We start from the raw sequence: 54,268 nt of genomic DNA, 5'->3' as shown, positions 1-54,268 counted from the left end.
TTCGCGCGCGGCTATCTGACCGAGGCGGCGACCTTCGGCCTGTGGGGCGGCTACGAGCGCGGCGTCGACATGGGCTTCACCTTCATCGGCCTGGGCATGTGGCTGGCGACGATCATGTTCATCAATGTCTGGGGCGTGATCTGGCCGAACCAGAAGCGGGCCCTGGGCATCATCGAGGTGGACGCCGACGCCAAGGCCAAGGCGGCCAAGATGGCCATGCTGTTCTCGCGCATCAACACGCTGCTCAGCATTCCGATGCTGGCCTGCATGACGATGTACCAGACGCTGTTCAACTGATCGGTCCAGCCGTGAGATCGGAAGAGGCCCACGGGATCCGTGGGCCTTTTTCTTTTCAGCGATGCGGCGCATAAGCCGCGCCCATGACGACCACGCTGGACATCGCCCACCGCAACGCCGCGCCGGACACCGACCTGGACGCCCTGGTGCGCCGGGTCGATCCCGACCGCTGGCTGGCCAGCCGGTTCATCGCCGATCCCAAGGCCCGGGCCGACGTCATCGCCCTCTACGCCTTCAACTACGAGCTGGCCCGGGTTGCCGGCGGAGTCAGCAACGCCCTGATGGGCGAGATCCGCCTGACCTGGTGGCGCGAGGCCATGGAAGAGGTCGCCGCCGGCCAGCCGCCGCGCCGCCACCCCACGGTCGAGGCCGTGGCCGCCGCCGGCTATCCCTTCGGCGCCCTGGCCGAGATGGCGGAGGCCCGGATGGCCGATCTCGACACCGCCCCGTTCGAAACCGAAGGCCAGGTCATGGCCTATGTCGACGCCACGGCCGGGGCGACGGCGATGCTGGCCGCCTGGCGGCTGGACCCCAAGGCCGACCCCCACGCGCTCCAGGACGCCGCCCGCGCCTATGGCCTGGCGGGGCTGTGGCGGCTGAGGCGGGCCGGGGTCCAGCGCCTGCCGGCCGACTGGACGCAGGGCGACGTGCGGCGGCGGGTGGGGGAGGCGCTGGCCAAGGCGCGGATCGCCCTCAGGGACCTGCCGATCGCCGCCTTCCCCGCCGCCGCGCCGGCGGCCCTGGCGCGGGCGCAGACGGGGGAGCGGGAGCTGGGCGAACTGGAAAGGCGCATCCGGCTGACCTGGGCCGTGGCAACGGGGCGGGTCTGAGCCAGGGACATGCCCTTGCGGCGTGTCCCCATGAACAAGCGCCGCGCCTGCCGTGGGGGACACGCCGCAAAGGCATGTCCCCATCGCTGATTCAAGCCGCCTCCGACGGTTTCTTGGTCTGCCGCGCCGCCTTGGTCAGACGGTCCAGCACGTCGGGCACCAGCTGTTCGGAAAAGCCGCCGATGAAGGCCCAGACCATCATCTTGGCGGCGTCGACGGCGGCCGGGAACATCAGGCCGCGGTTGACCAGGGTGATCGGGCAGTCGTAGCGGCAGGGCACGATCTGCGGGAACAGGGTGGCCGCGCCGGACCCGACGATCGCGCCCTCGCGCACCAGCCCGCTGGCGAAGAAGGCCACCAGCACGAACGACACCGACATGCCCACGAAGGCGGCGATGAACACCGCCGTCAGGCCCTGGCTCAACGCGCTGACCTGGCGCACCGGATCGATGTCGGACGAGGCCGAGGCCATGGCCGACTCGGTGCGCCGCAGGACCGAGACCATGGCTCCGGCCGCGCCGACGAAGGCGATCAGCGAGAAGTTGGCGATCACGCTCACCGTCTCGCGAACAGCGCCGGGCGGGGTGACGTTGGGCAGCACGCGGGTGATCATCAGGGCCAGGAACAACCAGCACAGCAGGCCCAGGGCCCAGCGCCGCATCCGGCCCGTCAGCACCTCGCGCTCGCTGCTCAGGGTGTAGAGCAGCTTCAGGCGCTCCAGCAGACTCAGGGCCTCGGCCTCCAGCTCGGCGCGGCTGGCGTCCTCGGGGGCGAAGACGATCGGCTCCAGCTTGGCGGCCTTGGAACCGATCGCGTGGATGTAGCGCTCGCGTAGCTGCGGCACGAACCATCTCAGCCGCTCCAGGCCGTAGTCGCGGACCATCCATTTGCGCAGGTCGACGGCGGCGGCGATCTGTTCGCTGGGGTAGGGGCTGTTGAAGCCCTCGGTCAGCCGCCGGAACTTCTCTTCGCGCTCGGCCTGGCTGTTGTCGGCGGTCGTGCCGCCCTCGGCATAGCCTTGGCTGCCGTGGCGAAGGGCGATCTCGGTCAGGTCCAGGTCCAGTTCCGCGGCCAGGATCCGCGCCTCGGCGTAGCGCCCGCCCAGTCGCGAGTGCAGCGTGAAGCGGTTCAGGATCACATGGAACAGCTGGAACATGATCGCCCCTTCCGTCTCCAAACTAACGGAAGGGGCGTCGATCTGCAATTTATAAGCGTATTACTTGGTCTGCTCGCCCTTGGTCCACTGGCCGAGCCATTTCAGCACCTCGTCGTGCCATTGCACCGAGTTCTGGGCCTTCAATACCCAGTGGTTCTCGTTGGGGAAGTACAGCAGCTTGCTGGGTATCCCCTTGCGCTGCAGGGCCGTGAACGTGCCGATGCCTTCCTCAAGCGGCACGCGGAAGTCCTGGCCGCCCTGGACCACCAGCTCAGGCACGCTCCACTGGTCCACATGGTCGGCGGGGTTGAACTTGGAATAGGTCGTGCCGGCCTGGTAGGGCGGGCCGCCGTTCTCCCACTCGCTGAACCACAGCTCCTCGGTCGAATAGCCCATGAACCGGCTGTCGAAGATGCCGTCGTGGTCGACCAGGCACTTCCACGGCTCTTTCCATTGGCTGGCGATCCAGTTGATCATGAAGCCGCCGTACGAGCCGCCCAGGGCGCAGGCGCGGTCCTTGTCGAGGAAGCCGTACTTGCCCGTCGCGAAGGCCCAGCCCTTCTGCAGGTCCTCCAGCGGGCGGTCGCCCCAGTGCTGGCTGATCGCGTCGGTGAAGGCCTGGCCGTAGCCGGTCGAGCCGTGAAAATCGATCATCACCACCGCGTAGCCGGCGCCGGCGTAGGTCTGGGCGTTCCAGCGGTAGTGGAAGAGGTTGCCGAACGACCCCTGCGGGCCGCCGTGGATCAGGAAGGCGACCGGATACTTCCTGGCCGGATCGAAATTGGCCGGCTTGACCAGGTAGCCGTGCACGGTCTCGCCGTTCCAGCCGGGGAAGCTGAACTGCTCGGGTTCGCCCATGGCGACGTCCTTCAGCGCCTCGGCGTTGTTGTTGGTCAGCTTGATCGGCGCCTCGCCCTTCTTGACCGTCGACAGGGCGTAGAGCTGGGCCGGGCCCTTCAGGTTATCCTGGGCGTAGACGATGCTCTGCGGACCGACGCTGAAGCCGCTGACATGGCCCTCGCCGGTCAGGGCCGTGACCTTGCCGGACTTGACGTCGACCGCGAACAGCTTGGTCTGGCCCACATCCTCGGCGGTCGTATAGATCGTCTTGCCGTCGGCGCTCCAGGCGATCGACTGGGCCGAGCGGTCCCAGGCGGGTGAGAGTTCGCGAACCTTGTCGACTTCGCGGATCATGATCGCGAAGCGGTCGGCCTCGAAGCCGGGGCGCTTCATGGCCAGATAAGCCTCGGTCTTGCCGTCGGGTGAGGCGCTGGGCTGGGCGTCCCAGGCCTTGTTGGCCTCGGTGGTGTTCGCCGGCTTGGCCGACCCGTCCAGCGGCACGCGCCACAGGTCGTAGTTGGTGCTCCACGATTCCTCGCGATCGGCCGGCTTGGCCGAGAACAACACCGCCTTGCCGTCCGGCGTGATCGTGAAGTCCTCGTCGCCGCCGAACGGCTTGGTCGGCGTGTCGCCGTTGAAGCCGTTCATCAGCGCAACCGGGGCGCCGGTCGCCACGCCGGCCTCGTCCAGTTTCAGGGCGTAGAGGTGGTTCTGGGTCCCGTCGTTCCAGGTGTCCCAGTGACGGATGAACAGCTTGTCGTAGACCACGCCGGTGGTCTTCTGCGCGCCCTTGGCGGCCAGCCGGTCCTTGGTGCACTCCAGCGTATCGCAGTCGGGGAACACGGCCTGGGCGATGACGATCGTCCTGCCGTCGGGCGCGATCTTGAAGGCGCCGACGTCGAACGGGGCCTTGGTCACCTGCACGGCGATCTCGCCGGCCGCGTCGGTGCGATAGACCTGGTCCAGCCCGCCGGTCCGGCCCGAGATGAAGTACAGGCCCTTGCCGTCGGGCGACCAGCGGGCGCTGCTGGCCCCGCCGTCCGAGATCGCCAGGCGGCGCGGGGCCATCCTGGCCTTCAGGTCGGCGATCCACAGCGACATGGCCGCCTTGTTGGCCGCATAGTCCATCGTCCGTACGCTGTAGACGACGAAGCGACCGTCCGGAGACACGCGCGGGTCGCTGATCCGCTCCAGCTGCACCATGTCCTTGGCGGTGAAGCCGCGGCCGGTCTCGGCGGCGAGGGCGCCGGTGGCGAAGGTGATCCCCAGGGAGAGGGCGAGGACGGAGGCGGCTGTGCGCAAGGTCTTGGTCATCGAAACGGTATCCAGGAGGCGTTGGCGCCGGAAAGAGCCGCGAGCCTAGCCAGGACGTGCCAGCGAAGCCAGGGGTGGGGCGCAAGATCGTGCTCCCAGGCTCCAAGCTTCGCAATGCGACGAAAATATGACCGCTAATTGTCCGAAAAAGCCATGAAAAACAAAAGGCTATAGAGGTAACAATCGGAAACAGGACTTGCTTTGCCGCGACGCAGCATTTCCCCTAGATGGTAAGCGGGGCGAGAAGGCGGTCGATGAACCGCCCCGCTGGTAAGGTAAGGGTCTCACGTGTCGGCTTCGGCATATTTTCAGCATACGGTCGCCGGACCGGTCATCTTCGCCGGGGTGGGCCTGCACACCGGCTCGCACGTGCGCGTCGCCGTGCGCCCCGCGCCGGCCGACGCCGGCGTCGTCTTCGTGCGTACCGATGTCCACGACCGCGACAACCGCGTGCCGGTCAAGCCGGACGCCGTCTGCCAGACCCAGCTGGGCACCGTAGTCAACAACGCCGCCGACGTGCGTGTCTCGACCATCGAGCACCTGATGGCGGCTCTGGCGGCCCTGGCCATCGACAACTGCGTGGTCGAGCTGGACGGTCCGGAAGTGCCGATCATGGACGGCTCGTCCGAGCCCTTCGTGCAGATCCTGGACCGGGCCGGCCGCCGCAAGCAGGAAGCCGCGCGCCGCTATATCGAGATCCTCAAGACCGTGACGGTCGAGGAGGGCGACAAGCGCGCCAGCCTGTCGCCGAGCGACCGCTTCGAGGTGGCCTTCGAGATCGCCTTCGCCAGCAAGGCCATCGGCCGCCAGCGCGTCGACCTGGTGGTGGACGAGGACTCGTTCCGCGCCGAGCTGTCCGACTGCCGCACCTTCGGCTTCGTCCGCGACGTCGAGGCCCTGCGCGCCATCGGCCTGGCCCGCGGCGGCACGATGGAGAACGCCGTGGTCATCGACGGCGACCGCGTGCTGAACCCCGAAGGCCTGCGCCGTCCCGACGAGTTCGTGCGCCACAAGGCGCTGGACGCGGTGGGCGACCTCTATGTGCTGGGCGCGCCGATCATCGGCCGCTTCGAGGGCCTGCTGGCCGGCCACGGCCTGAACAACGCCATCGTCCGGGCCCTGATGGCCAACCCCGCCGCCTGGCGGATGCGCGCCCATTCGGTGGAATTGGCCGAGGCCGTCTGACGAACTGATACCAAGGCGTCGCGCTTCGACCTGATTTGGTCAAAAAGCCGATGTCTGTAGCGTTTGGGCGGATTCCCCGGGGGATGCGTCTTGGGGCGTATCGGCGTCACGGCTCGGCTTCCATTTGCGCCCGCATCGGCGTGGTGTAGAAGCCTTGCACGGCGGCGCAGGGGCGCACGTTTGCTTCGAGGGTGATAAAGTCCGTGCTTCGTAATTTCTCGGGACGCAAGGTGGCCATGGTCGCGACCGCCGTGCTGGTCGCCCTGTCGGTCTCCGCCTGCGCCGGCAAGCGCAAGAAGCCGACCCTGGCCTACGAAGAACGTCCGGTGGAGCTGCTGTATTCGACCGGCGCCAACCGCCTGGACCGCGGCAGCTGGAACGAGGCCGTCGACTATTTTCGCGAAGTCGAGCGCCAGCATCCCTATTCGGAATGGTCGCGCCGCTCGATCCTGATGACCGGCTACGCCCACTACATGGGCAACCAGTACAACGAGGCGATCTCGGACGCCGACCGCTTCATCGGCCTGTATCCGGGCAACCCGTCGGCCTCCTACGCCTACTATCTGAAGGCCGTCTGCTATTTCGAGCAGATCGTCGACGTCAACCGCGACCAGGCCGCCACCGAACAGGCCATGGCCGCCCTGCGCGACGTGGTCCAGCGCTATCCCAATTCGGAATACGCCCAGGACGCCCGGCTGAAGATCGACATGGTCAGCGACCAGCTGGCCGGCAAGGAAATGACCATCGGCCGCTACTACCTGCGCAACGGCCAGACCCTGGCCGCCATCGGCCGGTTCCGCACCGTGGTCGACCGCCACCAGACGACCTCGCACACGCCCGAAGCCCTCTACCGCCTGGTCGAGAGCTACCTGACCCTGGGCCTGCTGGACGAGGCCAAGCGCAACGGCGCGGTGCTGGGCTACAACTTCCCGGGCGACCCCTGGTACGCCGAGGCCTACAAGCTGCTGACCAACAACGGCCTCAAGCCGGCCGTCGAGCCGCTGAAGGCGGGCAACAAGAAGAATCTCCTGGATCGCCTGATCCACGACAAGGACACCACCCTGGCTCCGCCGGGCGCGGCCAAGAAGAAAAAGGGCGGCCTGATGGGCGTCCTGGGCATGTAGACGCAGAACGTCCGATTTTGACGGGCCGATCCTCCAGGATCGGCCCGTTTTTCGTTTCGAGAGGCTCTGCGATGGCGACGAGAACAGCCCAAGAACAAGCCCTCTATGAAAAACCGTGATTCCCGGCGATCCTAGGGCTCATGCTGATCGGTCTCTCCATCCGCGACGTCGTGCTCATCGAGAGCCTGGACCTGGCCATCGGTCCGGGCCTGACCGCCCTGACCGGCGAGACCGGGGCGGGCAAGTCGATCATCCTCGACGCCCTGGGCCTGGCGACGGGCGCCCGGGCCGACGCCGGGCTCGTTCGTCGGGGGGCTGCAGGCCACGCCAGCGCCACCGCCATCTTCGCCCTGCCGGCCGACCATGCCGCCTTCGCCTATCTGGACGACAAGGGCCTGGACTACGCCCGCGACGAGGACCTGGTCCTGCGCCGCCAGCTGTCGCCCGACGGCCGCTCGCGCGCCTTCGTCAACGACCAGGCCACCAGCGTCGGGGTGCTCAAGGACCTGGGCGCCCTGCTGCTGGAGGTCCACGGCCAGCACGAGACGGTGGGCCTGCTGGACCCGCGCACCCACCGCACCCTGCTGGACGCCTTCGGGGCGGTCGGCGTCGGGGCCGTGGCCTCGGCCTGGAGCGCCTGGCGCGCCGCTCGCGAAAAGGCCAACGCCCTGCGCGACCTGGCCGACCGCGCCGCCGCCGAGACCGAGGAACTGACCCTGCGCCTGTCGGAGCTGGACCGGCTGGACCCGCGCGAGGGCGAGGAGACGGCCCTGGCCGAGGAGCGGGCCCTGCTGGGCTCGGCCGAGAAGGCCCTGGCCGACATCGCCGCGGCCAGCGAGGCCCTGGGCGGCGACGCCCTGTCGGGCAAGCTGGCCAGCGCCTTCCGCGCCCTGGAACGGGCTCGCGACCGGGCCATCCAGGCCGGGGCGCCGGCCGATGGTCCGGCCGTCACCCGGCTGGCCGCCGCCTGCGAAGCGGTCGACCGGGCCCTGGTCGAGGCCCAGGAGGCCGCCGCCGCCATCGACGCCGCCGCTGAAGGCTTCGAGTTCGAGCCGGACCGGCTGGAAAAGGCCGAGGAGCGACTGTTCGCCCTGCGCGGCATGGCTCGCAAGCTGAACGTCGCCGTCGAGCGCCTGCCCGGCAAGCGCGCCGAGTTCGCCGCCCAGCTCCAGGCGATCGAGACCTCGGCCGAGGCCCTGACCGCAGCCGAGCGTGACGCCGCCGACGCCCGCGACGCCTATCTCTACGCCGCCCAGGCCCTGTCGGCCGAGCGCCGGGCCGCCGGCGACCGCCTGGCCGCCGCCGTCGAGGCCGAGCTGGCGCCGCTGAAGCTAGAAAAGGCCCGCTTCCGTGTCGCCGTCGAGCCGCTGGACGAGGACCGCGCCGGCCCGACCGGGATCGACCGCGTGGCCTTCGAGATCTCGACCAATCCCGGCGCGCCGTTCGGCCCGATGGAGGCCATCGCCTCGGGCGGCGAGCTGGCCCGCTTCGCCCTGGCCCTGAAAGCCGCTCTGGCCGGGCGCGGCGAGGGGCCCCAACCGCTGATGATCTTCGACGAGGTCGACCAGGGCGTCGGCGGGGCCGTGGCCGACGCGGTGGGCCTGCGGCTCAAGCGCCTGGCCCATGGCGCGAACGGGCGGGGCGCGAACGGGCAGGGGGCCCAGGTGCTGGTCGTCACCCACTCGGCCCAGGTCGCCGCCCGGGCCGACGCCCACTGGCGGATCTCCAAGTCCGGCGACGACACCTCGACCCGCACCCGCGTCGAGCCGCTGTCGGCGGCCGAACGCCAGGAGGAGATCGCCCGCATGCTGTCGGGCGCCGAGGTCACCGAGGCCGCGCGCGCCGCGGCCAGGGCGTTGATCGGCTAGATCCTGCGTCCTTCGAGGCCTGCTTCGCAGGCGCCTCGAGATGAGGAAATCGGAGCCGACCCACTGTCCTCATCCTGAAGTGCGAGCCACAGGCGAGCCTCGAAGGACGCAAGGCGTCGCCGCGAGAGAATCGCGCGGAAAAGTGGACGCCGGTTTTCCGCAAAAGCGATGCGAAAACAAAAATCTAGAGCAAGTCGTGTGATTCCTATATCGCGCGATTTGCTCTAGGCCAGCACCGGCTCGGTCTTGGCCGCCGGTTCGCGCCGCGACCAGCCCTTGATCCACGTCTGCAGCGGCGTGTCGACGAAACGCTCGAACAGCCAGGCTGCGACCACGCAGGCGGGCAGGGCCATGGCCCAGGCGGTCCACAGCAGCGCGCCTTCCAGGCCCAGCTTGCCGGCCGCGGCGCGCAGCAGGCCGAACCAGACCACGGCGACCAGCTGGTTGGTCAGGAACAGCGAGAACGACAGGCGGCCCGCCAGGCCGGCCCAGCCCCAGCCCTTGGCGCCCGAGGCGCCGGCCGCGTAGATAAGCAGGGCCAGCAGGGCCAGGCTGGCATGGTCGAAGCGGCCCAGGAGCTGCAGGGCGAGGACGGCGGCGCCGGCCGCGACGGCCAGGCCGTCGGCCCAGCGCGACGAGATCGCCGTCGGCAGGCGGGCGACCAGCATGCCGACGATGAACAGCGGGATCCCGCGCACCAGGCCGAACCGCAGGGGCAACTGGTGGCCCGGAATGCCGGTCACGGCCTGGGCCGCGTAGTCCACGGCCAGGAAGATCGCCACGCCGATCAGCAGGGTGATCCAGGGCGAGCGGACACGGGCCGTGGCGCGCCAGGCGGCCGGGAAGCCGGCGTAGCAGACGATCAGGGCCGACAGGGTCCAGGTCGGCATGTTCCAGCCTGACGGGCCGGGCACGAACCAGGCCTGCATCAGGAAGACCTGGGGCAGCAGCTGATTCCACTGGAACCACTGCGGGTTCTGCGGGGCCAGGCCGATGGCGGCCGTGCCCAGGACGAAGGTCACGAACAGCACCAGCATCACCAGGTGGGCGGGCCAGATGCGCAGGATGCGGCGCTTGAGGAACTCGCCGGTCCCGACGTCCTGGCCCAGGATGCGCGGCCCGTAGGTGCGGGCCAGCACATAGCCCGACAGCATCAGGAAGAAGTCGGTGGCCAGATAGCCGCGGCCCAGGGCCGGGTGCAGGGCGAACAGCGACACCGGCGCCCGCTCGGCGACGTGGTAGAGCACGATGAACAGCGCGGCGACGAACCGCAGCAGGTCCAGGGCGCCGCCACGGGACAGGCCTGGGCCGTTCTGGGACACGGTGACGGTCTGGGACATGCGGCGAAGCTCCTTTCCCGCGTGGCAGCAAGGTTTGGGCCAGCTGCGGGGCCGCTGGGGACATGCACTCATCCCCTGACATCGGCCGGGTTGCAGCGCGCTGGCCGTGAGTGCGTGTCCCCTGTTTCGTCCGCTGAGTCAGGGGGCGAGTTGTTCGGGATCGATGGTCGGGCGTTGGGGGCGACGGCGGGGACACGCACTCACCCGATGACGAGGATCGACCGGCTGGGACCTTGCGTGAGTGCATGTCCCCGGCGGCTTATGCTCGGCGTATCCAGGATGAAGCTCAGCCAAATCAACGCCTTGAACTTTCTCGACCCGATTTGATCCTCACCCTCCCGAACCACCCTTATCCTGACCTCACCTCGTCGCAGGGAAAGGGCGCATGGCCAGCGACCGATGCGGCGGCGGGGGGCGATCGAGCGGGGCTCGTCGGATGCGCGTGAGTTTGCAGCCGAGGCGCTTAAACAGAGGGCGAGGGACGTAAGCTCGCCCATCGGGATCTTCGCTGGAAGGTCCCGCCCGTCGTGGGGTTCGCTCCGGTCCTCTTAAAACGGCTCACTCCCGCCTCTGATTTCATGCGGTGCACAGATCCAGAGGAACCAACCGGGTGGGGTGAAGGGCGGAAAAGGCCCGCGCGCCCCGGCCTTGCGGATAACGGTCGCGCGGAGCGCCTGGCTTCGTCGAAACGGTACAACGTTACAAACATTCCGGACGATGTCCGGGCGCTCCGCGACCCTTTCCATCCACTCACAGCCAGAGGCGTGAGGATGCGAGACCGTGCCCGTGAAAGGCCCCCTCAGTCGGCGGAGTTTATCCTGCGGCCGGCCAGAGGCCGGTCCAGAGGGCCGACAGCTCCCCTGGAGGGGGAGCAGCGCGTACAGCGTGGCTCCCCCCCCCCCCCCCCTGGGGGACGCAGCCCGAAGGGCCGGAGGGGGCTCGCGGCGCATCAAAACTTGCATCCCGCACAAAAACCCGCATCTAGGCCGCATGCGCCGCTTCAACGCTTCCGACCCGTCCTTTCCCGCCGCCTTCAAGGCCTTTCTCGACGAGCGCCGGGGTGCGCCCGAGAATGTCGACGCCGCCGCGCGCAACGTGCTGGACGCCGTGCAGGCCGACGGGCTGAAAGCCGTGCTCAGCTTCACCAGCCGCTTCGACGGGGTGGAGCTGACCGAGGACACGATCCGCGTCACCGCCGAGGAGATCGAGGCCGGCGCGGCCGAATGCTCGGCCGAGATCCGCGAGGCCATCGCCTTCGCCGCCGCCCGTATCCGCGCCTTCCACACCCGCCAGCGGCCGTCCGACCAATCGTGGACCGACGAGGCCGGCGTGCAGCTGGGCTGGCGCTGGACACCGCTGGAGGCCGTGGGCGTCTACGTGCCCGGCGGTCGCGCGGCCTATCCCTCGACCGTATTGATGAACGCCGTGCCCGCCCAGGTCGCCGGCGTCGACCGCATCGCCATGGTCACCCCGCCCGGCAAGCTTTCGCCGGCGGTGCTGGCCGCCGCCAAGGAGGCGGGGGTCACCGAGATCTGGCGGATCGGCGGAGCCCAGGCCGTGGCCGCCCTGGCCTATGGCGCGGGCCCGATCCAGCCGGTCGACAAGATCGTGGGCCCCGGCAACGCCTATGTCACCGCCGCCAAGCGCCGGCTCTACGGCGTGGTCGGCATCGACGCCCTGGCCGGTCCCTCCGAGATCGTCGTGGTCGCCGACGCCGCCAACGACCCCGACTGGATCGCCGCCGACCTGCTGAGTCAGGCCGAGCACGATCCGGCCGCCCAGTCGATCCTGATCACCGACGACGAAGCCTTCGCCCAGGCCGTCTCCGACGCCGTCGGCGCGCGTCTGGCGACCCTGGCCACCGGCGTAGACGCCGCCGCCTCCTGGCGCGACCACGGCGCGATCATCATGGCCCCGCTGGACGACAGCCCGGCCCTGGTCGACGCCCTGGCCCCCGAGCACGTCGAGTTCGCGGTCGACGCGCCCGAGCGCCTGGCCGACCGCGTGCGCCACGCCGGGGCGATCTTCCTGGGCCGCCTGACGCCCGAGGCCATCGGCGACTACGTGGCCGGCTCCAACCACGTTCTGCCCACCAGCCGCGCGGCCCGCTTCCAGTCGGGCCTGTCGATCTACGACTTCCTCAAGCGCACCTCGATCGTGAAGTGCGACGCGGCCTCGTTCGGGATCCTGGGACCGCACACCGTGGCGCTGGCCGAGGCCGAGGGTCTGCCCGCCCACGCCCTGTCGGCCGCCGTTCGGTTGCCATCCCGGCCGTAAGGGGCAAATCTGCCGACGATGTCCGACGCCAAGGCCACCCAGTTCCTGAAATCCATCCTCATCGACGAGGACAGCCTGGCGGCCGCTTCGCGCGATCAGGAGCAGGAACGGCAGGTGGCGATCTTCGACCTCCTGGACGGCAACTATTTCGAGCCGGTCGAGTCGCCGGGCGGGCCCTATGACCTGAAGTTGTCGCTGGTCGAGAACCGTCTGGCCTTCGACATCGTCGCCCCGGGCGGCCAGGAGCGTCGGCACCTGCTGTCCCTGTCGCCCTTCCGGGGGGTGATCAAGGACTACTTCATGATCTGCGACAGCTATTATTCGGCGATCCGCAACTCCTCGCCCCAGCAGATCGAGGCCTTGGACATGGGCCGGCGCGGCCTGCACAACGAGGGTTCGAACCTGCTGCGCGAACGGCTGGAGGGCAAGGTCAAGACCGACCTCGACACGGCCCGGCGGCTGTTCACCCTGATCTGCGCGCTGCACTGGCGGGGTTAGGCGGCGTGGCGGCGGACCTTCCCGACGCGGTGCTGTTCGCCTGTAACTACAACCGCGTGCGCTCGCCGATGGCCGAGGCGCTGTTCAAGCACTTCTACGGCACCCGGGCGTTCGTCGATTCGTGCGGGTTGAAGCCCGATCCGTCGGACGAGGGCGTCGATCCGTTCGTGGCCGTGGTGATGGACGAGATGGGCCTGGACGTCAGCGGCCACCAGCCCAAGAGCTTCGCCCAGCTGGAGGACGACAGCTTCGACGTCGTCATTTCCCTGACCCCAGAGGCCCAGCACCGGGCCGTCGAACTGGCCCGCGACCGCGCCACCGACATCGAATACTGGCCGACTCACGACCCGACCCTTGCGGACGGCTCGCGCGACGCCATGTTGGCGGCCTATCGCGAGGTGCGTGACGCCTTGGCCACGGCGATTCGACAACGTTTCGGCGCGCCATCGACGTTCGGGGGGTGAATGCGCTATACACCCCGCCTCGCAGCCGCGAACCGCTCCCCGACTCAATCGTCGAGGGGGCTTTATCGGCATGGCGTCACCCGTTTTGAGAGGCCTGATGGCTAAGGAAGAACTGCTCGAGTTTCCCGGTACGGTCAGCGAACTGCTGCCCAACGCGACCTTCCGCGTGAAGCTGGAGAACGATCACGAGATCATCGCCCACACCGCCGGCAAGATGCGCAAGAATCGCATTCGCGTGCTGGCCGGCGACAAGGTGCTCGTGGAAATGACGCCCTACGACCTGACCAAGGGCCGCATCACCTACCGCTTCAAGTAGGGCTGGCGAATGGTCGTCCAGCGCACGCCGCTGGTCCTGGCCAGCGCGAGCCCCCGGCGCCTGGACCTGCTGGCGCAGGTCGGCGTCGTCCCCGATCGGGTCGATCCCGCCGACATCGATGAAACGCAGCTGCGCGACGAGACCCCGCGCCGCCACGCCCTGCGCCTGGCGGTCGAGAAGGCAAGGGCCGTCGCGCCGCGCTCGCCCGGCGCCGTCGTCCTGGCCGCCGACACCGTCGTCGCCGTCGGCCGCCGCATCCTGCCCAAGGCCGAGACGGCGGAACAGGCGGCCCGCTGTCTCAAGCTGCTGTCGGGGCGCAACCACAAGGTCCTGACCGGAGTGGCCGCCATCGCGCCTGATGGCCGGGAGGCCTCGCGGCTTGTCGAGACCCGCGTCCAGTTCAAGCACCTGTCCGACATCGAGCAAGCCGACTACCTGGCCGGTGGCGAATGGAACGGCAAGGCCGGCGGCTACGGCGTGCAAGGCGTGGCCGGGGGCTTCATCATCGACCTGCATGGCTCCTACACCAGTGTGGTCGGCCTGCCGCTGTACGAGACGCTGAACCTGCTGACCGGCCTGGGCTATCGAAAATGAGCGAACGGCGGGCTTACCTCTACAAGGGCATTGGCGAGACGGTCGGCGTGGTCACCCTGGACGGCCGCCCCGAGCGTCTGGTCGCCCAATGGGAGGGCGACGATCTGCTCGACGCCGAGGGCGTCCGCGGCGTCGCCCGGGTCAAGAAGATCGAGCGCGCCTTCAACTCGGCCTTCGTCGCCCTGCCGGGCGGGGCCGACCTGCTGCTGGCCCTCAAGCCCGACATGCCCAAGCTGGTCGAGGGCCAGGTGATCGAGGTGGAGATTCGCAGTCCCTCCCGCCGCGGCAAGTCGGCTGTGGCCCGCTACGTCGGTCCGGCCGAGGGCGAGCCACGCGTGCTGGCGCACGCCCCGACCATCGACGAACTGCTGCGCCTCTGGGTCAAGTCCGGTTCGCCAACCCAAGGGCTGGCCGCCCTGGAAGCCGTGGAGGCCGCCGAAGCCGACGCCTTGGCCACCGTCTTCGCCCTGCCGGGCGGCGGCGACGTCAGCATTGAGGCGACCCGGGCCCTCGTGGCGGTCGATGTCGATCTCGGGGCGCGCGAAGGAGATTCCAAGAGGGCGGCCCGCGCCGCCAACATGGCGGCCTTCGCCACGGCGGCCCGCGTGCTGCGCCTGAAGGGTCTGGCCGGCCTCGTTGTTTTCGACCTGGTGGGGCGCGGCCACGATGGTCCCGCCTTGACCACGGCGGCCCGCAACGCCTTCGCCGTCGACAACCCGGGCGTGGGCGTCGGTCTCATCAGCAAGTTCGGCGCGCTGGAGATGATCGTGCCGCGCCGAACCAGGCCGATTCTCGATCGACTGCTGGACGAATCGGGAGCGCTGTCCGCGCGCGCCGGCGCCTTGCGTCTGGTTCGAGCCTTCGAGCGTGAGGGCAGGGCGGATCCCGGCGGCAAGCTGGCGGGCCGCTGCGGTCCCGCGGTCGCCGAGGCCTTCGCCGCGCTCGACAGCGCCCTGGCCGACAGGATCGGCCGCCGCTTCACCCTGGCCGTCGTCGCCGACTGGCCCAACGACCGCCTGGAGGTCATGTCCTCATGAGCGCTTGTCCGATCTGCAAGAAGCCGACGATTCCCGAGTTCCGGCCCTTCTGCTCCAAACGCTGCGCCGACATCGACCTGAACCGCTGGCTTTCAGGCCGCTACGTGGTGCCCGGGGGCGACGAGGACGAGGAAAACCCGCCGTCCACAGACTTCGGCCGGGAATAGTTCGCGATCCCTTCATGAGGGGCTGGACTTCGTTTTTAGCCTCCCCTATAGACGCGGCTCCCCGCCGTCGGGCGGGCGCCAGGGCGGTTTCGACCGCCTCTTAGGCCCAGGGCCTGGGTAGCTCAGTTGGTAGAGCAGCGGATTGAAAATCCGCGTGTCGGTGGTTCGAATCCGCCCCCAGGCACCACCTCCTTTTTTTCGTATCGTCATTCGGCTCTCCCCCCCCGCCGGCCGGGCCGCGTCGTCTCCAACGTGAGGCCGGTCATCCCGGCGGCGCCGCGAACTTGATCACTCCCGTCCGCCTCAGGGCAGATGTGAAATTTTAGTCGAATCCTTTCAGCGCGGAGCGACGCTGCTCGCGCGTGGCGCCTTCGGCCAGGCGCCAGGGTCAGCAACGCAAGCAGCAGGCCACGTTTGAGGACGTGGCCTGGGTTACGCAGACGTCTCAGCCAGTCCAGCCGGGAATGAATGCCTCTCGTCTTCGCTTTCATGGTCGGCGGCCGCTTTTAGACGCCGAAAGGCTGATCGGAGGTGAAAATCGTCATTTCGCCCCGTCTGCGAGACCGGAAGAGTCCAGGCAAAGGTCTGATCTCCGCCCCACGCCTTCTCGGCTAGATTGAACTCCTGTTCGATACCCGTCCAGATCGGGCGTGCCAGACCAATGTTTTGTAAGCATGTTGCGATGCAGCATCGATAATCCCTTTGGTAGGGAAAAACCGCCCTCAAATCCTGATTTCCCATTTGTGCGGCGCGGCAACGCTGGCGAGCGCGCAGAGGGGGCGGTAAATTTATGCCTCCCCGCACCCCTTGACGGTACGAAAAGGGGTTGCCAAAGGACCCCTGCCGCAATTCTAACATTGCGGTAAGATCGAAGCCTCCTCGGGGGCGGCGATCACACGCGCTTCGAAACGATCCTTCTTGAAGGGCATGAGCCCGACTTGCGGGGCGTAACGGGTCGAGCGCTGCGAAGCGGGTCTGCGGGACGTCCGAGCGATCGGCCTTCATGCAGGCTATTCAAGTTAGGGTGGAGACGCTCTCGCGCGACGACCCTCGGTCCAAACGTGCTAGACCAATCAGGAACTGGCGACAGATGCTCGACATTAAACGGAAAACCCCCCTCATCGCTCTCGTCGGCGCCATGGCGCTGATGGTGAGCGCCCCGGCTTTCGCTCAGGACGCTGCGGCTCCTGCGCCGGCCACCACCGAAGCTGCCGCTCCGGCCGCCGCCGCCCCGGCCCCCGCCGCTGCGCCTGCCGAAGAGCCGCTGGACGCCGGCGTCGCCGCGACCGAAAAGATGAAGTCCCACTCCCTGACCCCGATCGGCATGTTCCTGTCGGCCCAGGCGGTGGTTAAGGTCGTGATGATCGGCCTGATCCTGGCCTCGGTGTTCTCGTGGGTCCTGCTGATCACCAAGCTGTTCGAGTTCGGCGCTCTGAACAAGCAATCGGACAAGTTCCTGGAAGCCTTCCGCGGCGCTCGCTCGATCGCCGACATCGCCCGCATCGGCTCGTCGGAAGAATTCGAAGGCAACCCGATGGCCGACATGGCCGCCGCGGCCGCCCAAGAAGTCGAACTGTCGCGCCAGGCTGGCCTGGCCGTCGGCGGCGAACACCGTGACTCGACCCTCTCGCGCGCCACCTATGCCATCAACGCGGTGCAAGCCTCGCTGGCCAAGCGCCTGTCGGGCGGCATGGTGTTCCTGGCCTCGGTCGGTTCGGCCGGTCCGTTCATCGGTCTGTTCGGCACCGTCTACGGGATCATGACCTCGTTCATCGGCATCGCGAACACCAACACGACCAACCTGGCCGTCGTCGCCCCCGGCATCGCCGAAGCGCTGCTCGCCACCGGCATCGGTCTGTTCGCCGCTATCCCGGCCGTTATCTTCTACAACTACTTCCAGACCCGCATCTCCGGCTACGGCACGCGCTCTGAAGGTTTCGTTGCTGAACTGATGAACGCCATCTCGCGTCAGCTCGACAAAGGGGCGTAAGACCGATGGCCGCCAAACTCTCAGGCGGTGGGGGCGACAGGTTTAACATCGACCAAAACAGCGAGATCAACGTCACGCCCTTCGTGGACGTCATGCTGGTTCTCCTGATCATCTTCATGGTGGCGGCTCCGCTCGCCTCCGTGTCGGTCGAAGTGAACCTGCCGCCGGCGGTCGCGAAACCGTCGCCGAGCCCGCCAAAGCCCGTCTATATCTCGATCAAGGCTTCGGGAAAGGTCTTCATTGGCGACGACCCCACTACGGTCGACGAGATGGGGGCGGACCTCACGAAGAGCATCGGTCGTCGCGATCCGACCAAGGAGCGCATCTACATCCGCGCCGACGAAAAGACGCGCTACGGAGCTTTCATGGAGGTGATGAACACCCTCCAGGACAACGGCTTCTATAGCGTGGCGCTCATCGGCAAGGATCAGAACAGCTAGGGGTGATGCATGGCTGAACAACAAGCGCCTGAGCATCGCCACTACGACCCGCTCACCTCCGATGGCCCGCGACGCAAGAAAGGCGGACTTGGCGCCTTCGGTATCGCGACCATCATCGTCGTCGGTTTGCACGCTGCTTTGTTCGCGTATCTGGCGAAGCAGAAGTTCGAAGCGGTGATGAAGGAGTATCACGACGACGCCGTGGACGTGGAGCTGCCTCCGCCGCCCCCGCCGCCGCCGCCGCCTCCTCCGCCCCCGCCGCCGCCGCCGACCAACGCTCCGCCCCCGCCTCCCGCGGTGGTGCAGCCGAGGCCGCCGATCGCGCCGCCGCCGGACGTGACTCCGCCGCCGCCGCTGCCGATTCCGCCCGTCAAGGAGCGCGTCGAGCAAACGGCTCCGCCGGTGATCTCGAACGTGCCGCCGGTTCCGTCGAACCCGCCGGCCCGGGCTTCGGTGATCACCAAGCCGGACTGGGCCCGCAAGCCCACCGGCGAGGACATGGCGCGTTACTATCCTGACCGCGCCCAGCGGATGGAAGTGGGCGGCCGCGCGACGCTGTCGTGCACCGTCACCGCCAAGGGGTCGCTGGAAGGCTGCTCGGTCGTGTCGGAAAACCCGGCGGACTACGGCTTCGGCGATGCGGCCCTGAAGCTGTCGCGACTGTTCCGCATGAAGCCGAAGACGCTTGACGGCGCTCCGGTGGACGGCGGCCAGATCACGATCCCGATCGTCTTCACGGTTCCCCGCTAGGGACCCGGACGTTCGGACAGGAACGAGCGCCCCGGAGCTTTGCGGCTTCGGGGCGTTTTCGTGTGGAAGGGCTGTTTCGGTGCTTGATCCGGTCCGCGTGTCCGACTAAAGACACTGCCTCGCGATGAGCCGGCTTAGCTCAGTTGGTTAGAGCGCTAGATTGTGGATCTAGAGGTCCTCGGTTCGAGCCCGAGAGCTGGTACCATCGCAAGACGTTGAAAAGCCCTGGGTTCCGCCTGGGGCTTTTTCGTTGTGGGGTTGGTTCTACGCCGGGCGCCCGTGCAGGGCCGCCCAGGCCCACCAGCCGATCAGGGCGATAGCGACCCAGCCCGCCAGCAGGCCGGCCATGGGATGAGCCTGCCACCAGTAGCGAATGCGGACGACGGCCGCCCCCGAGGACAATTTCACGCCTACGCTCCCGACTAACGCGACATTGCGCGCCTGCTCCCTGATCTGGAGGCTGCGCTTGAACGGGCGTTTGTGGAATGCGGCACAGCGCCGCTAGGGCGCGACGACACCGGCCGGCTCGTCGTCGACCATCGCCTTGACCAGGTCGACGACCCGGCGGCGCAAGCGGCGATCGTTCAGTCGCGGGAACAGTCCCGCCAACTCCAATCCCTCTGGCGTGGCCACGAACTGAGTCATGCGCTGGGCGAAACCGTCGTCGAGGTCGCCCCGCCGGGTCTCGTCCAGGCCCTCGAAGAAGTAGGACACCGGCGACTGCAGCAGTCGCGCGGCCTCGTAAAGCTTGGAGGCGCTGATGCGATTGGCGCCGCGCTCGTACTTCTGGATCTGCTGGAAGGTGATGCCCAGGGCCTCGGCGAGCTGGGTCTGGCTGAGGCCTAGCGCCTTTCGCCGGATCCGGAGCCGCGCGCCCACATAGAGATCGACGGGGTGGGCCATGTCGGAAGGGAGTTTGTCGGTCATCCGCGTCACGTTCCTCCCAGCGACCGCGCGCCCGCCCTCTGTCCAGAAGCGTGTGGTCCAGCTTGGTTAACGCAGAATAGACCCATGCCGCCGCCTTAGTCACGCGTCTGACATATCCGTAAGGCCCGCAAAATGGCCCGGCGGGCTTGACGTTTGGCGCGGGCAAGGGTGTTTGCCGCTCATGGAGACCAAGCTGCGCGCGCGGGTGGCGGTGGCCGGCGCCGGCGCGATCGGATCGGCCGTGGCGCTGACCCTGGCGCGCGCCGAGTTCGACGTCACGCTTTTCGACCCCAATCCCCCTGGCGACAACGCATCCGGCGTGGCGGCCGGCATGCTGGCGCCGGTGGCCGAGGCGGTGTTCGACCCCGTCTCGACCCCGCACCTGGCCCTGCTGAGGCGGGCGCGCGACCGCTGGCCCGCCTTCGCGGCGGGACTGGGCCTGCCGATCCTGCGGGACGGCCTGAGGGTCGAGGGCGAGGCCGCCTGGCTGGCCGGCGTCGCCGCCCGCTTCGAGGCCCTGGGCGCACCCTTCCAGCGCCTGGATGGCGCCCTGGTGGACGCCGAAGACTGGCGGATCGAAGCGCGACCGGCCCTGTCGGTTCTGCGAATCGCGTTCGAGGCCCTGGGCGGACGCTTTGCGCCCCGGGCCTTCGCCGCCGGCGACCTGCCGGGCTTTTCGGCCGTCGTCCTGGCCACGGGCGCGGGCGACGCCGGCGGCCTGGCCCCGGAACTGGCGGCGCTGACCCCCATCAAGGGCCAGATTCTGCGCGCCGACCGCGGACCTTCGAGTGGTCCGGTGGTCCGGGGCGAGGGGGTCTATATCTGCCCCGGCGAACGGCCGGCGATCGGCGCCACCATGGAGACGGGCCGGGCCGACCTGGCCGTCGATCTTTCGGCGACGCAGGCCCTGCGCGCGGCGGCGATCCGCCTGCGTCCGGAGTTGGCCGAGGCGCGGATGACCACCGAGGTCGGTATCCGGGCCGCCACGCCCGATGGCCTGCCCCTGGTGGGCTGGGGCGCCACGCCGGGCGTGGTGCTGGCGGTCGGGGCCCGCCGCAACGGCTGGCTGCTGGCCCCGCTTGTGGCCGATCTGGCCGCGGCGTATCTGAAGGGTGATAACCCAGGCCCGGACGCCGCGTCGCTGGATGCGCGGCGCTTTTCGAGGACCTGAGCCGAGACGACAAGAACCATAACCAGCAAGGCAGGGCAGGGGCGAATGGGCGGATTTGGGCTGACCGAGGACCAGGAAGCCATTCGCGACGGCGTCGCCAGGCTGTGCGCCGACTTCGACGACGACTATTGGCGCCGCACCGATGAGACCGGGATCTTCCCCGAGGCATTCGTGACCGCCATCGCCGAGGGCGGCTGGCTGGGCGTGGCCATGCCCGAGAGCGTCGGCGGAGCCGGGCTGGGCCTGACCGAGGCGGCGATCATGATGCAGACCGTGGCCCAGTCGGGCGCGGGCTTTTCGGGCGCCAGCGCCATCCACCTGAACATCTTCGGCCCGATGCCGATCGTGAAGTTCGGCACCGACGCGCAGCGCCGGCAGCACCTGCCGCGACTGATCTCGGGTCAGGACAAGATGTGCTTCGCGGTCACCGAGCCCAATTCGGGCCTGGACACCTCCAGCCTGGAGACCCGGGCCGAGACGGTCGAGGGCGGCTATCGCCTGAACGGTCGCAAGATCTGGACGACCGGCGCCCAGCGCGCCAACAAGATCCTGATCATCGCCCGGACCACGCCCAAGGAGCAGTGCGCCAAGCCGACCCAGGGCCTCAGCCTGTTCTACACCGACCGCGAGAAGATCGAGGCCAAGCCGATCCCCAAGATGGGGCGCAAGGCGGTCGAGTGTAACATGCTGTTCATCGAGGACCTGTTCGTGCCCGCCGACGATCTGGTTGGCGAGGAGGGCAAGGGCTTTTCCTACCTGCTGCACGGCCTCAATCCCGAGCGGGTGCTGTTCGCGGTCGAGGCCATCGGCCTGGGCCGGGCGGCCCTGGCCAAGGCCGCGACCTATGCCCGCGAGCGCGTGGTGTTCGGCCGGCCGATCGGCCAGAACCAGGGCGTGGCCCACCCCCTGGCCAGATCGTGGGCCGAACTGGAGGCCGCCAGCCTCCTGGCCTTCAAGGCCGCCGCCCTTTACGACGCCGGCCAGGACTGCGGGGCCGAAGCCAATGCGGCCAAGTACCTGGGCGCCGAGGCCGGCTTCACCGCCTGCGAGGCCTCGGTCCTGGCGCATGGCGGCATGGGCTACGCCAGGGAATACGACGTCGAGCGCTATTTCCGCGAGGCGATGATCGCCCGGATCGCGCCGGTCAGCCGCGAGATGATCCTGAACTTCATCGCCGAACGGGTGCTGGGTCTGCCGAAGAGCTATTGAGGAAGTCCTTTCCGTCCTGAAGCGCCGCGAAACCCCCTCCGGCCCTTCGGGCTGCCTCCCCCTCTGGGGGAGCTGTCGGCCCTCCGGACCGGCCTCTGGCAGGCCGCAGGATAAACTCCGCCGACTGAGGGGGCTTTCACCGGCACGATCTCTCGACCTCACGCGGCTGGCCGCTGAGCGAATGGAAAGGGTCGCGGAGCGCCGGACATCGTCCGGAGGAATGTAAAGACTAACCGTTTCGACGAAGCCCAGATCGCTCCGCGCGGTCGTTATCCGGAAGCGCGCGACGCCGAGCCCTGTTAGAGCCTCGCCGCCTTGAAGCCTCCGACGGGCGGGCCAGGTCAACGACACCCGGTCCCGGACCGCGAGCGCGTCACCGCCCGCCTGTTGCTAAGTCAGCCCTTGCATCACGTCGTATCTGTATAACAGGCCCGACCGGCACCAGAGACGCAAGGTTTGGTCCTGTCCCTACACACGCGGACAAGGACCGCCGACGGAGCTTCCCGCTCGATCGCCCCCCGCCGCCGCATCGGTCGCTGGCCATGCGCCCTTTCCCTGCGTCGAGGTGAGGTCAGGATAAGGGCGCCCGGACAGGGTGAGGACAGATTGGGGTCGAGAAAGTTCAGGGCGTTGATTTTGCGGGGGTTGGTTGCGGATAGGCCGAGGATAACCGCCGGGGACGCGCACTCACGGCAAGACCGAAGCCGATGATTCCCAGCGCCTCGCGTGAGTGCGTATCCCCCACGTCGTCCACGGCGCTGGATCGTTCATCCTGAATGGGGTCCAAGGCCCGACTCAGCGGATCAAGGTGGGGACAGGCACTCACGGCCACTGCCTGGCCAACCGGCTGACGCCCTGCCGTGAGTGCGCGTCCCGGCGGCGTCTACCGCCCTTCGACCCACAGGCTCAGCGGCTGTTTCTCCTCGCGGCGCACCAGGATCATGTAGCCGACCGCGAACACCAGGATCCCGATGACCAGCCCGCCCAGGAAGCCGGCCGGGGTGGCGAACCACAGGGTCAGGGTCGAGATGGCGGTGGCCAAGCCCAGCATGCACCATCGCAGCAGGATGCTGAATCCGTGATAGGTCTGCTCATGGGCGAGCAGTTCGGGTCTTCCGGTATCGTTGAAATCGGCGTCCATGCGTCACCTCCGTTATCGAGGTCGACCCGGGCCGTCGTACGCGGCCTTGGGCCGAACACTGGAAACGAGGTTACGCCGGATTTGGCTCCCGCGCGAGCAGTCGCGCCAACACCGTCCGCATCAGCGGGGCCAGGACGATGTCGCCCGGCGCGGCCGGGTCGATCCAGGCCAGTTCCTCGATCTCGGCGCGGGCGGCGACCGCGCCTTCCACCGTCGCAAGGTAGGTGGCCGCCCGCACGGTGAAGCCGGGTTCGTTGGCGGCCGGAGCCTCGAAGGCGCCCAGCAGGTCGGCGGCGACCAGCCGGCAGCCGATCTCCTCGTCCAGTTCGCGCGCCAGGGCGGTCAGGTCGTCCTCGCCGGGCTCGCGCTTGCCGCCCGGCTTCATGAAGATCGCCGTGCCGCGCTTGCGGACCACCAGCATGCGGCCGCCCTCGTCGCGGATCACGGCGGTGACGATGTCGATGACACGGGTCATTGCGTAAGAGGCTTAGTCAGCTTCTTTCCGCCAACGCCCTGGTAGGTGGTCGTATCCGACCGTCCCTTGGCGTCGGATATGCTCACGGTGAAGTAGGGGCCGTAGACTCTGTCCACGGCGAAACGGGCCGTCAGCTGTGTGAAATAAGACAGCTCGGCGCCGTGCTTGGCGACCAGCGTGGGCAGCCAATGTTTATACTGGCGGAGCGCCTCGGTGAGGACCCGCGAGGTGGACCCGCCGTAAACCTGGCTGGCGATGAAGTCGATCTCGATATAGCCGTCCGCAGAGGCCTGGGCTTCTTCGAAGATATCGTAGCCGTAGACGCCGATCGGCAGGCCGATGCCGCTCGAGATCGAGTCCGCAAAGTTGTGCGCGATCGACCTGAGCTCCCCGAACCGCATCTCAGCCCAGCCGCTCCGCCGCCCAGGGCGCGAAATAGGTGATGATCCCAGCCGCGCCGGCCCGCTTGAAGGCCGTCAGGCTCTCCAGGACGGCGCGGTCGTGGTCGATCCAGCCGTTCTGGGCCGCGGCCTTGATCATCGCGTACTCGCCCGAAACCTGGAAGGCGTAGGTGGGCATGCGGAATTCGTCGACCAGGCGGCGCAGGATGTCGAGATAGGGCAGGCCGGGCTTGACCATGACCATGTCGGCCCCCTCGGCGATGTCGAGGGCGACCTCGCGGATGGCTTCCTCGCTGTTGGCGGGGTCCATTTGATAGGTCTTCTTGTCCCCCTGGCCCGCCGACAGCTTGGCCGAGCCGATCGCGTCGCGATAGGGGCCGTAGAAGGCCGAGGCGTACTTGGCGGCGTAGGACATGATCATCGTGTCCTGGAAGCTCGCGCCCTCCAGGGCCGCCCGCAGCTTGCCGATCCGGCCGTCCATCATGTCGGACGGGGCCAGGATGTCGGCGCCGGCCTGGGCTTGCATCAGCCCCTGTTCGATCAGCCGCTCGATGGTCGGGTCGTTGAGGATTCTGCCGCCCTCGACCACGCCGTCGTGGCCGTGGTCGGTGAAGGGGTCCAGCGCCACGTCGCACATGATGCCGACCTCGGGAGCGGCGTCCTTCATGGCCTTGACCGCGCGGGGGATCACGCCGTCCGGATCGGCGGCGATCGAGCCGGCGGCGTCCTTCCGGGCGCCGTCGATGTGCGGGAAGATGGCGATGGCGGGGATGCCCAGGTCGCGGGCCCGCACGGCGGCCTTGGCGGCGTCCTTGACGCTGAGGCGCTCGACGCCGGGCATCGAGGCCACCGGGATCGTCCCTTCGCCCTCGTGCACGACCATCGACCAGATCAGGTCGGACGGCTCCAGCGTGGTCTCGCGGACCAGGCGGCGGGTCCAGTCGGCCTGGCGCAGGCGGCGCAGGCGGGTGGCGGGGTAGGGGGCGAGGGGCGGCGTGGTCATGGCCTAGGGTGTCGCGCGGCCAGCGGCGCGAGGCAAGGTGGTTGGTTGCTTAAGGGCGCTTGCCGAACGCACGGGCCTGGCCAATGCTCGCGCCCTGGCTGACTGGGGACGACACGATGAACCGGCTTGTGATGGCGATCGCGGCCCTGGCGCTGCTGGCGACCCCGGCCCTGGCGCGACAGGCGCCGCCGGCCAGCTATTACGACGCCAAGGCGCCGGACGCCTGGTCGGGCGGGGTGAGGATGGTCGACATCGACACGCCGTCGGGCAAGTTCCGCGTCTGGACCAAGCGCGTCGGTTCGAACCCCAAGCTGAAGGTGCTGCTGCTGCACGGCGGTCCGGGCGCGACCCACGACTATTTCGAGGCGTTCGACAGCTACTTCCCGGCCCAGGGGATCGAATACATCTATTACGACCAGCTGGGGTCCGGGCGTTCCGACAAGCCGACCGACACCAGGCTATGGACCATCGAGCGCTTCGTCGACGAGGTGGAGCAGGTGCGAAAGGCGCTGGACCTGGACGCCGGCGACTTCTGCGTGCTGGGCCACAGCTGGGGCGGGGTGCTGGCGATCGAATACGCCCTCAAATACCAGGCCAACCTGAAGTGCGTGGTCATCTCGAACATGATGGCCTCGATCCCGGCCTATAACGACTACGCCGCCAAGGTGCTGATGCCGCAGATGGACCCGGCTCAGCTGGCCAAGGTCAAGGCGCTGGAGGCGGCGGGCAAGACGTCGGACCCGGACTACATGGGCACGCTGATGCCGATGCACTACGAAAAGCACATCCTGCGCCGGCCCGCCGACCAGTGGCCCGAGCCGGTGACCCATTCGTTCGCCCAGCTGAACGGCGAACTCTACACCCTGCTGCAGGGGCCAAGCGAGCTCGGGGCCAGCGGCCTGCTCGCCCACTGGGACCGGTTCGCCGACCTCAAGCGCATCGCCGTGCCGACCCTGGTGATCGGCGCCCGGTACGACACCATGGACCCGGCCTATATGGAGAAGATGTCGAAGGAACTGCCCAGGGGTCGGTATCTGTACCTGGCCAACGGCAGCCACATGGCGATGTACGACGACCAGGCCGCCTATTTCGCCGGCCTGACCGCGTTCCTGAAAGGGCTGAACTAGTCCGGACTACGGCGCGTAGTTGACGTTGTCGACGCGGGCCTGCTGGAGGCCGTCGATGCGGCGCCAGACCTGCGACTTGCAGATCAGCCCGCCCAGGACGCAGCCCTTGGCCTTCATGGTGCGGGCGTCGATGAACTCGGCGGTGCCCACCAGGGTGACCTTCAGGGTCGGCACGAAGACCTTGCCGCGCATGGCGCCGTTGCGGGTGGGCTCGAAGTCGCGCAGCAGCTGCTGGCCGACCAGGGTGGTCAGGCCGCTTTTGCGGGCGTCGGCCTCGGCCTTGGGGCTGGCATAGACCACGGTGCCGCAGGTGCTGGTCCCGCAGCTCTTGATCGCCACCCGGACATTGTCCTTGGGGCCGGTCCACACGCCGAGATCGGCGGCCTGGGCCGGTGCCGACACGAGGGTGACCAGCGCCGCGAGGGCGGCGAAAACGGCAGTGAACTTACGCATGACAGAAAGACTACGCCTCCGATGGCCGCGATTTGATACTGGAGGACGGTCGGATCAAGGCCGGTGCGACACTTGGCGCCGGCTTTTTGCGCACTGCGGCATTCAAAGTCGCCAGGTGAGATATGATTGACACAGTCGCGACGGCGCGGCACGTCAGCGACCAAGAAGGCCAGGGGTTCACTCTGCCTCGCTTGGGAGGGTATCGCGCATGGATTTCGCGCTCAACGACGATCAACGCGCTATCCAGGACATGGCGTCGGGCTTTGCGGCGGAACGCCTTGCCCCGCACTCCGCCGAATGGGACGAGAAGAAGCACTTCCCGGTCGACGTGCTGCGCGAGGCGGCGGGCCTGGGTTTCGCCGGCATCTATGTCCAGGACGACGTCGGCGGCAGCGGCCTGACGCGCCTGGACGCCTCGATCATCTTCGAGGCGCTCAGCTACGGCGACGTGCCGACGGCGGCCTATCTGACCATCCACAACATGGCCTCGTGGATGATCGACCGGTTCGGCTCGGACGACCTGCGCCGGCGCTACCTGCCGCGCCTGACGACGATGGAGCTGATCGCCAGCTACTGTCTGACCGAGCCCGGCTCCGGCTCCGACGCGGCCAACATGCGCACGACGGCCAAGCTGGACGGCGACCATTATGTCCTGAATGGCGGCAAGGCCTTCATCTCGGGCGGCGGGGTGTCGGACGTCTATGTGGTCATGGCCCGCACCGGCGGCGACGGCGCCAGGGGCGTCTCGGCCTTCGTGGTCGAGAAGGGGGCGCCGGGCCTCAGCTTCGGGGCCAACGAGCGCAAGATGGGCTGGAAGTCGCAGCCGACCGCGGCGGTGAACTTCGACGACTGCCGCGTGCCCGTGGCCAACCGGATCGGCCAGGAGGGCGAGGGGTTCCGCTTCGCCATGATGGGTCTGGACGGCGGGCGGCTGAACATCGCCTCCTGCTCGCTGGGCGGGGCCCAGTTCGCCCTCGACACCGCCAAGGCCTATCTGGAGACCCGCAATCAGTTCGGCCGTCCGCTGAAGGATTTTCAGGCCCTGCAGTTCAAGCTGGCCGACATGGCCACCGAGCTGGAGGCCGCCCGGCTGATGGTTCGCCGCGCCGCCGCCGCCCTGGACAACCGCGACCCGGAGGCCACCAAGCTGTGCGCCATGGCCAAGCGCTTCGCCACCGACGCCGGTTTCCAGGTGGCCAACGACGCCCTGCAACTGCACGGCGGCTACGGCTACCTGCAGGACTATCCGCTGGAACGCATCGTCCGCGACCTGCGCGTCCACCAGATCCTGGAAGGGACCAACGAGATCATGCGGGTGATCATCGCCCGCGAGATGTTCCGCCAGTGAAGGCGGGCCGCCCACCCTGGTCCTGGCGCGCCTTGGCCGCATCCGCGGCGCTGACGGGCGCCTGTCTCGTGCTGACGATGGTCGTCACGGCGGGTTTCCGCCGGGGATTGGACGCCGACGTGGTGCCCCTGATGATGAGGACACGGGCGTGGGAGTGGCTGGCGATCGCCGGGCTACTCGGCTTGCTGGGCGTCCCCTTCATCATCCTGGCCTGGTGGCTGGCGGGGCGGCTGGGGCGCTGGGGCGTTTTTCCGCTCCTCGCGGCTGGCCCGCCTGTTCTGCTGATGTTCGCGAACCAGGCCTACTGGATCATCGACGAGGCCCTGGAGCCGCCGATGAATATTAAGCCGTTCGAGGCCAATTCTTGGACCTACCTGCCCAACTGGCTGGAGCTCGCGGGCATCGCTCTGTCGTTCCTTTTCGCCGCAGTCGCCTATACGAAGCTGGCGCAAGCGATGCGAGGATCGAGGCTTCAATGATCTATCTCTGCCGGCACGGCCAGACGTTCCACAACCGCGAAGGCCGCATGCAGGGCCAGACCGAGTCCGACCTGACGCCGCTGGGCCGCGCCCAGGCCGGGGCGATGGGCGAGCTGCTGGCCTCGCTGGTCGAGCGGCCGGCCGAGTGGCGCATCGTCGCCAGCCCGCTGCGCCGCGCCCGCCACACCGCCGAGACGATCGCCGCGCGCCTGGGCCTGGCGGTGGAGTTCGAGGATCGCCTGATGGAGGTCAGCGTCGGCGCCTGGTCGAACCGCCTGCGCGACGAGGTCAAGGCCGAGAACCCGGCCCTCCTGTCCGACCCGGACTGGGCCTTCAAGTCGCCGGGCGGCGAGACCTATGACGACATCATGGGCCGTGTCTCCGGCTGGCTGGCCGAGCAGGCGCCAGAGCCGGACCGCCGGCTGATCGTGGTCAGCCACGGCATCGCCGGCTGGATGCTGCGCGGCGCCTACGCCCGCTTGCCGCGCGAGGAGGTCGTCGCCCTGGACACGCCCCAGAACGCCATCTTCCGCCTCAGCGGCGGCGTGATCGACCGTCTCGCCTGCGAACCGGTCGAAGACCCCGAACGCGTCGGGGAGGCCGCCAAGGAAGCCGTATGAACGACCAGCCCGAAGTCCTTGTCCGCGTTCAGAAGAACGTCGGACGGCTGACCCTGAACCGGCCCCAGGCGCTGCACGCCCTGACCCAGACCATGTGCGAGACGATGATCGCCGCCCTGCTGGACTGGCGGGAGGATCCGGAGATCTACATGGTCGTCATCGACCATGCGGGCGAACGCGGCTTCTGCGCCGGCGGCGACATCCGCATGCTGGCCCGCAGCGGGTCAGGCGACGCGGTCGAGGCGCGGGCCTTCTTCCACACCGAATACCAGCTGAACCATCTGCTGTTCACCTACGACACCCCGGTGGTGGCGGTGATGGACGGGGTGGTGATGGGCGGCGGGGTCGGGATCTCGATGCCCGCCCACTACCGGATCGCCACCGAGCGCACGACCTTCGCCATGCCCGAGACCGGCATCGGCCTGTTCCCCGACGTCGGCGGCGGCTGGTACCTGCCGCGCCTGCCGGGCAAGGCGGGGCTGTGGCTGGCCCTGACCGGGGCGCGGATCAAGGGCGCGGACTGCCTGCGCCTGGGGATCGCCACCCACTTCGTCGAGTTCGGCGCCGTCGAGGGCCTGAAAAAGGCGATCATCGCCGATCCGCGCCGCATCGAGGAGACGCTGAGGAAGTACCGCGCCGACGCCGGCAAGGCGCCGCTGGTCAGCTTCGAGCAGGACCTCAACCGCCTGTTCGTCGGCGACAGCGTCGAGCAGATCTTCGAGTTCCTGGAGGCCGACAGCAGCGACTGGGGCAAGGCCCAGCTGGCCGTGATGAAGACCAAGTCGCCCCAGACCCTGAAGGTGGCTTTCCGCCAGCTGGAGGCGGGGGCGGCGATGACCGACTTCGCGGACAACATGGCCATGGAATACCGGATTGGTTCGCGGGTGGTGCGGCGGCACGACTTCATCGAGGGCGTCCGCGCCGTGATCATCGACAAGGACAATGCGCCGAAATGGGATCCGGCCAAGCTTGAAGATGTGTCCGACGCCATGTTGGATGAGATTTTCGCGCCGCTGCCGGCGGATCAGGAATGGTCGCCGCTGACGTAGTGCGATTGCTGCGCTAGCTTGCGCTCAACGAGAAGACGCCGTCGGAAGGAACACCCATGCGTAAGCCGCTACTCAGCCTCGTCGCCGTGCTCGCCCTGGCGGGCTGCGCCACGACTCCGATGGGGCCCGCGGCGCCGCCGCCTCCGCCGCCGGCCGACGCGCCCGCCGCGATCCCCGCCAACATCGCCGCGGCCCTGTCCGATCCGAACCGCCCCGCCGCCGACATCGTCCGCGACGAGAACCGCCTGCCGGGCCAGACCCTGGCCTTCGCCGGCGTCAAGTCGGGCGCCAAGGTCGCCGACCTGATTCCCGGCGGCGGCTATTTCACCCGCATCCTGTCGAAAGCCGTCGGGCCGCGCGGCCACGTCTACGCCTATGTGCCCGACGAGCTGACCAAGCTGGCCAAGCGCGAACCGGCCGTAACGGCCATCGCCCGCGATCCGGCCTACAAGAATGTGTCGGTGATCCTCAACACCCTGCCCAACTTCGCCACGCCGGAGAAGCTGGACCTGGTGTTCACCGCCCAGAACTACCACGACATGCACGACAAGTTCATGGGCCCGGCCGACCTGTCGGTGGTCAACCGCCAGATCTTCCGGGCCTTGAAACCGGGCGGCGTCTTCCTGGTGCTCGACCATTCGGCCGAGCCCGGCTCGGGCCTGCGCGACACCGAGACCCTGCACCGCATCGACCCCGAAGCGGTCAAGCGCGAGGTCACCGCCGCCGGCTTCATCTTCGAGGGCGAGAGCCGGGTGCTGCGCGACGGGTCCGACACCCGCAAGCTCAGCGTCTTCGACCCGTCGATCCGCGGCAAGACCGACCAGTTCATCTACAAGTTCCGCAAGCCGGCCGGGGCGCGGTAGGGCGAGGTCGTTCCGGGTGCGGCGTCATCCGCAAGGCGCCAACCCCAATTCGCTGAAGCCCCGGACAGCCTCTGCGAGGCTTCCGGGCTGACAAGCTGTTGTGAAGACAGGACGGGCGCTGCGCCCGCGGAGGGCGATCCGTGGGAGTCCTCGTGAGGCCGTGTTCATTGACGCGCTCTATGCGTCCAATCGCGTAATTCAATGGGCTAGGTATAGCCACTTATATGGACACCGAGCCGGCGCGGTGCGAAAAGCCGAGCCTTGAGAAGGGACCGGTCGGACTCGTCGAAGTCCATCGGATGAAGTGACCATGGACTACAAAGCCGCGTTCCGCAGCGTCGTCGACCAGATCCGCGACGAAGGCCGCTACCGGGTGTTCGCCGACGTGAAGCGCCATCGCGGCGCCTTTCCGCGCGCCACCTGGACCCGTCCGGACGGCGGCGAGAGCGAGATCGTGGTCTGGTGCTCGAACGACTATCTGGGCCAGGGCCAGAACCCCGTGGTGCTGGACGCCATGCACGCGGCGATCGACGACCACGGCTCGGGCTCGGGCGGCACCCGCAACATCTCGGGCACCAACCATCACCATGTCGAGCTGGAGGCCGAGCTGGCCGACCTGCACGGCAAGGAAGCGGCCCTGCTTTTCACCTCGGGCTATGTCTCCAACGAGGCCAGCCTGTCGGCGCTGCAGAAGATCCTGCCGGGCCTGATCATCTTCTCCGACGCCCAGAACCACGCCTCGATGATCGCCGGCATCCGCAACGGCGGCTGCGAGCGGCACATCTTCCGCCACAATGATCTGGCGCACCTGGAGCAGCTGCTGGCCGCCGCGCCGGCCGCCGCGCCCAAGCTGGTGGCGTTCGAGAGCGTCTATTCGATGGACGGCGACATCGCCGACATGGCCGGCACCGTGGCCCTGGCCAAGAAATACGGCGCCATGACCTATCTGGACGAGGTCCATGCCGTGGGCATGTACGGCCCGCGCGGCGGCGGCGTCGCCGAGCGCGACGGCCTGATGGACCAGATCGACATCATCGAGGGCACGCTGGGCAAGGCGTTCGGGGTGATGGGCGGCTACATCGCCGGCGACGCGGTGGTGGTGGACGCCATCCGCCTGGTCGCCTCGGGCTTCATCTTCACCACCTCGCTGCCACCGGCCCTGACGGCCGGGGCCCTGGCCAGCGTGAAGTATCTGAAGCAGCACCCGGAGGTCCGCGAGGCCCACCAGGAGCGCGCCAAGACCCTGAAGGCGATGTTTAAGGCCGCCGGCCTGCCGGTGATGGACAACGACAGCCACATCGTCCCGGTGCTGGTCGGCGACCCCGTGCATTGCAAGATGATCAGCGACATGCTGCTGGCCGATCACGGCGTCTATGTGCAGCCGATCAACTATCCCACCGTGCCGCGTGGCACCGAGCGCCTGCGCTTCACGCCCACGCCGTTCCACACCGACGAGATGATGCGCAAGCTGGTCGGGGCGATGGAAAAGCTCTGGGCCCACTGCAACGTGGCCCGCATGGGCGGCCACGCGGCTTAGGGTTACCTAATACTTGCCCCCACCTGACGGCTTCGCCGTCTGTCCGCCCCCATAGGGGCGGAGCGCTCTTCCCCCTCTGAGGGAAGACGGCCGCGAAGCGGCCCGTAGGGGGCAAGCCGCGGAGCGTTTACCGCCCCCGCATCCTCCCCTTGCCCAGGCCGATCGACTTGGCGAAGTCGGAGCGGCGCTCGGCATAGGCCGGGGCCACCATCGGATAGTCGCCGGGCAGCGACCATTTGCGACGGTATTCCTCGGGGCTCATGTCGTAGTGGGTGCGCAGGTAGCGCTTGAGCATCTTCAGCTTCTTGCCGTCTTCCAGGCAGACGATGTAGTCGCGCTGCACAGACCGCGAGACCGGCACCGCGGGCTTGTTACGCTCGGCGGGCGGCTGGTCGGTCTGCACGCCGTTCAGGGCCGACAGGGCGCCGTGGACCGAGCGGATCAGGTCGGGAATCGCCGTGCGCGCCACGGTGTTCTGGGCGACGTAGGCGGCCACGATCCCCGCGCTCAAGCCCAGAATGTCGACGTCGTCTTCCTGGGTCCCCGCCTCGCCGTACGCCGTCGCCATACTCTTTCCGCCCTGTCTTCGATCTGCTTGGAAGTCGCCAAAACGCTCGCGCCGCCAGCCCGACTGGCGCCGCTTCCTTCGCAACGTCCCGTCTCGGGATGAGGTTCCCGGATTGATCGCGGCGCGAAGGGGGTTAAAGAGAGCGCGACCGAACTCCGCCCGAGTCCGACACCTCGGCGTCCTTCCAGTCTCCCAGCCCCAGGAGAGCGTCCATGACCGCACCGGCCAGCAACATCACCGCCGACAAGAGCGCCTTCTTCGGGGCCGACCTGGCCGCGGCCGACCGCGACATCTTCGACCGCATCGGCCTGGAACTGAACCGCCAGCAGAACCAGATCGAGCTGATCGCGTCCGAGAACATCGTCTCGCGCGCCGTACTGGAGGCCCAGGGTTCGATCCTGACCAACAAGTACGCCGAGGGTTATCCGGGCAAGCGCTATTACGGCGGCTGCGAATATGTCGACGAGATCGAGACCATCGCCATCGAGCGGGCCAAGGCCCTGTTCGGCGCCGGCTTCGCCAACGTCCAGCCGCACTCGGGCTCGCAGGCCAACCAGTCGGTGTTCATGTCGCTGCTGCAGCCCGGCGACACCTTCCTGGGCATGGACCTGGCCGCCGGCGGCCACCTGACCCACGGCAGCCCCGCCAACCAGTCGGGCAAGTGGTTCAAGCCGGTGTCCTACACCGTGCGCCAGCAGGACCAGCTGATCGACTATGACGCGGTCGAAGAGGTGGCCAAGGCCAACAAGCCCAAGCTGATCATCGCCGGCGGCAGCGCCTACAGCCGCCACATCGACTTCGCCCGCTTCCGCCAGATCGCCGACGAGGTCGGGGCCTATCTGATGGTCGACATGGCCCACTTCGCGGGCCTGGTGGCCGGCGGCGTGTTCCCCAGCCCCATCCCCCAGGCCCACGTGGTCACCACCACCACCCACAAGACCCTGCGCGGCCCGCGCGGCGGCATGGTGCTGACCAATGACGAGGCGATCATCAAGAAGGTCAATTCGGCGGTGTTCCCCGGCCTGCAGGGCGGCCCGCTGGAGCACGTGATCGCCGCCAAGGCCGTCGCGTTCGGCGAAGCGCTGCAGCCGGGCTTCAAGGCCTATGCCCAGCAGGTGATCGACAACGCCAAGGCCCTGGCCGAGGCGCTGCAGGCCCAGGGCGTCAACATCGTCTCGGGCGGCACCGACAGCCACCTGATGCTGGTCGACCTGCGGCCCAAGGGCGTGACCGGCCGCGACGCCGAGCACAGCCTCGAGCGCGCCCACATGACCTGCAACAAGAACGGCGTGCCGTTCGACACCGCGCCGTTCACCGTGACCTCGGGCATCCGCCTGGGCACGCCGGCCGGCACGACGCGCGGCTTCGGCACGGCCGAGTTCACCCGCGTGGGCCAGCTGATCGGCGAGGTCGTCAACGGCCTGGCCGCCAACGGCCCGGACGGCAACGCCGAGGTCGAGGCCAAGGTGCGCGAGGAAGTCCTGGCCTTGACGGCGCGGTTCCCGATCTACAACTAATAGGCCTGCATCGGGCGGGAGGGCCTAGATCATGCGCTGCCCGTTCTGCGGCCATATGGAAAGCCAGGTGAAGGACAGCCGCCCGTCGGAAGACGGGGCGGCGATCCGACGTCGTCGGCTGTGTCCGGAGTGCGGCGGCCGCTTCACCACCTTCGAACGGGTGCAGCTGCGCGAGCTGACCATCGTCAAGCGGTCGGGCCGGCGCTCGCCGTTCGACCGCGAGAAGCTGGTGCGCTCGATCTCGATCGCCACGCGCAAGCGGCCGGTCGATCCCGAGCGGGTCGAGCGGATGGTCAACGGCATCGTCCGCCAGCTGGAAAGCCAGGGCGAGACCGAGCTGCCGTCGTCGGCGGTGGGCGAAATGGTCATGAAGGCGTTGAAGTCGCTCGATGACGTCGCCTATGTCCGTTACGCCTCGGTCTATCGCGATTTCCGGGAAACCAGCGATTTCGCGAAGTTTCTGGGCCAGGAAGGCCTCAGCGACGTCGCCGAGGACGAACTATAGGCGCATCCTGTGATTCGGTTTCGGCGGCCCCGGACCGCCGGGGCGCTACAATTCGGTTTGGCGACGGCGCCGTTTGGTGCGAAGTGACCTGCCCTGAAACGACGTGCCCCGTCGAGGAGAAGTCAAAGGACTATGGTGGAAGACAAGATTCGCCTGCTGATCGTGGAGGCCCGGCGCTATTCGGGGCTTTCCGACGCGTTGCTGCAAGGTGCGGCGCAGGCGATCGACGCCCAGGGCGCCGAGTATGACGTGATCACCGTGTCCGAGGCGATGCAGATCCCCACCGCCATCGCCCTGGCCGAGGAGGCCGGTCATCGCCCCGTCGGCGTGCGCTATGACGGCTTCGTGGCGCTGGGCGTGATCATTCGCGGCGAGACCTATCATTCCGAGGTGATGGCCAACGAGACCGCCCGCGGGCTCAACGACCTGTCGTTCGGCAAGCGCCTGGCCATCGGCTACGGCGTGGTCAATGTCGACGAGGAGGACCAGGCCTGGAGCCGGGCCCGGGCGTCGGAAGGCGACCGCGGCGGTCGGGCCGCTCAGCAATGCCTGGAGATCGTCGGCCTGAAGCGCCAGCTGCTGGGGCAGGGCCGATGAGCCGGGGCGATCGCATCCAGCCGCGCTCGGTGGCCCGCCTGGCCGCGGTCCAGGCCCTGTACCAGATGGAAGTCTCCGGCGTCGGCGTCGACGCGGTGGTCCGGGAGTTCTCCGAACATCGCTTCGACCGCGATGTCGACGGACCGGACGGCGATCGCCTAGCCCAGGCCGACGAAGCCTTCTTCGCCGAACTGGCCAAGGGCGTCGTCGCCCACCAGGCCGCCGTCGACCAGGCCATCGTCAAGCGTCTGGCCTCGGGCTGGAAGCTGGAGCGCCTGGACGCCACCGCCCGCGCGGTGCTGCGCTCGGGGGCCTACGAGCTGATGCACCGGCCCGACGTGCCGAAGGAAGTCGTGATCGACGAATATGTCGAGATCGCCAAATCGTTCTTCGAGGGACCGGAATCCGGTTTCATCAACGGCGCCCTGGACGCCATCGCGCGTGACGCCAGAAGCTGACGACGACTGGTTCGACGAGCCGACGCCGGAAGCGGCGGCGGTCGACGACGCATGGTTCGACGAGGCCGCGACGCCGGCCGCCGCGCCGCCCGTCGACGAGTTCGGCCTGATCGAGCGGCTGCTGCGGCCCCTGACCCGCGGCGACCAGGCGGCGCTCAGCCTGCTGGACGACGCGGCGGTTCTGCCCTCGCGTCCCGGCTACGACCTGGTGATCACCAAGGACGCCATGGTGGCCGGCGTGCACTTCCTAGCCGGCGAGGACCTGGACGTGGTGGCCAAGCGCCTGCTGCGCACCAACCTGTCGGACCTGGCGGCCAAGGCGGCCACGCCCTACGGCTACTTCCTCGCCGTCGGCTGGCCCTCCGGCACCACCTTGACCGACCGCGAAACCTTCGCCCGCGGTCTGGCCGAGGACGGCGAGCTCTACGACGTCAGCCTGCTGGGCGGCGACACGGTCACCACCTCGGGTCCGATGGTGGTCTCGGCCACCTTCCTGGGCTGGGCGCCCAGCGGCGACGCGGTGTTGCGCAAGGGCGCCCGGGTCGGCGACCGGCTAATGGTCAGCGGCACGATCGGCGATGGCTGGCTGGGCCTGCTGGCCCATTGGGGCGAGGTCGAGGATCCTGATGGCGGCCTGGTGCGCCGCTACCGCCTGCCGCCGCCGCGCCTGGCCATCCGCGACGCCCTGCGGGCCTATGCCCGGGCCGCCGCCGACGTGTCCGACGGCCTGCTGGCCGACGCCGCCCACGTGGCCAAGGCCAGCGGCCTGCGCGTGAATGTCGACCTGGACCGCCTGCCGCTGTCGCCCGGGGCCCGCCACTGGCTGGGCGCCCAGCCCGAAGCCGGCGAGGCGCGGATGTCGCTGGCCTCGGGCGGCGACGACTACGAGATCGTCTGCGCCGTCGACCCCACCGACGTGGCCGCCTTCCAGGCCGCCGCCATGGCCGCCGGCGTCCCCGTGCGCGACATCGGCGAGTTCGTGGAAGGCGAGGGGATCTGCGCTCTGTTCAAGGGCAAGGACATCACGCCCGAACGGCTGGGCTGGCTCCACGGGTAGTTGGTCGCCGAGCGCATCGGCCGTGGTCGGCCGCTTGGCTCGAAACATGGCTGCGACCCTGTTCGAAACTGACAGTGACGGCGAGGAGATCGCCGAATGCGACAAAACCGGAGGCCGAGCCTCGAACGGGCCGCCTTCCGACCCCATCCGGCCCAGTGTTCGGTTTCTGCACTATTAAAATAGATTTTATTAGTGTGATGTTGGTCCTGCGGTGATCGGTCGCCGCGAAACAGGATGGGCGTCAACTGGTCGGGGGGACTGGGATGCGGCTGCAAGAAAATGGATTTCACGAAGGCGAAACCGCGCCCGAGGTCGCGCAGGCCAGCGGCGGGCCTCAAGATCGCGCGGCAGCGTCGGCCCCGCCATCACGCTATTACCGGCCCGAACTGGATGTGCTGCGCTTTATCGCGTTCCTGTTCGTCTTCATCACGCACCGCAACGATCTGGCTCCGATCGATCCGGTGGCGCATCCCTGGTTTCACGCCCTTACCCTGACCGGGGTGTATGGCGTTCCGGTGTTCTTCCTTCTGAGCGCGTTCCTGATCACGGAACTGCTGGAACGGGAGCGGGAGGCGACTGGCGGGATCGACGCCCGCGCCTTCTATGTCCGGCGCATATTGCGGATCTGGCCGCTCTATTTTCTGGTTTTTTTCGGCCTGGTGTTCCTGAACCAGTTCCTGCCTGGCGCCGGCGCCAACTCGCCCGCCAAGTGGCTGTCGTTCATGCTGTTTTCGGGGAACTGGTACATCACCTTCAACGGCTGGATCGAATATCCGGTCAATCCGATGTGGAGCCTGTCGGTCGAAGAGCAGTTCTATATCGCCATTCCGTTCCTCGCCATGCTGGGACGCCGGACGCTGATCGGCGTCAACCTCGCCGTCCTCGCCGTCGCCTATGGCGTGATCGTCCATTACGCCCGAGGCTTTAACCCCGCGGTCTGGTTCAGCGGCCAGTGGACCAACAGCTTCGTCCAGTTCCAGTTCTTCGCGGGCGGCATGCTGCTGGCGCTCCTGCTGCGGGGCCGGCGGCCCGATTGGCCTGTCGCCATCCGGATCGGCTTGTTTGCCTCCGCCATCGGTATGTGGCTGATCGCCTACACGGTCTTCGGGATCAAGGCCGACAATCCGCAGTCGACCGTGCTGCAGAGCCTGGCGGGGTGGCCCCTGGTGCTGGGGGGCGCGGCGCTGATGCTGGTCAGCCTGCTGGGCGCGCCGCGGCGTTTCCTGCCCGGACCTTTGATCTATCTCGGGCGGATCTCCTACGGCCTCTACCTGATCCATATTTTCTTCTACTGGCTGGTCTATGATAAATTTCGCCCTTGGCTGACGCAGGTCACCGAAAGCGCCGGAATAGGGGGATGGCGAGACAATATTGGCCAGCTGATCGCTTTCGCGGCGGCCGTTTTCTTCGCGTCCTTGCTCTATCGCTTCTATGAAACGCCATTTCTAAGACTGAAGCGGCGCTTTACGCTGGTTCCCTCCCGCGACTAATGGGAGGGCGGGCCGGGCGGAAATGGGGGAAACCAAACCTCAAACCTTCAAGGTTAAATTGGGCGGCATGTCCCGTCCTTCCGCCATCGCCCGCCGCGCCTTCCTGACCGCCTCGCTGACCCTGCTGGCGACGCCGGCGTTCGCGCGCTCGGCCAAGAAGGAGAAGAAGGGCGGCAAGGAAGGCGAGGGCGAGGAAGTCGCCGATCCGGTGATCAAGCTGCAGTCGATGGCCCTGCCGATCATCGCCGGCGGCAGGCTGGTCAACTACGTCTTCGTGCAGATGACCATCACCCTGAAGCCCGGCGTGCTGGTCACGGTGTTCGAAGGCAAGGAGCCGCTGCTGCGCGACGCCATCGTCCGCGAGGCCCACAACAAGCCGTTCGTGCGTCCCGACAGCTATGTCGCTCTCGACGAGGCCCGGCTTAAGGCCTCGGTGCTGCGCGAGATCAACGGCCTGATCGGGCCGGGCAAGGTGGCGCTGGTGACGGTGGTCAAGCAGACGCCCCGCAACTTCGTCGCGCCGCCGGCCAAGCCCGGGGCGGACAAGCCGGCGTCGCGCCCCGCGCCGGCCGGCGACTCCGATCTGGTCCCGTAGATCGTTCGCAGCGGCTCACAAAGCCGCCGTCATCCCCGCAGCGTGACGGAACGCCGTTCCCGCAAGCGGTTGACACCCCGCGTCCATTTGGCACTGTCCAGGCCTTGGCGCCGACCCGGCGTCATCAGGGAGCATCGAGGGGGCATGAGGCCAAAGGCCCGCCCGTCGCGTGCGGCCGGGGGCGGTCTTCCGATCGTGATCCTGTCGAGGCGGCGACCCCTCGTGATTGAAACGCGAAGAGGGCGACTGACCGATGAGTTCTTGGCTTTATGTGGCCATAGGGGCCGGGCTGCTGGCGGTGCTGTACGGCGCCGTGCAGACGGCGTCTCTGATGCGGGCTTCGCCCGGCAATGCGAAGATGCAGGAGATCGCCGCGGCGATCCAGGAAGGGGCCCAGGCCTATCTGAACCGCCAGTATACGACGATCGGCGTCGTCGGCGTGGTGGTCGTCGCCCTGCTGGGCTTCTTCTTCAAGTCTTGGGAGCAGCCCGTGGGCTTCGCCCTCGGCGCGGCCCTGTCAGGCGCGGCGGGCTTCGCGGGCATGCTGATCTCGGTGCGCGCCAATGTCCGCACCGCCCAGGCTTCGTCGGAGAGCTTGTCCAAGGGTCTATCCATGGCCTTCACCTCGGGCGCCGTGACCGGCATGCTGGTGGCGGGCTTCGCCCTGATCGGCGTGGCCGGCTACTTCGCCGTCCTGCTGTCGATGGGCCATGAGGGCACCGACCGCGTCGTGGTCGACTCGCTGGTCTCGCTGGGCTTCGGCGCCAGCCTCATCTCGATCTTCGCCCGGCTGGGCGGCGGCATTTTCACCAAGGGCGCCGACGTGGGCGGCGATCTGGTCGGCAAGGTCGAGGCCGGCATTCCCGAAGACGACCCCCGCAACGCCGCGACCATCGCCGACAACGTGGGCGACAATGTCGGCGACTGCGCCGGCATGGCCGCCGACCTGTTCGAGACCTATGCGGTGACCACGGTCGCCACCATGGTGCTGGCGGCCATCTTCTTCGGCAGGACCGAGGTGGTGGGCTCGATGATGCTGCTGCCGCTGGGGATCTGCGCGGTCTGCATCGTGACCTCGATCCTCGGCGCGTTCGCCGTGCGCCTGGGCAAGAAGCAGAACATCATGGGCGCCCTCTATCAGGGCCTGATCGTCACCGGCGTGCTGTCGATCCCGGCCGTCTGGTACGTGATCCACCAGCTGGTTCCGATCCCGATCGAGCTGGACGGCCGGATGTTCACCGCCGACAACCTGTTCTACTGCGGCCTGGTCGGCCTGGCCGTCACCGCCGCGATCGTGGTGATCACCGAATACTACACCGGCACCAACTTTCGCCCGGTGAAGTCGGTGGCCCAGGCCAGCGTCTCCGGTCACGGCACCAACGTGATCCAGGGCCTGGCCATGTCGCTGGAATCCACGGCCCTGCCGGCCCTGACCATCATCGTTGGCATCCTGGTGACCTATAACCTGGCGGGCCTGTTCGGCATCGCCATCGCCACCACCACTATGCTGTCCCTGGCCGGCTTCATCGTCGCCCTGGACGCCTTCGGCCCGGTCACCGACAACGCCGGCGGCATCGCGGAAATGGCCGGCCTGCCGCCGGAAGTCCGCGTCACCACCGACGCCCTGGACGCGGTGGGCAACACCACCAAGGCCGTCACCAAGGGCTACGCCATCGGTTCGGCCGGCCTGGGCGCCCTGGTGCTGTTCGCCGCCTATACCGAGGACCTGAAGTTCTTCTCGGACAACGCCGTGCCCGGCAGCTTCTTCGACGGCATGGGGGCGGTGACCTTTGACCTGTCCAATCCCTATGTGGTGGTCGGCCTGCTGTTCGGGGGGCTGTTGCCCTTCCTGTTCGGGGGCATGTCGATGACCGCCGTGGGCCGGGCGGCCGAGTCGGTCGTGGCCGAGGTGCGCCGCCAGTTCCGCGAGAACCCGGGCATCATGACCTACGAGACCAAGCCGGAATACGGCAAGGCGGTCGACATCCTGACCAAGGCCGCGATCCGCGAAATGATCGTGCCCAGCCTGCTGCCGGTCGTTTCGCCGGTGGTGCTGTTCTTCGTGATCCAGGCCATCGCCGGCAAGGTCGACGCGTTCGCCGCGCTGGGCGCCATGCTGATGGGGGTGATCGTCACCGGCCTGTTCGTCGCCATCTCGATGACCAGCGGCGGCGGCGCCTGGGACAACGCCAAGAAGGTGATCGAGGAAGGCTTCACCGACGCCAACGGCGTGCTGCACAAGAAGGGCGGCGACACCCACAAGGCCGCCGTCACCGGCGACACCGTCGGCGACCCCTACAAGGACACCTCGGGTCCGGCCGTGAACCCGATGATCAAGATCACCAACATCGTGGCCCTGCTGCTGCTGGCGGTGCTGGCCCACGGCGTGTGATGAAGGACGCAGCGCGCTAGACGAGCCCTGACATGACGACGCCCCGGAGGTTTCCCTCCGGGGCGTTTTCCGTGGGTGGCCGAGCGAACGGAATTCGCCGCGCGGGACCTATGATCAGTACACGTCTTCCGGATTCAGGACCGGCTCGGGATCGGTCCGGCCAAAGGCGTCCGTGAAGGCTGGAAGGCTGTCGGCCTCGGTGACGCCGCGCCGTTCCTGGCCCACATAGTCGTGGTCGATCTTGCGCCGGCGGCACGGTCCGAAATAGGCCCCGGCCCGGATGAAGTCGCGGGGGTTGTTGATCACCTCGTTGACCCGGTGCAGCACCCCGCGCGCGGTCAGCGGCTTGGCCAGGAACTCGGTGACCCCGGCCATGCGCGCCTCGTCCAGGCTGGCGCGGGTGGCGTGGCCGGTGACCATGATGATCGGCGTGTACGGATTGGCGCTGGCGGGCGATGTGCGCACCCAGCGGATGAAGGCCAGGCCGTCGACCGGCTGCATCATCAGGTCGGTGAAGATGATGTCGACTTCCCGCTCGGTGACGGCCTTCAGGGCCTCGACGCCGTCGCAGGCCTGCAGGATCTTGCGCACGCCCAGCGACTTGAGGACCGTGGCGATGATCTCGCGCATCGGCGCGTTGTCGTCGATGATGAGCACCGTCAACGGGCGCAGGTCGGGCGCGCTCAAGATCTTCCCCCGGGCGAGGGTCGCGGCGCGGCGACAGGCCACGGCGATCCTACGCCCGGAGAGTGGGGCGGTCGTCCTTGAGAAAACGTTGATACCGCGAAAAAATGTCGCAGAAAATCAGGTGGTTATTCTTAACGGGTTGTGGCGTGAGCCCGTCAGGCCCTAGCGGCGGTCCTGCGGACGGTTGCCCGGCACGTCCTGGTCGTCCTGCGGCAGCATGCCGCCGCGGCCGACGTTGCCCAGCAGCTGTTCGAGGATGGTCATTTCGCGACCGCGGGTCGGAGTCTCATGGCCGTTATAGGCGATGACCTTGCCGTCCTTCAGGGTGTAGGTGTCGACCGAGGCGACCTTTTCGTCGGCCGGGTTGAACTTGATCGCCACCACGTCGCGCTTGATCACCCGCGGCTTGTAGAAGGCCACGCGGTCGGTCGTCTGCGAAATGTAGTACCAGGCGTTCTGGTCGAAGGTCGAGGTGGCCGAGGGCGAGCCCAGCTTTTCGGTGACGGTCGATTTGGTGTCCTCGCCGACCTTCATGTCGGCGGGCTTGGCCTCGATGGCCTGGAAGCCCGAATAGCTCGTCAGCGGCGTACAGCCCCCGGCGACGGCGGCGAGGCCGATGACGGCGGCGGCGAAAACGGCGGGACGAAACATTGAGGCTCCGGAACCTGGACAGGCTGACTTTGACCTATCGCCCGCGCGGGCTTAGTTCAATGGTCCGCGTGGATCGAACGGCTAAGTAGTTCCGTGTCGCGGCGAAATCGAGGCGAAGTGATGTTTCTGGACCGGCTGCTCAAACCCAGGCCCGCCAAGGCGGCGGGGGGCAAACTCTATGCCTCGGCCGTGGCCCAGGCCCGGTCGCCGGCGTTCTACGCGCGGATGGGCGTGAACGACTCGATGGAGGGGCGGTTCGAGCTGTTCACCCTGCATATAGCCCTGCTGCTGGAACGGCTGAAGGGCCAGGGCGAGTCGGCGGCCGAGGTTTCGCAGGAGACCTTCAACGCCTATACCCGCGGCCTGGACGACGCCTTCCGCGAGATCGGCGTCTCCGACACCGCCGTCGGCAAGAAGATGAAGAAGCTGGTCGGCGCCGCCTATGGCCGCCTCAAGGCGTTCGACGAGGCCGCCAAGGCCTTGCCCGACCGCTCGGTGCTGAGCGCCGCCCTGGCCCGCACGGCCTTCGAGGAGCGCGGCGAGGGCGATCTGGCGGGCCTGACCGACTATGTGGTCGCCGCGCGCGACCGACTGGCGGCCCAGCCGCTGGAGACCCTGCTGCAAGGAGAGGCCCGATGGCCGACGGCGTGATCGATCCCTGGCCCAGCGTGGTCGCCCTGGGGCGGGTCAGCCGCGGCGGCGTCGACCTGCGCCTGGAGCCGGACGACGCCGCGCGCCGGGAGATCGCCAAGACCCTCGGCCTGGTGTCGCTGGAATCCCTGACCGCCGAGGTCTTCCTGCGGCCGTGGATGGACGGAGCCGAGGTCTCCGGCCTGATCCGCGCCCGGGTGACCCAGGTGTGCGGCGTCTCGGCCGACGAGTTCGAGGAGCCGATCGAATCGCGGTTCAGCGTCCACGTCCTGCCGGCCGACAGCGAATATGCGCCCCAGGACGAGGAAAGCGGCGGCGAACTGGGCATCGACCCGGACGGCGACGACCCGCCGGACGTGCTGGAGGGCGAGACCGTCGACGTCTCGGCCTATGTGATCGAGCACCTGGCCCTGGAGCTGGACCCGTTCCCCCGCAAGCCGGGCGCGGTCTTCCAGCCGCCGGCCGAGCCGGTGGACCTTTCGCCGTTCGCCGCGTTGAAAAAGCTGAAGAGCGACCCGAACTCCGGGGGAGAAGGAGCCTGAAATGGCCGAGTCCTTCCGCTTGCGTGATATTTTCGCGGCTGTATCGTCCCGCCGCCTTGCCATCACCCTCGAAGGGGCGGTGCGCCGCTACAGGAGCCGATAGCGCCTCGTGCCTCACCCCCTCGTCATTTCGATCGACGCCATGGGCGGAGACCATGGTCCGTCCGTGATCGTGCCGGCCGTGGCGCTGGCCGCCAAGAGCCTGCCCGACATCCGGTTCCTGCTGCACGGCGACGAAGCCCAGCTGAACGCCCAACTGGCCAAATGTCCGGACGCGCGGACCGTCAGCCAGGTGCGTCACACCGACAAGGCCATCTCGATGGAGGAAAAGCCCGCCCAGGCCATGCGCCGGGGCAAGGGCACCAGCCTGTGGAACGCCGTGGAGGCGATCCGGGCAGGCGAGGCCGCCGCCTGCGTCTCGGCCGGCAACACCGGCGCGCTGATGGCGATCTCCAAGCTGATCCTGCGCATGGGGGCCAACCTGGAGCGTCCGGCGATCGTGGCCAGCTGGCCGACCATGCAGGGCGTCTCGGCGGTGCTGGACGTGGGCGCCAATGTCGAGAGCGACGCCAAGCAGCTGATCGAGTTCGCGATCATGGGCGCGGCCTTCCACCACGCGGTGCACGGCTCGGAGCGCCCGACCGTGGGCCTGCTCAATGTCGGCTCCGAGGACCAGAAGGGCCATGAGGAGGTGCGCGAGGCGCACGCCATCCTCAAGGAGACCAAGCTGGACTTCGACTATCGCGGCTTCGTCGAGGGCACCGACATCGCCAAGGGCACGGTCGACGTGGTCGTCACCGACGGCTTCACCGGCAATGTCGCCCTGAAGACCGCCGAGGGCCTGGCCCGGTTCTTCGCCGCCGAGATCAAGGCGACCCTGACCTCGGGCCCGCTGGCCATGCTGGGGGCCCTGATCGCCTCGGGCGCGCTGAAGAAGATGCGCCGGCGCCTGGATCCCGGCCGCGTCAACGGCGGGCCGCTGCTGGGCCTCAACGGAATCGTGGTCAAGAGCCATGGCGGGGCCGACGCCCTGGGCTATGCCTCGGCCATCCGTGTGGCGGTCGATCTGGCCCGTAGCGACTTCTCGGCGGAGATCGACCGCAACCTGAAACGCCTGACCGAAACCGGCCTCAAGTCCGGCGCTGAAGATGAGAAGGCTGGAGGCGTGTCGGGCGCCGAACGCCAGGGAGCTTCCGAGTGAGCGTAATTCGTAGCGCCGTCACCGGCGTCGGGGCCTATCTGCCGGACAACATCGTCACCAACGACCAGCTGGCCGAAACCGTCGACACCAGCGACGCCTGGATCGTCGAGCGCACCGGCATCCGCCAGCGCCACAAGGTGGCCGACGACCAGCCGGTCTCTGACCTGGCCTTCCGCGCGGCGCAGCAGGCGCTGGAACGGGCGGGCAAGACAGCGGCCGACGTCGACCTGATCATCGTGGCCACCACCACGCCGGACATGACGTTTCCCGCCACCGCGACCATCGTCCAGCGCAAGCTGGGGGCGCCGGTCGGCATCGCCTTCGACGTCCAGGCCGTCTGCTCGGGCTTCGTCTACGCGCTCAGCGTCGCCGACGGCTTCGTGGCCCGCGGCCACGCCAAATGCGCCCTGGTGATCGGCGCCGAGGCCATGACCCGCCTGATGGACTGGACGGACCGCGGCACCTGCGTGCTGTTCGGCGACGGAGCCGGGGCGGTGGTGCTGGAGCCGCGGGAGGGGCAGGGGACAACCGCTGACCAGGGCCTATTGGGCTTCGCCCTGCGCGCCGACGGGACAAAGCAGGAGCTGCTCTATGTCGACGGCGGTCCGTCGACCACGGGCACGGTCGGCAAGCTGCGGATGCTGGGCAACCAGGTGTTCAAGCACGCGGTGATCAACATCTCCGAGGCGATCCACGCCGCCGCCAAGGCGGCCGACGTGACGATTCCCGAGGTCGACTGGTTCATCCCGCATCAGGCCAACCAGCGCATCCTGGCCGGCGTCGCCCACCGAGTCGGCATCGATGAGGACAAGGTGATCTCGACCGTGGCCCTGCACGCCAACACCTCGGCCGCCTCGATCCCCCTGGCCTTCGCCCAGGGAATCGCCGACGGCCGGATCAAGCCGGGCCAGCTTCTGCTGCTCGAGGCGATGGGCGGCGGACTGACCTGGGGCGCCTGCGTTCTGCGACTTTGAGGCCAAGCTTCGCCGTTTTAGGCGGCCAGCCTGAGCGATCGTCTCAAGTCCTGGCGCTCAGCCTTTGACTCCATGCGATAATCACGGCATGCAGGCTGGAGTTGATGAGAGCGCGTTGCAGAAACACGGGGCTCCACCCCGTCCGAAGCGTGCGCTCTGGGGTTTGTCAATCCAGCGTAAAGGGGGCGTCATGAAAGGCGCGACATTGACCCGGGCCGATCTCTGCGAGGCGGTCCACGAAGAAGTCGGTCTGACCCGCCAGGACTGCGCGGGCCTGGTCGAACGCACCCTGGATCTGGTCGCCGAGGCGCTGGAGAAGGGCGAGACGGTCAAGCTCTCGGGCTTCGGCGTCTTTCAGGTGCGCGACAAGCGGGCGCGCATGGGCCGCAACCCCAAGACCGGCGAGCCCGCCGAGATCGAGCCCCGCCGGGTGATCGGTTTCCGGGCTTCGCAGGTCATGAAGGCGCGAATCGATCGCGCCCTCGGCGGCTAAGAAGGATTCGATGCGGTGGCGAAGGGGCCCAACGCCTTCCGCACGATTTCCGAAGCCGCCGACGAGCTGGGCGTGCCGCAGCACGTCCTGCGCTTCTGGGAAACCAAGTTCTCGTTCATTCGCCCGATGAAGCGGGCCGGCGGGCGGCGGTTCTACCGCCCGCAGGACATCGCCGTGCTCAGTGGCGTGCGCGCCCTGCTGCACGCCGAGGGCTACACCATCAAGGGCGTGCAGAAGCTGCACCGTGAGCAGGGCCTGACCCACGTGATCGCCGCGGGCCTGGGCGACAACGGCTCGGCGTCGCTGGACGCGCTGGCCGTCGCCGATTCGTCGCCGCACGGTGACTTGGCCGACGAGGCGCGGGATCGCCTGGTCATGGCGCTGGACGACCTGCAGGCCGTCAAGGCCCGGCTGGACGGGCTTTTGCGGGGCGCCTGAGGGGCGCTTGAAATCCCCGGAAGTTCGCCGAGAAATCCCATTGCTCCCGGAGAAAGCCGCACCTATAAGGGCGCTCCTTCCGGATCGGAGCGTGGCGCAGCCTGGTAGCGCACTTGACTGGGGGTCAAGGGGTCGCAGGTTCGAATCCTGTCGCTCCGACCATTCCTCTTTGAGGAAGACCGGAAGAATGGAAAGGCCGCCCGCGAGGGCGGCCTTTTTCGTTTTGGCGGTGAACACTTGCCCCCTACGGATCGCTTCGCGATCGTCTTCCCCCGCAGGGGGAAGAGCACCTGATGCGAAAGCTCCGCCCCCTATGGGGGCGGACAGACCGCGCAGCGGTCAGGTGGGGGCAAGTTCGTGGTCCTCACATCCGCTTGTCCGCCTTGCCCATCCACGACATCAGCGGCATCAGCGGCAGCCCCCAGCCCAGGCCGGCGACCACGAAATAGACAAGGTGCACGGCGCGATTGTTCGGCAGGACGTCGTACAGGCTGGTGAAGGCCCAGATCCAGGCGCCCAGGAACACCAGGATGCCGATCCCGCCGATCAGCTTGCGAAGGCGGGCGGGGATGAGGGGAGCGCTCAAGCGGGTCTCCGGAAGAAGCTCGATACGATGCCGAGGACGGCCAGGAAGAAGATCGCGCCCACGCTGGAGACCAGCAGGCTGCCGAGGAAGCCGTCGAACCTCAGGCCCAGCCGCTGGGCGATGAAGGTTCCGATGAACGAACCGACGACGCCGATCAAGAGCTTGGTGAACAGCCCGTGGTGACGGGCCAGCACCAGGTCGGCCACCCAGCCGGCCAGGATGCCGATCACTACGGCCACGAAAACGCCAACCCCGCTCATGATGGTCTCCGAACGTCGCCGCCCCTTTGGCGCCCCCTGGCGCCCGATATAGCATCGCACGCCGGGCCTTATGCGTCATGAGGCCATGGACGCGGACGCGCCCCGGGCGTACGGCAAGGCTTCGCCGTATTTCGGCCCCTAACTGGCGTTCTTTCCGGCTGTCATGACGTCCTTCCTGCGTTCCGATCGTTCAAGGCCCGTGGCCGTCTGGCTGTTCGTCGTGGCCGTCCTGGTGTTTGGCATGGTGGTGGTCGGGGGGGCGACGCGCCTGACCGACTCCGGCCTGTCGATCACCCAGTGGAAGCCGATCATGGGCGCGCTGCCGCCGATGTCCGACGAGGCCTGGCGGGCCAATTTCGAGCTCTACAAGAAGATCCCGCAGTACAGGCTGGTCAACGCCGGCATGACGCTGGAGGCCTACAAGGGCATTTTCTGGTGGGAGTGGGCGCACCGGCTGCTGGGTCGGCTGGTCGGGGCGGCGTTCGCGATTCCGTTCGTGTTCTTCCTGGTGCGCCGGATGATCCCGCGCCGGCTGATCTGGCGCTGCGCGGTGCTGCTGGGCCTGGGCGGCCTGCAGGGGCTGGTGGGCTGGTGGATGGTGTCCAGCGGCCTGTCCGAGCGGGTCTCGGTGGCGCCTGAGCGGCTGATGATCCACCTGGGCCTGGCCCTGGCGCTGTTCGTCTTTCTCATCTGGACCGCCCTGGACGCCTGGTCGGGCTCGCCGCGCATCGAGGAGCGCACCGACTGGCGCGGCTGGGCCCTGGGCTTCCTGGGCGCGGTGTTCTTCCAGAGCCTGCTGGGCGCCCTGGTGGCCGGTAACGACGCGGGCCTGGTCTATAACGACTGGCCGCTGATGAACGGCGCGCTGATCCCGGCCGAATACGCCGGCCATGGCTTTTGGGGCACGATCGCCCACAGCCAGGGCGCGGTGCAGCTGCATCACCGGTTGATGGCCTATGCGGTGTTCGTCGCCGCCCTCGTGCTCGGCGTCGCCGCGGCCCGCTCGCGCCGCCTGCCGGAAGAGGCCAAGCTGACCGGCTTCGTCCTGGTCGGCGTGGTCTGCCTGCAGGCGGGCCTGGGGATCTGGACCCTGATGGCGGCCGTGCCGCTGGCCCTGGGCGTGCTGCACCAGGCCGGGGCGGCGATCCTGCTGGCCACGGCCACCACCTTCGCCTGGCGGGTGAGAAGGCCTTAGCGTCTTTGCGTCCTTCGAGCCGACCGCTCAAAGAACTGTCATGAAACGCCAGCAGAGGACATCCGACGTCCTTGCTGGAGCTTATCGTGACCCGCGCCTCCCTGTTCCTCGCCGCCGCGCTCGCGGCCCTGTCCGCCCAGGCTCAGGCCGCGCCCAAGCCGGCCGCCAAGCCGGTCGCGCCGGTGACCAACGCCGCGCCCGCCGACGCCTATTTCCAGGCCGGCCAGGCGGCCCTGGCCAAGGCCCTGACGGTCAACCCGCGGACAGGCAAGGCCAAGAACGTCATCCTGTTCCTCGGCGACGGCATGGGGATCTCGACGATCGTGGCCAGCCGCATCTACGAAGGCCAGCAGCGCGGCGTCGACGGCGAGAGCAATGCGCTGTCGTTCGAAAAGCTGCCCTGGACGGCGCTGTCCAAGACCTACAGTCACGACACCCAGGTGACCGACAGCGCCGCCGGGATCACCGCCATCACCACCGGCGTAAAGACCCGCAACAAGGTCATCGGCCTGAGCGGGGCGGCCAAGCCGGAAAGCTGCGCCAGCGAGGCGGGGACCCGGGTCGAGACCATCGCCGAACTGGCCAAGGCCCATGGCCTGTCGGCCGGGGCGGTGACCACCACCCGCATCACCCACGCCACCCCGGCCGGGACCTACGCCCACACCGCCTATCGCGACTGGGAAGGTGACGGCGACATGCCGACCGACGCCCTGGCCGCTGGCTGCAAGGACATCGCCCGCCAGCTGGTCGAGGCCCCGGCCGGCCTGCGGCTGGACGTGGCGTTCGGGGGAGGGCGCTCGCGCTTCCTGCCCGAGGCCAAGGACGGCAAGCGCGCCGATGGCCGCGACCTGACCGCCGAATGGCTGAAGGCTCCGGGCGCGGCCTATGTGACCACCGACGCCGAGCTGGCGGCGCTGGATCCGGCCAAGACCGGCCCGGTGCTGGGCCTGTTCGCCAGCGAGCACCTGCCCTACGAGGTGGAGCGTCCGGTGCTGGGCCAGGGCGTGCCGACCCTGGCAGCCATGGCGACCAAGGCCGTCGACCTGCTGTCGAAGAACCCCAAGGGCTATTTCCTGCTGGTCGAGGGCGGCAAGATCGACATGGGCAGCCACCTGAACAACGCCAAGCGGACCCTGACCGAGACGGTCGAGTTCTCCAAGGCGGTCCAGGCGGTGCTGGACAAGGTGAACCTGGACGACACCCTGGTGATCGTCACCGCCGACCACAGCCATGGGCTGGTGATCTCGGGCTACGCCGCCCGCAACGCTCCGATCCTGGGCCTGGCGGGCAACGAGGGCGAGCCGGTCGTGGCCGGCGACGGCAAGCCCTACACGGTGCTCAGCTTCGCCACCGGCCCCGGCGGCCCCGAAGGCTCCAACCTGCGGGCCGATCCCACCAAGGAAGACACCGACGACGTCGACTATCACCAGAACGCCACGGCCTTTCTGGCCAGCAGCGCCCACTCGGGCGAGGACGTGGGCGTGTTCGCCGACGGACCGGGGTCGTACCTGGTCCATGGCGTGGTCGAGGAGAGCTACCTCTACCAGATCATGCGTCACGCCTACGGCTTCGACGGCGACAAGTAGGAAACGGCCCGCAATGAGGTATCATGATACCTCATTGCGAAATCCCTTGTTCTGCAAGGGTTTGCGGAGTTTCTTGCGCACGCATTGTTGACAGGGCGCGAGCCGTCCTGTACCTGCCGCCCCTCACGCAGACGGAGCCGCTTTCCTTGGCCCCCGACGCACAAGGAATACGGATCAATCCCATGCAAAAGACCACGGCTTCCCTGAAGCCCGCCGAGGTCGAGAAGAAGTGGATCGTGGTCGACGCCCAGGACGCCGTTGTCGGTCGTCTGGCGACGTTCATCGCCATGCGTCTTCGCGGCAAGCACCGGCCCGACTACACCCCGCACGTCGACTGCGGCGACTTCGTCGTCGTGATCAACGCCGACAAGGTGAAGTTCACCGGCAAGAAGCTGGACGACAAGGTCTACTACCGCCACACCGGCCACCCGGGCGGCGTCAAGTCGACCACCCCGCGCAAGCTGCTGGAAGGCCGCTTCCCGGAACGCGTCCTGGAAAAGGCCGTCGAGCGCATGCTGCCCAAGGAAAGCCCCCTGGCGCGCAAGCAACTGACCCACCTGCTCATCTACAACAACGGTGAGCACCCGCACCAAGCGCAGAGCCCTGAAGTGATCGATTTCGCTTCGCGCAACGCCAAGAACACCCGGAGCGCCTAAGTCATGTCTGAAGCTCAAGGCTTTGACGCGCTGGCCAGCCTGTCCAGCAACCCCGAAGCGGCCGCTCCGGCCGAACCCAAGATCGACGCCCAGGGCCGCGCCTATGCGACCGGCAAGCGCAAGAACGCGATCGCCCGGGTCTGGATCAAGCCTGGCAAGGGCTCGATCACGATCAACGGTCGCGACCAGGAAGTCTATTTCGCCCGCCCCGTGCTGCGCATGATGATCGCCCAGCCCCTGCAGGTCACCGACCGCCTGGGCCAGTTCGACGTCGTCGTCACCGTGGAAGGCTCGGGCCTGTCGGGCCAAGCCGGCGCCGTGCGCCACGGCCTGTCCAAGGCCCTGACCTATTACGAGCCCGGCCTGCGCACCCTCCTGAAGCCGCACGGCTTCCTGACCCGCGACAGCCGCGTCGTCGAGCGTAAGAAGTACGGCAAGGCCAAGGCCCGCCGCAGCTTCCAGTTCTCGAAGCGCTAAGCGCGTCTGCTACGCGTTTGGAAAAGGGCGCTTCGGTTTCGACCGGAGCGCCCTTTTTCTTGTCCTTGTTCCCCGGTCCGCAGGACCTCGTGCGAGTGGGATGTCCATGACCCCCAAAGTCTTCATCGACGGCGAAGCCGGCACGACGGGCCTGCAGATCCGCGAGCGCCTGGTCGGCCGCAAGGATCTGCAGCTGGTCTCGATCGATCCCGACAAGCGCAAGGACCCGCAAGCTCGCAAGGCGATGCTGAACAGCGCCGACGCGGTGATCCTGTGCCTGCCCGACGACGCGGCCAGGGAGGCCGTGGCCCTGATCGAGGACCCGAAGGTCAAGGTGATCGACGCCTCGACCGCCCACCGCACCGCGGCCGGCTGGACCTACGGCTTCCCCGAACTGGACGGCGAGCAGCGCGGCAAGGTCGCCTGGTCGACCCGGGTGTCGAATCCCGGCTGCTACGCGACGGGCGCCATCGCCCTGGTCCGGCCCCTGGTCACCAACGACATCATCGCCGCCGACCTGCCGCTCTCGTTCAACGCCGTGTCGGGCTACACCGGCGGGGGCAAGGCGATGATCGCCGAGTTCGAGGACGAGACCTCTCCGGCCTACACCAAGGTTCCGTACCGCATCTACGCCACGGGCCTGAACCACAAGCACCTGCCCGAGATCCAGGCCCATGGCGGCCTGCTGACCCGGCCGATCTTCACTCCGGCCGTCGGGCGCTACGCCCAGGGCATGCTGGTCGAGCTGCCGCTGCACCTGAGCATGCTGAACGGCAGCGTCTCGATGACCGAGATCCACGAGGCCCTGGCCGACCACTACGCCCGCGAACCTTTCGTCGAGGTGGCGTCGATCGCCGAGTGCAAGGCCCTGACCACCCTGGATCCGGAAGGCCTGAACAACACCAACCGGCTGAAGCTGTTCGTGTTCGGCTCGGAAAGCAGCGGCCAGGTTCGCCTTGTGGCCCTGCTCGACAACCTGGGCAAGGGCGCGTCCGGCGCGGCGGTGCAGAACCTGAACCTGGTGCTGGGCCTGAAGGAAGGCGCGGGCCTCTAGACGCCTGGATGCCGGACCGGGCGGCGCGAGTGCGCGTCAGAAATAGCGCGCGTCCGCCGGGCAGGCTGGTCCCGAGCCAGTCGTGAATGAATTGCCGCCCTGGTCGTTAAGCCAGGTCGCCGTGCATGTCCGGGCCGACTGGAGAAGCGCCTTGAAATCCCGCAGGTCGCTCGCCAGGCGGTCGGGCGACGTCACCAGCGTCAGGATCGCCAGGGCCGGAACGTCCGCGGCGTACCGGGCGGTGACGGATATCTCGATCCCTCGACGCGACGAGGTTCGACATAGCGGTCGGGTCTCGCCGAGGAAGACGACCTTGCCGACTTGGTCGCACTTCGGAGGCTTTTGTTCGTCTTCCACGTCGTTCGCATCGTAGGCGTAGAACACCTCGATGCGCCTTGGGTCTCCGGAAAACCCCCGGCCCGAAGACGGATACCCGGCGCCGTAGCAGTGCTTCGGCGGCGTCAGGAAGATGACCGTTCCGTGGTCCGAGCCGGTCCAGTCGGCCGGCAGGGCGCAATAGGAGCTTCCCTGCGGGGTCTGGAAGGTGAGGCCGTATTGTTCGGATACGAACGCCCCGGGCGCCGGTAGCGGCGCTGTCGCGGCGGCGGCCGCCAAGGCGAGCGCGACGATCATTCGTGGTCCCCCATCTGCGCCGACCCGTGGTTAGGCGCGCCAGCGATAGTGGCCGACCGCCGTGTGGAACTTCAACATCCACAGCGGCTCTTCCTTGGCGCCCCAGCCGATGTTGTGGACCACGCGCACGCGTTCGGGCCCCTGACTGACCACGCCGATGTGCGGGCGCTGGCCCCAGACCCGCCATGTGAGGATGTCGCCGGGGATCGGATCGTCAAATCTGTCGCCGGCGGCCTTGGCGGGCGCGCGGGCCAGAAGGGCGTTCTGGCGCTCCAGATAGGTCTCCAGGTTCAGCACCCGGCGATGGTCGATGTTGGAATCCGGTCCCTTCAGCCCCCAGGCCCGCCGCGACGGGTAGGCGTCGAAATTGCGGGTCATGTCCTCGTGGATCAGCTGCTGCAGGTCGGCCCGCCAGGCGTCGCGGGCGGCGCGGATCAGCACGTCGGCGCAGACGCCGGTCGAGCGCAGCACGTCGCCGTTGGGGTAGGGGATGGCGCGATAGCTGGGATCGTAGGCCTTGGTGACGCCCACCTGGTCGCGCGCCGCCTGGGCCAGGCGCTCGCCGCTGGGCGCGGGCTGCGGGCGCGCGAAGGCCTCGCCGGCGCCGAGGAGCGGCGTCGCGACCAGCATCCCTAGTGCTGTCCGGCGGTTGAGTCCCATGGCCGAAAAGCTCCACCAGAATGCCGGCGAGTTTTGGGCGAACGTGGGTCGATGA

61 protein-coding genes and 3 tRNA genes (1 of these 64 running past the window's edge) are annotated in these 54,268 nt (G+C 68.1%); 46 read left to right on the top strand and 18 right to left on the bottom strand.

Going from position 1 to position 54,268, the window contains the following annotated elements:
* Window positions 1–297, top strand: partial view of a urate hydroxylase PuuD gene (locus tag EV278_RS08190; protein ID WP_132089178.1) — the final stretch only. It extends 318 nt beyond the left edge of the window; 297 of the gene's 615 nt are visible here — the last part of the coding sequence; its start codon lies off the left edge, out of view; it ends in the stop codon at window positions 295–297.
* Between the two features lie 83 nt (window positions 298–380).
* The gene (locus EV278_RS08185; protein WP_132089175.1) at window positions 381–1,127 is read left to right on the top strand and encodes a squalene/phytoene synthase family protein; all 747 of its coding nucleotides are present in this window, start codon (window positions 381–383) and stop codon (window positions 1,125–1,127) included.
* Window positions 1,128–1,218: 91 nt separating this feature from the next.
* Here the strand turns inward: EV278_RS08185 and EV278_RS08180 are convergent, their stop codons facing one another.
* Both EV278_RS08180 and EV278_RS08175 read right to left on the bottom strand, forming a co-directional pair.
* Complete coding sequence (locus EV278_RS08180; protein ID WP_132089172.1) at window positions 1,219–2,283, bottom strand: hypothetical protein; 1,065 nt, start codon at window positions 2,281–2,283, stop codon at window positions 1,219–1,221.
* A gap of 60 nt (window positions 2,284–2,343) precedes the next feature.
* Complete coding sequence (locus EV278_RS08175) at window positions 2,344–4,437, bottom strand: S9 family peptidase (protein WP_132089169.1); 2,094 nt, start codon at window positions 4,435–4,437, stop codon at window positions 2,344–2,346.
* 288 nt (window positions 4,438–4,725) lie between these two features.
* On the opposite strand from EV278_RS08175, the gene lpxC reads away from it, so the two are divergent.
* Window positions 4,726–5,622: a UDP-3-O-acyl-N-acetylglucosamine deacetylase gene (lpxC, locus tag EV278_RS08170; protein ID WP_132089166.1), complete on the top strand. Its 897-nt coding sequence runs from the start codon at window positions 4,726–4,728 to the stop codon at window positions 5,620–5,622.
* Between the two features lie 106 nt (window positions 5,623–5,728).
* On the opposite strand, the gene EV278_RS24615 is transcribed toward lpxC, so the two are convergent.
* On the bottom strand, window positions 5,729–5,860 hold the full coding sequence (locus EV278_RS24615) for a hypothetical protein (protein WP_255355509.1): 132 nt from the start codon (window positions 5,858–5,860) through the stop codon (window positions 5,729–5,731).
* Between EV278_RS24615 and EV278_RS08165 the strand changes: the two genes are divergently transcribed.
* Both EV278_RS08165 and recN read left to right on the top strand, forming a co-directional pair.
* Complete coding sequence (locus EV278_RS08165; protein WP_165916564.1) at window positions 5,814–6,746, top strand: outer membrane protein assembly factor BamD; 933 nt, start codon at window positions 5,814–5,816, stop codon at window positions 6,744–6,746. The genes EV278_RS24615 and EV278_RS08165 overlap by 47 nt on opposite strands.
* Window positions 6,747–6,886: 140 nt before the next feature.
* Window positions 6,887–8,614, top strand: coding sequence for a DNA repair protein RecN (gene recN, locus EV278_RS08160; protein ID WP_132089160.1), 1,728 nt, complete (start codon window positions 6,887–6,889; stop codon window positions 8,612–8,614).
* 224 nt (window positions 8,615–8,838) lie between these two features.
* Here recN and EV278_RS08155 read toward each other — a convergent pair whose 3' ends face one another.
* Complete coding sequence (locus EV278_RS08155; protein ID WP_132089157.1) at window positions 8,839–9,954, bottom strand: acyltransferase; 1,116 nt, start codon at window positions 9,952–9,954, stop codon at window positions 8,839–8,841.
* Window positions 9,955–10,944: 990 nt separating this feature from the next.
* Here EV278_RS08155 and hisD point away from each other — a divergent pair.
* From hisD to EV278_RS08095, 12 genes are all read left to right on the top strand, one after another.
* A complete protein-coding gene (gene hisD, locus EV278_RS08150; RefSeq protein ID WP_132089154.1) occupies window positions 10,945–12,231 on the top strand; it encodes a histidinol dehydrogenase in 1,287 nt (428 codons plus the stop codon).
* Window positions 12,232–12,249: 18 nt separating this feature from the next.
* Window positions 12,250–12,729 carry a UPF0262 family protein gene (locus EV278_RS08145; RefSeq protein WP_132089151.1) on the top strand — a complete coding sequence of 160 codons (480 nt, stop codon included), beginning with the start codon at window positions 12,250–12,252 and terminating at the stop codon, window positions 12,727–12,729.
* A gap of 5 nt (window positions 12,730–12,734) precedes the next feature.
* A complete protein-coding gene (locus tag EV278_RS08140) occupies window positions 12,735–13,193 on the top strand; it encodes a low molecular weight phosphatase family protein (protein ID WP_132089148.1) in 459 nt (152 codons plus the stop codon).
* 97 nt (window positions 13,194–13,290) lie between these two features.
* Entirely contained in the window at window positions 13,291–13,509 is a 219-nt protein-coding gene (gene infA / locus EV278_RS08135) for a translation initiation factor IF-1 (RefSeq protein WP_004617696.1), read from the top strand.
* Between the two features lie 9 nt (window positions 13,510–13,518).
* A complete protein-coding gene (locus tag EV278_RS08130) occupies window positions 13,519–14,103 on the top strand; it encodes a Maf family nucleotide pyrophosphatase (protein WP_132089145.1) in 585 nt (194 codons plus the stop codon).
* The gene (locus EV278_RS08125) at window positions 14,100–15,140 is read left to right on the top strand and encodes a ribonuclease E/G (RefSeq protein WP_132089142.1); all 1,041 of its coding nucleotides are present in this window, start codon (window positions 14,100–14,102) and stop codon (window positions 15,138–15,140) included. Before EV278_RS08130 ends, EV278_RS08125 begins: the two co-directional genes overlap by 4 nt.
* Entirely contained in the window at window positions 15,137–15,307 is a 171-nt protein-coding gene (gene yacG / locus EV278_RS08120; RefSeq protein ID WP_132089139.1) for a DNA gyrase inhibitor YacG, read from the top strand. Before EV278_RS08125 ends, yacG begins: the two co-directional genes overlap by 4 nt.
* A 111-nt stretch (window positions 15,308–15,418) precedes the next feature.
* A tRNA-Phe gene (locus EV278_RS08115) sits at window positions 15,419–15,494 on the top strand.
* A 903-nt stretch (window positions 15,495–16,397) separates the two neighbouring features.
* Complete coding sequence (locus EV278_RS08110; RefSeq protein WP_029589236.1) at window positions 16,398–17,297, top strand: MotA/TolQ/ExbB proton channel family protein; 900 nt, start codon at window positions 16,398–16,400, stop codon at window positions 17,295–17,297.
* A gap of 5 nt (window positions 17,298–17,302) precedes the next feature.
* Complete coding sequence (locus EV278_RS08105; protein WP_019847727.1) at window positions 17,303–17,737, top strand: biopolymer transporter ExbD; 435 nt, start codon at window positions 17,303–17,305, stop codon at window positions 17,735–17,737.
* 9 nt (window positions 17,738–17,746) lie between these two features.
* Window positions 17,747–18,487, top strand: coding sequence for an energy transducer TonB (locus EV278_RS08100; RefSeq protein ID WP_056752543.1), 741 nt, complete (start codon window positions 17,747–17,749; stop codon window positions 18,485–18,487).
* Between the two features lie 128 nt (window positions 18,488–18,615).
* Window positions 18,616–18,692 (top strand) — tRNA-His (locus tag EV278_RS08095).
* A 59-nt stretch (window positions 18,693–18,751) separates the two neighbouring features.
* On the opposite strand, the gene EV278_RS23940 is transcribed toward EV278_RS08095, so the two are convergent.
* Together EV278_RS23940 and EV278_RS08090 are read right to left on the bottom strand one after the other, a co-directional pair.
* Window positions 18,752–18,895, bottom strand: a complete 144-nt coding sequence (locus EV278_RS23940; RefSeq protein ID WP_165916563.1) for a hypothetical protein — start codon at window positions 18,893–18,895, stop codon at window positions 18,752–18,754.
* A 93-nt stretch (window positions 18,896–18,988) separates the two neighbouring features.
* A complete protein-coding gene (locus tag EV278_RS08090) occupies window positions 18,989–19,414 on the bottom strand; it encodes a helix-turn-helix transcriptional regulator (RefSeq protein WP_132089136.1) in 426 nt (141 codons plus the stop codon).
* Window positions 19,415–19,595: 181 nt separating this feature from the next.
* Here EV278_RS08090 and EV278_RS08085 point away from each other — a divergent pair, with 181 nt between their 5' ends.
* Complete coding sequence (locus tag EV278_RS08085; protein WP_132089133.1) at window positions 19,596–20,585, top strand: FAD-dependent oxidoreductase; 990 nt, start codon at window positions 19,596–19,598, stop codon at window positions 20,583–20,585.
* A gap of 45 nt (window positions 20,586–20,630) precedes the next feature.
* Window positions 20,631–21,794, top strand: a complete 1,164-nt coding sequence (locus EV278_RS08080) for an acyl-CoA dehydrogenase family protein (RefSeq protein ID WP_132089131.1) — start codon at window positions 20,631–20,633, stop codon at window positions 21,792–21,794.
* 883 nt (window positions 21,795–22,677) lie between these two features.
* On the opposite strand, the gene EV278_RS08075 is transcribed toward EV278_RS08080, so the two are convergent.
* The 4 genes from EV278_RS08075 to hemB form a co-directional block, all read right to left on the bottom strand.
* On the bottom strand, window positions 22,678–22,935 hold the full coding sequence (locus tag EV278_RS08075; RefSeq protein ID WP_132089128.1) for a hypothetical protein: 258 nt from the start codon (window positions 22,933–22,935) through the stop codon (window positions 22,678–22,680).
* Between the two features lie 70 nt (window positions 22,936–23,005).
* Window positions 23,006–23,410: an NUDIX domain-containing protein gene (locus EV278_RS08070; RefSeq protein WP_132089125.1), complete on the bottom strand. Its 405-nt coding sequence runs from the start codon at window positions 23,408–23,410 to the stop codon at window positions 23,006–23,008.
* Window positions 23,407–23,811, bottom strand: coding sequence for a hypothetical protein (locus EV278_RS08065; RefSeq protein WP_132089122.1), 405 nt, complete (start codon window positions 23,809–23,811; stop codon window positions 23,407–23,409). Before EV278_RS08065 ends, EV278_RS08070 begins: the two co-directional genes overlap by 4 nt.
* Before the next feature lies 1 nt (window position 23,812).
* Complete coding sequence (gene hemB / locus EV278_RS08060) at window positions 23,813–24,814, bottom strand: porphobilinogen synthase (RefSeq protein WP_132089119.1); 1,002 nt, start codon at window positions 24,812–24,814, stop codon at window positions 23,813–23,815.
* Window positions 24,815–24,930: 116 nt separating this feature from the next.
* Here hemB and EV278_RS08055 point away from each other — a divergent pair, with 116 nt between their 5' ends.
* Window positions 24,931–25,941 (top strand): proline iminopeptidase-family hydrolase, encoded by a 1,011-nt coding sequence (locus tag EV278_RS08055; protein ID WP_132089116.1) that lies wholly within the window; start codon window positions 24,931–24,933, stop codon window positions 25,939–25,941.
* A gap of 6 nt (window positions 25,942–25,947) precedes the next feature.
* Here the strand turns inward: EV278_RS08055 and EV278_RS08050 are convergent, their stop codons facing one another.
* Window positions 25,948–26,394, bottom strand: a complete 447-nt coding sequence (locus tag EV278_RS08050; protein WP_132089113.1) for a DUF2147 domain-containing protein — start codon at window positions 26,392–26,394, stop codon at window positions 25,948–25,950.
* Window positions 26,395–26,602: 208 nt separating this feature from the next.
* Here EV278_RS08050 and EV278_RS08045 point away from each other — a divergent pair, with 208 nt between their 5' ends.
* The 6 genes from EV278_RS08045 (at window position 26,603) to hemA (ending at window position 32,290) form a co-directional block, all read left to right on the top strand.
* Window positions 26,603–27,742 carry an isobutyryl-CoA dehydrogenase gene (locus tag EV278_RS08045; RefSeq protein ID WP_132089110.1) on the top strand — a complete coding sequence of 380 codons (1,140 nt, stop codon included), beginning with the start codon at window positions 26,603–26,605 and terminating at the stop codon, window positions 27,740–27,742.
* A gap of 32 nt (window positions 27,743–27,774) precedes the next feature.
* Window positions 27,775–28,221, top strand: coding sequence for a hypothetical protein (locus EV278_RS08040; RefSeq protein ID WP_132089107.1), 447 nt, complete (start codon window positions 27,775–27,777; stop codon window positions 28,219–28,221).
* Window positions 28,218–28,841, top strand: coding sequence for a histidine phosphatase family protein (locus EV278_RS08035; RefSeq protein ID WP_132089105.1), 624 nt, complete (start codon window positions 28,218–28,220; stop codon window positions 28,839–28,841). Before EV278_RS08040 ends, EV278_RS08035 begins: the two co-directional genes overlap by 4 nt.
* The gene (locus tag EV278_RS08030) at window positions 28,838–29,890 is read left to right on the top strand and encodes an enoyl-CoA hydratase/isomerase family protein (RefSeq protein ID WP_132089102.1); all 1,053 of its coding nucleotides are present in this window, start codon (window positions 28,838–28,840) and stop codon (window positions 29,888–29,890) included. The genes EV278_RS08035 and EV278_RS08030 overlap by 4 nt, the downstream gene beginning before the upstream one ends.
* 56 nt (window positions 29,891–29,946) lie before the next feature.
* Window positions 29,947–30,753, top strand: a complete 807-nt coding sequence (locus EV278_RS08025; protein ID WP_132089100.1) for a class I SAM-dependent methyltransferase — start codon at window positions 29,947–29,949, stop codon at window positions 30,751–30,753.
* A 310-nt stretch (window positions 30,754–31,063) separates the two neighbouring features.
* Complete coding sequence (gene hemA, locus EV278_RS08020) at window positions 31,064–32,290, top strand: 5-aminolevulinate synthase (RefSeq protein WP_132089097.1); 1,227 nt, start codon at window positions 31,064–31,066, stop codon at window positions 32,288–32,290.
* A gap of 127 nt (window positions 32,291–32,417) precedes the next feature.
* On the opposite strand, the gene EV278_RS08015 is transcribed toward hemA, so the two are convergent.
* Window positions 32,418–32,858, bottom strand: a complete 441-nt coding sequence (locus EV278_RS08015) for a MucR family transcriptional regulator (protein WP_132089094.1) — start codon at window positions 32,856–32,858, stop codon at window positions 32,418–32,420.
* 212 nt (window positions 32,859–33,070) lie between these two features.
* Between EV278_RS08015 and glyA the strand changes: the two genes are divergently transcribed.
* The 8 genes from glyA (at window position 33,071) to EV278_RS07975 (ending at window position 41,469) form a co-directional block, all read left to right on the top strand.
* A complete protein-coding gene (gene glyA, locus EV278_RS08010) occupies window positions 33,071–34,375 on the top strand; it encodes a serine hydroxymethyltransferase (RefSeq protein WP_132089091.1) in 1,305 nt (434 codons plus the stop codon).
* A gap of 31 nt (window positions 34,376–34,406) precedes the next feature.
* A complete protein-coding gene (gene nrdR, locus EV278_RS08005) occupies window positions 34,407–34,880 on the top strand; it encodes a transcriptional regulator NrdR (protein ID WP_028040434.1) in 474 nt (157 codons plus the stop codon).
* 132 nt (window positions 34,881–35,012) lie between these two features.
* Window positions 35,013–35,477 (top strand): 6,7-dimethyl-8-ribityllumazine synthase, encoded by a 465-nt coding sequence (locus EV278_RS08000; protein ID WP_132089088.1) that lies wholly within the window; start codon window positions 35,013–35,015, stop codon window positions 35,475–35,477.
* Window positions 35,474–35,935, top strand: a complete 462-nt coding sequence (nusB, locus tag EV278_RS07995) for a transcription antitermination factor NusB (protein WP_056759991.1) — start codon at window positions 35,474–35,476, stop codon at window positions 35,933–35,935. Before EV278_RS08000 ends, nusB begins: the two co-directional genes overlap by 4 nt.
* Complete coding sequence (thiL, locus tag EV278_RS07990; protein ID WP_132089084.1) at window positions 35,844–36,992, top strand: thiamine-phosphate kinase; 1,149 nt, start codon at window positions 35,844–35,846, stop codon at window positions 36,990–36,992. The genes nusB and thiL overlap by 92 nt, the downstream gene beginning before the upstream one ends.
* Window positions 36,993–37,255: 263 nt before the next feature.
* Entirely contained in the window at window positions 37,256–38,482 is a 1,227-nt protein-coding gene (locus EV278_RS07985; protein ID WP_132089081.1) for an acyltransferase, read from the top strand.
* Between the two features lie 67 nt (window positions 38,483–38,549).
* Window positions 38,550–39,077, top strand: a complete 528-nt coding sequence (locus EV278_RS07980; RefSeq protein ID WP_132089078.1) for a hypothetical protein — start codon at window positions 38,550–38,552, stop codon at window positions 39,075–39,077.
* Between the two features lie 253 nt (window positions 39,078–39,330).
* Window positions 39,331–41,469, top strand: coding sequence for a sodium-translocating pyrophosphatase (locus EV278_RS07975; protein ID WP_132089075.1), 2,139 nt, complete (start codon window positions 39,331–39,333; stop codon window positions 41,467–41,469).
* A gap of 114 nt (window positions 41,470–41,583) precedes the next feature.
* Here the strand turns inward: EV278_RS07975 and EV278_RS07970 are convergent, their stop codons facing one another.
* Both EV278_RS07970 and EV278_RS07965 read right to left on the bottom strand, forming a co-directional pair.
* The gene (locus EV278_RS07970; RefSeq protein ID WP_243692128.1) at window positions 41,584–42,156 is read right to left on the bottom strand and encodes a response regulator; all 573 of its coding nucleotides are present in this window, start codon (window positions 42,154–42,156) and stop codon (window positions 41,584–41,586) included.
* 162 nt (window positions 42,157–42,318) lie between these two features.
* Window positions 42,319–42,807 (bottom strand): outer membrane protein assembly factor BamE, encoded by a 489-nt coding sequence (locus tag EV278_RS07965; RefSeq protein WP_132089073.1) that lies wholly within the window; start codon window positions 42,805–42,807, stop codon window positions 42,319–42,321.
* Window positions 42,808–42,927: 120 nt separating this feature from the next.
* On the opposite strand from EV278_RS07965, the gene EV278_RS07960 reads away from it, so the two are divergent.
* The 7 genes from EV278_RS07960 (at window position 42,928) to EV278_RS07930 (ending at window position 47,268) form a co-directional block, all read left to right on the top strand.
* Window positions 42,928–43,458, top strand: a complete 531-nt coding sequence (locus tag EV278_RS07960) for a ubiquinol-cytochrome C chaperone family protein (RefSeq protein WP_132089070.1) — start codon at window positions 42,928–42,930, stop codon at window positions 43,456–43,458.
* On the top strand, window positions 43,443–44,000 hold the full coding sequence (locus EV278_RS07955; protein WP_132089067.1) for a DUF177 domain-containing protein: 558 nt from the start codon (window positions 43,443–43,445) through the stop codon (window positions 43,998–44,000). The genes EV278_RS07960 and EV278_RS07955 overlap by 16 nt, the downstream gene beginning before the upstream one ends.
* A gap of 109 nt (window positions 44,001–44,109) precedes the next feature.
* Window positions 44,110–45,201 carry a phosphate acyltransferase PlsX gene (gene plsX, locus EV278_RS07950; RefSeq protein WP_132089064.1) on the top strand — a complete coding sequence of 364 codons (1,092 nt, stop codon included), beginning with the start codon at window positions 44,110–44,112 and terminating at the stop codon, window positions 45,199–45,201.
* A complete protein-coding gene (locus EV278_RS07945) occupies window positions 45,198–46,175 on the top strand; it encodes a beta-ketoacyl-ACP synthase III (protein ID WP_132089061.1) in 978 nt (325 codons plus the stop codon). The genes plsX and EV278_RS07945 overlap by 4 nt, the downstream gene beginning before the upstream one ends.
* Before the next feature lie 190 nt (window positions 46,176–46,365).
* Window positions 46,366–46,668, top strand: a complete 303-nt coding sequence (locus EV278_RS07940; RefSeq protein WP_012287059.1) for an integration host factor subunit alpha — start codon at window positions 46,366–46,368, stop codon at window positions 46,666–46,668.
* 15 nt (window positions 46,669–46,683) lie between these two features.
* On the top strand, window positions 46,684–47,106 hold the full coding sequence (locus EV278_RS07935; RefSeq protein ID WP_132089058.1) for a MerR family transcriptional regulator: 423 nt from the start codon (window positions 46,684–46,686) through the stop codon (window positions 47,104–47,106).
* An 85-nt stretch (window positions 47,107–47,191) separates the two neighbouring features.
* A tRNA-Pro gene (locus EV278_RS07930) sits at window positions 47,192–47,268 on the top strand.
* 202 nt (window positions 47,269–47,470) lie between these two features.
* Here the strand turns inward: EV278_RS07930 and EV278_RS07925 are convergent.
* Both EV278_RS07925 and EV278_RS07920 read right to left on the bottom strand, forming a co-directional pair.
* Window positions 47,471–47,692 (bottom strand): DUF2842 domain-containing protein, encoded by a 222-nt coding sequence (locus tag EV278_RS07925; protein WP_132089055.1) that lies wholly within the window; start codon window positions 47,690–47,692, stop codon window positions 47,471–47,473.
* The gene (locus EV278_RS07920) at window positions 47,689–47,952 is read right to left on the bottom strand and encodes a GlsB/YeaQ/YmgE family stress response membrane protein (protein ID WP_132089052.1); all 264 of its coding nucleotides are present in this window, start codon (window positions 47,950–47,952) and stop codon (window positions 47,689–47,691) included. The genes EV278_RS07925 and EV278_RS07920 overlap by 4 nt, the downstream gene beginning before the upstream one ends.
* A 163-nt stretch (window positions 47,953–48,115) precedes the next feature.
* Between EV278_RS07920 and EV278_RS07915 the strand changes: the two genes are divergently transcribed.
* The 5 genes from EV278_RS07915 to argC all read left to right on the top strand — a co-directional run bounded on the left by EV278_RS07915 (window position 48,116) and on the right by argC (window position 52,920).
* Entirely contained in the window at window positions 48,116–49,147 is a 1,032-nt protein-coding gene (locus EV278_RS07915) for a COX15/CtaA family protein (RefSeq protein WP_132089050.1), read from the top strand.
* Window positions 49,148–49,233: 86 nt separating this feature from the next.
* On the top strand, window positions 49,234–50,733 hold the full coding sequence (locus EV278_RS07910; RefSeq protein WP_132089047.1) for an alkaline phosphatase: 1,500 nt from the start codon (window positions 49,234–49,236) through the stop codon (window positions 50,731–50,733).
* A 182-nt stretch (window positions 50,734–50,915) separates the two neighbouring features.
* Window positions 50,916–51,389, top strand: coding sequence for a 50S ribosomal protein L13 (gene rplM, locus EV278_RS07905; protein WP_028040416.1), 474 nt, complete (start codon window positions 50,916–50,918; stop codon window positions 51,387–51,389).
* Between the two features lie 3 nt (window positions 51,390–51,392).
* Entirely contained in the window at window positions 51,393–51,866 is a 474-nt protein-coding gene (gene rpsI / locus EV278_RS07900) for a 30S ribosomal protein S9 (protein ID WP_132089044.1), read from the top strand.
* 100 nt (window positions 51,867–51,966) lie between these two features.
* Window positions 51,967–52,920 (top strand): N-acetyl-gamma-glutamyl-phosphate reductase, encoded by a 954-nt coding sequence (gene argC / locus EV278_RS07895; protein WP_132089042.1) that lies wholly within the window; start codon window positions 51,967–51,969, stop codon window positions 52,918–52,920.
* A gap of 36 nt (window positions 52,921–52,956) precedes the next feature.
* Here the strand turns inward: argC and EV278_RS07890 are convergent, their stop codons facing one another.
* Window positions 52,957–53,553 (bottom strand): hypothetical protein, encoded by a 597-nt coding sequence (locus EV278_RS07890; protein WP_132089039.1) that lies wholly within the window; start codon window positions 53,551–53,553, stop codon window positions 52,957–52,959.
* 30 nt (window positions 53,554–53,583) lie between these two features.
* Window positions 53,584–54,213 carry a DUF1287 domain-containing protein gene (locus EV278_RS07885; RefSeq protein WP_132089036.1) on the bottom strand — a complete coding sequence of 210 codons (630 nt, stop codon included), beginning with the start codon at window positions 54,211–54,213 and terminating at the stop codon, window positions 53,584–53,586.
* Between the last annotated feature and the right edge of the window lie 55 nt (window positions 54,214–54,268).

This window comes from Caulobacter sp. BK020 (genome assembly GCF_004342605.1).
Lineage (GTDB): Bacteria > Pseudomonadota > Alphaproteobacteria > Caulobacterales > Caulobacteraceae > Caulobacter.
The sequence above is the reverse complement of the archived record's forward strand: the minus strand, read 5'-3'. Positions and strand labels throughout refer to the sequence as shown.

Excerpts from the sequence above, each read along its gene's own strand:
- EV278_RS08185 (WP_132089175.1), top strand. The coding sequence starts at position 381 with ATGACGACCACGCTGGACATCGCCCACCGCAACGCCGCGCCGGACACC.
- EV278_RS08180 (WP_132089172.1), bottom strand. The coding sequence starts at position 2,283 with ATGTTCCAGCTGTTCCATGTGATCCTGAACCGCTTCACGCTGCACTCG.
- EV278_RS08175 (WP_132089169.1), bottom strand. The coding sequence starts at position 4,437 with ATGACCAAGACCTTGCGCACAGCCGCCTCCGTCCTCGCCCTCTCCCTG.
- EV278_RS24615 (WP_255355509.1), bottom strand. The coding sequence starts at position 5,860 with ATGGCCACCTTGCGTCCCGAGAAATTACGAAGCACGGACTTTATCACC.
- recN (WP_132089160.1), top strand. The coding sequence starts at position 6,887 with ATGCTGATCGGTCTCTCCATCCGCGACGTCGTGCTCATCGAGAGCCTG.
- EV278_RS08155 (WP_132089157.1), bottom strand. The coding sequence starts at position 9,954 with ATGTCCCAGACCGTCACCGTGTCCCAGAACGGCCCAGGCCTGTCCCGT.
- hisD (WP_132089154.1), top strand. The coding sequence starts at position 10,945 with ATGCGCCGCTTCAACGCTTCCGACCCGTCCTTTCCCGCCGCCTTCAAG.
- EV278_RS08145 (WP_132089151.1), top strand. The coding sequence starts at position 12,250 with ATGTCCGACGCCAAGGCCACCCAGTTCCTGAAATCCATCCTCATCGAC.
- infA (WP_004617696.1), top strand. The coding sequence starts at position 13,291 with ATGGCTAAGGAAGAACTGCTCGAGTTTCCCGGTACGGTCAGCGAACTG.
- EV278_RS08130 (WP_132089145.1), top strand. The coding sequence starts at position 13,519 with ATGGTCGTCCAGCGCACGCCGCTGGTCCTGGCCAGCGCGAGCCCCCGG.
- EV278_RS08125 (WP_132089142.1), top strand. The coding sequence starts at position 14,100 with ATGAGCGAACGGCGGGCTTACCTCTACAAGGGCATTGGCGAGACGGTC.
- yacG (WP_132089139.1), top strand. The coding sequence starts at position 15,137 with ATGAGCGCTTGTCCGATCTGCAAGAAGCCGACGATTCCCGAGTTCCGG.
- EV278_RS08110 (WP_029589236.1), top strand. The coding sequence starts at position 16,398 with ATGCTCGACATTAAACGGAAAACCCCCCTCATCGCTCTCGTCGGCGCC.
- EV278_RS08105 (WP_019847727.1), top strand. The coding sequence starts at position 17,303 with ATGGCCGCCAAACTCTCAGGCGGTGGGGGCGACAGGTTTAACATCGAC.
- EV278_RS08100 (WP_056752543.1), top strand. The coding sequence starts at position 17,747 with ATGGCTGAACAACAAGCGCCTGAGCATCGCCACTACGACCCGCTCACC.
- EV278_RS08090 (WP_132089136.1), bottom strand. The coding sequence starts at position 19,414 with ATGACCGACAAACTCCCTTCCGACATGGCCCACCCCGTCGATCTCTAT.
- EV278_RS08085 (WP_132089133.1), top strand. The coding sequence starts at position 19,596 with ATGGAGACCAAGCTGCGCGCGCGGGTGGCGGTGGCCGGCGCCGGCGCG.
- EV278_RS08080 (WP_132089131.1), top strand. The coding sequence starts at position 20,631 with ATGGGCGGATTTGGGCTGACCGAGGACCAGGAAGCCATTCGCGACGGC.
- EV278_RS08075 (WP_132089128.1), bottom strand. The coding sequence starts at position 22,935 with ATGGACGCCGATTTCAACGATACCGGAAGACCCGAACTGCTCGCCCAT.
- EV278_RS08070 (WP_132089125.1), bottom strand. The coding sequence starts at position 23,410 with ATGACCCGTGTCATCGACATCGTCACCGCCGTGATCCGCGACGAGGGC.
- EV278_RS08065 (WP_132089122.1), bottom strand. The coding sequence starts at position 23,811 with ATGCGGTTCGGGGAGCTCAGGTCGATCGCGCACAACTTTGCGGACTCG.
- hemB (WP_132089119.1), bottom strand. The coding sequence starts at position 24,814 with ATGACCACGCCGCCCCTCGCCCCCTACCCCGCCACCCGCCTGCGCCGC.
- EV278_RS08055 (WP_132089116.1), top strand. The coding sequence starts at position 24,931 with ATGAACCGGCTTGTGATGGCGATCGCGGCCCTGGCGCTGCTGGCGACC.
- EV278_RS08050 (WP_132089113.1), bottom strand. The coding sequence starts at position 26,394 with ATGCGTAAGTTCACTGCCGTTTTCGCCGCCCTCGCGGCGCTGGTCACC.
- EV278_RS08045 (WP_132089110.1), top strand. The coding sequence starts at position 26,603 with ATGGATTTCGCGCTCAACGACGATCAACGCGCTATCCAGGACATGGCG.
- EV278_RS08035 (WP_132089105.1), top strand. The coding sequence starts at position 28,218 with ATGATCTATCTCTGCCGGCACGGCCAGACGTTCCACAACCGCGAAGGC.
- EV278_RS08030 (WP_132089102.1), top strand. The coding sequence starts at position 28,838 with ATGAACGACCAGCCCGAAGTCCTTGTCCGCGTTCAGAAGAACGTCGGA.
- EV278_RS08025 (WP_132089100.1), top strand. The coding sequence starts at position 29,947 with ATGCGTAAGCCGCTACTCAGCCTCGTCGCCGTGCTCGCCCTGGCGGGC.
- hemA (WP_132089097.1), top strand. The coding sequence starts at position 31,064 with ATGGACTACAAAGCCGCGTTCCGCAGCGTCGTCGACCAGATCCGCGAC.
- EV278_RS08015 (WP_132089094.1), bottom strand. The coding sequence starts at position 32,858 with ATGGCGACGGCGTACGGCGAGGCGGGGACCCAGGAAGACGACGTCGAC.
- glyA (WP_132089091.1), top strand. The coding sequence starts at position 33,071 with ATGACCGCACCGGCCAGCAACATCACCGCCGACAAGAGCGCCTTCTTC.
- nrdR (WP_028040434.1), top strand. The coding sequence starts at position 34,407 with ATGCGCTGCCCGTTCTGCGGCCATATGGAAAGCCAGGTGAAGGACAGC.
- EV278_RS08000 (WP_132089088.1), top strand. The coding sequence starts at position 35,013 with ATGGTGGAAGACAAGATTCGCCTGCTGATCGTGGAGGCCCGGCGCTAT.
- nusB (WP_056759991.1), top strand. The coding sequence starts at position 35,474 with ATGAGCCGGGGCGATCGCATCCAGCCGCGCTCGGTGGCCCGCCTGGCC.
- thiL (WP_132089084.1), top strand. The coding sequence starts at position 35,844 with ATGTCGAGATCGCCAAATCGTTCTTCGAGGGACCGGAATCCGGTTTCA.
- EV278_RS07985 (WP_132089081.1), top strand. The coding sequence starts at position 37,256 with ATGCGGCTGCAAGAAAATGGATTTCACGAAGGCGAAACCGCGCCCGAG.
- EV278_RS07980 (WP_132089078.1), top strand. The coding sequence starts at position 38,550 with ATGTCCCGTCCTTCCGCCATCGCCCGCCGCGCCTTCCTGACCGCCTCG.
- EV278_RS07975 (WP_132089075.1), top strand. The coding sequence starts at position 39,331 with ATGAGTTCTTGGCTTTATGTGGCCATAGGGGCCGGGCTGCTGGCGGTG.
- EV278_RS07965 (WP_132089073.1), bottom strand. The coding sequence starts at position 42,807 with ATGTTTCGTCCCGCCGTTTTCGCCGCCGCCGTCATCGGCCTCGCCGCC.
- EV278_RS07960 (WP_132089070.1), top strand. The coding sequence starts at position 42,928 with ATGTTTCTGGACCGGCTGCTCAAACCCAGGCCCGCCAAGGCGGCGGGG.
- EV278_RS07955 (WP_132089067.1), top strand. The coding sequence starts at position 43,443 with ATGGCCGACGGCGTGATCGATCCCTGGCCCAGCGTGGTCGCCCTGGGG.
- EV278_RS07940 (WP_012287059.1), top strand. The coding sequence starts at position 46,366 with ATGAAAGGCGCGACATTGACCCGGGCCGATCTCTGCGAGGCGGTCCAC.
- EV278_RS07920 (WP_132089052.1), bottom strand. The coding sequence starts at position 47,952 with ATGAGCGGGGTTGGCGTTTTCGTGGCCGTAGTGATCGGCATCCTGGCC.
- EV278_RS07915 (WP_132089050.1), top strand. The coding sequence starts at position 48,116 with ATGACGTCCTTCCTGCGTTCCGATCGTTCAAGGCCCGTGGCCGTCTGG.
- rplM (WP_028040416.1), top strand. The coding sequence starts at position 50,916 with ATGCAAAAGACCACGGCTTCCCTGAAGCCCGCCGAGGTCGAGAAGAAG.
- rpsI (WP_132089044.1), top strand. The coding sequence starts at position 51,393 with ATGTCTGAAGCTCAAGGCTTTGACGCGCTGGCCAGCCTGTCCAGCAAC.
- argC (WP_132089042.1), top strand. The coding sequence starts at position 51,967 with ATGTCCATGACCCCCAAAGTCTTCATCGACGGCGAAGCCGGCACGACG.
- EV278_RS07890 (WP_132089039.1), bottom strand. The coding sequence starts at position 53,553 with ATGATCGTCGCGCTCGCCTTGGCGGCCGCCGCCGCGACAGCGCCGCTA.
- EV278_RS07885 (WP_132089036.1), bottom strand. The coding sequence starts at position 54,213 with ATGGGACTCAACCGCCGGACAGCACTAGGGATGCTGGTCGCGACGCCG.